The 55,379-nt window shown below is 60.3% G+C and carries 57 protein-coding genes (1 of these 57 running past the window's edge); 27 read left to right on the plus strand and 30 right to left on the minus strand.

Features of this window, described 5'->3' with window-relative positions:
• Nucleotides 1–119: 119 nt before the first annotated feature.
• From antA to antC, 3 genes are read left to right on the plus strand one after another with little or no spacing between them, the layout of a single operon-like run.
• Nucleotides 120–1,505 carry an anthranilate 1,2-dioxygenase large subunit gene (antA, locus tag ACCC96_RS11885; RefSeq protein ID WP_413695898.1) on the plus strand — a complete coding sequence of 462 codons (1,386 nt, stop codon included), beginning with the start codon at nt 120–122 and terminating at the stop codon, nt 1,503–1,505.
• A gap of 1 nt (nt 1,506) precedes the next feature.
• On the plus strand, nt 1,507–1,995 hold the full coding sequence (antB, locus tag ACCC96_RS11890; RefSeq protein ID WP_096480379.1) for an anthranilate 1,2-dioxygenase small subunit: 489 nt from the start codon (nt 1,507–1,509) through the stop codon (nt 1,993–1,995).
• 18 nt (nt 1,996–2,013) lie between these two features.
• Nucleotides 2,014–3,045 carry an anthranilate 1,2-dioxygenase electron transfer component AntC gene (gene antC, locus ACCC96_RS11895; RefSeq protein WP_413695899.1) on the plus strand — a complete coding sequence of 344 codons (1,032 nt, stop codon included), beginning with the start codon at nt 2,014–2,016 and terminating at the stop codon, nt 3,043–3,045.
• Between the two features lie 71 nt (nt 3,046–3,116).
• Here antC and ACCC96_RS11900 read toward each other — a convergent pair whose 3' ends face one another.
• Entirely contained in the window at nt 3,117–3,329 is a 213-nt protein-coding gene (locus tag ACCC96_RS11900; RefSeq protein WP_018927823.1) for a DUF3079 domain-containing protein, read from the minus strand.
• A 224-nt stretch (nt 3,330–3,553) separates the two neighbouring features.
• Here ACCC96_RS11900 and ACCC96_RS11905 point away from each other — a divergent pair, with 224 nt between their 5' ends.
• Genes ACCC96_RS11905 through ACCC96_RS11920 form a run of 4 tightly spaced genes read left to right on the plus strand, consistent with a single transcriptional unit; the run spans nt 3,554 to nt 6,655 of the window.
• Nucleotides 3,554–4,078 (plus strand): iron transporter, encoded by a 525-nt coding sequence (locus ACCC96_RS11905; RefSeq protein ID WP_413695900.1) that lies wholly within the window; start codon nt 3,554–3,556, stop codon nt 4,076–4,078.
• Nucleotides 4,079–4,411 carry a cupredoxin domain-containing protein gene (locus tag ACCC96_RS11910; protein ID WP_413695901.1) on the plus strand — a complete coding sequence of 111 codons (333 nt, stop codon included), beginning with the start codon at nt 4,079–4,081 and terminating at the stop codon, nt 4,409–4,411. It abuts the gene before it with no gap.
• Between the two features lie 22 nt (nt 4,412–4,433).
• Nucleotides 4,434–5,288 (plus strand): FTR1 family iron permease, encoded by an 855-nt coding sequence (locus ACCC96_RS11915; protein WP_413695902.1) that lies wholly within the window; start codon nt 4,434–4,436, stop codon nt 5,286–5,288.
• Nucleotides 5,276–6,655, plus strand: coding sequence for a 4Fe-4S binding protein (locus tag ACCC96_RS11920; RefSeq protein ID WP_413695903.1), 1,380 nt, complete (start codon nt 5,276–5,278; stop codon nt 6,653–6,655). The genes ACCC96_RS11915 and ACCC96_RS11920 overlap by 13 nt, the downstream gene beginning before the upstream one ends.
• A gap of 16 nt (nt 6,656–6,671) precedes the next feature.
• Here the strand turns inward: ACCC96_RS11920 and ACCC96_RS11925 are convergent, their stop codons facing one another.
• The 11 genes from ACCC96_RS11925 to ACCC96_RS11975 all read right to left on the minus strand — a co-directional run bounded on the left by ACCC96_RS11925 (nt 6,672) and on the right by ACCC96_RS11975 (nt 21,367).
• Nucleotides 6,672–7,367 carry an anaerobic ribonucleoside-triphosphate reductase activating protein gene (locus ACCC96_RS11925; protein WP_258673713.1) on the minus strand — a complete coding sequence of 232 codons (696 nt, stop codon included), beginning with the start codon at nt 7,365–7,367 and terminating at the stop codon, nt 6,672–6,674.
• On the minus strand, nt 7,364–7,531 hold the full coding sequence (nrdD, locus tag ACCC96_RS11930) for an anaerobic ribonucleoside-triphosphate reductase (RefSeq protein ID WP_019649052.1): 168 nt from the start codon (nt 7,529–7,531) through the stop codon (nt 7,364–7,366). The genes ACCC96_RS11925 and nrdD overlap by 4 nt, the downstream gene beginning before the upstream one ends.
• A gap of 32 nt (nt 7,532–7,563) precedes the next feature.
• Nucleotides 7,564–9,579, minus strand: a complete 2,016-nt coding sequence (locus tag ACCC96_RS11935; protein ID WP_413695904.1) for a ribonucleoside triphosphate reductase — start codon at nt 9,577–9,579, stop codon at nt 7,564–7,566.
• 310 nt (nt 9,580–9,889) lie between these two features.
• Nucleotides 9,890–10,882, minus strand: a complete 993-nt coding sequence (gene moaA, locus ACCC96_RS11940) for a GTP 3',8-cyclase MoaA (protein ID WP_413695905.1) — start codon at nt 10,880–10,882, stop codon at nt 9,890–9,892.
• Between the two features lie 25 nt (nt 10,883–10,907).
• Nucleotides 10,908–11,864, minus strand: coding sequence for a peptidylprolyl isomerase (locus tag ACCC96_RS11945; RefSeq protein WP_413695906.1), 957 nt, complete (start codon nt 11,862–11,864; stop codon nt 10,908–10,910).
• Nucleotides 11,865–11,874: 10 nt separating this feature from the next.
• Entirely contained in the window at nt 11,875–12,555 is a 681-nt protein-coding gene (gene narI, locus ACCC96_RS11950; RefSeq protein ID WP_413695907.1) for a respiratory nitrate reductase subunit gamma, read from the minus strand.
• On the minus strand, nt 12,548–13,303 hold the full coding sequence (narJ, locus tag ACCC96_RS11955; protein WP_019649057.1) for a nitrate reductase molybdenum cofactor assembly chaperone: 756 nt from the start codon (nt 13,301–13,303) through the stop codon (nt 12,548–12,550). The genes narI and narJ overlap by 8 nt, the downstream gene beginning before the upstream one ends.
• Before the next feature lie 2 nt (nt 13,304–13,305).
• On the minus strand, nt 13,306–14,844 hold the full coding sequence (narH, locus tag ACCC96_RS11960; protein WP_019649058.1) for a nitrate reductase subunit beta: 1,539 nt from the start codon (nt 14,842–14,844) through the stop codon (nt 13,306–13,308).
• A 1-nt stretch (nt 14,845) separates the two neighbouring features.
• Entirely contained in the window at nt 14,846–18,619 is a 3,774-nt protein-coding gene (locus ACCC96_RS11965; protein ID WP_019649059.1) for a nitrate reductase subunit alpha, read from the minus strand.
• A gap of 68 nt (nt 18,620–18,687) precedes the next feature.
• Nucleotides 18,688–20,085, minus strand: coding sequence for a NarK family nitrate/nitrite MFS transporter (locus ACCC96_RS11970; RefSeq protein ID WP_413695908.1), 1,398 nt, complete (start codon nt 20,083–20,085; stop codon nt 18,688–18,690).
• A complete protein-coding gene (locus tag ACCC96_RS11975; RefSeq protein ID WP_413695909.1) occupies nt 20,063–21,367 on the minus strand; it encodes an MFS transporter in 1,305 nt (434 codons plus the stop codon). The genes ACCC96_RS11970 and ACCC96_RS11975 overlap by 23 nt, the downstream gene beginning before the upstream one ends.
• 303 nt (nt 21,368–21,670) lie before the next feature.
• Between ACCC96_RS11975 and ACCC96_RS11980 the strand changes: the two genes are divergently transcribed.
• The 6 genes from ACCC96_RS11980 to ACCC96_RS12005 all read left to right on the plus strand — a co-directional run bounded on the left by ACCC96_RS11980 (nt 21,671) and on the right by ACCC96_RS12005 (nt 26,226).
• Complete coding sequence (locus ACCC96_RS11980; protein WP_413695910.1) at nt 21,671–23,473, plus strand: HAMP domain-containing protein; 1,803 nt, start codon at nt 21,671–21,673, stop codon at nt 23,471–23,473.
• A complete protein-coding gene (gene narL / locus ACCC96_RS11985) occupies nt 23,470–24,117 on the plus strand; it encodes a two-component system response regulator NarL (RefSeq protein WP_018927806.1) in 648 nt (215 codons plus the stop codon). The genes ACCC96_RS11980 and narL overlap by 4 nt, the downstream gene beginning before the upstream one ends.
• Nucleotides 24,118–24,203: 86 nt before the next feature.
• Entirely contained in the window at nt 24,204–24,878 is a 675-nt protein-coding gene (locus ACCC96_RS11990; protein ID WP_413695911.1) for a Crp/Fnr family transcriptional regulator, read from the plus strand.
• A 74-nt stretch (nt 24,879–24,952) separates the two neighbouring features.
• Entirely contained in the window at nt 24,953–25,351 is a 399-nt protein-coding gene (locus tag ACCC96_RS11995; protein ID WP_413695912.1) for a putative zinc-binding protein, read from the plus strand.
• Nucleotides 25,352–25,697: 346 nt separating this feature from the next.
• Nucleotides 25,698–25,931, plus strand: a complete 234-nt coding sequence (locus ACCC96_RS12000) for a type II toxin-antitoxin system Phd/YefM family antitoxin (RefSeq protein ID WP_026345803.1) — start codon at nt 25,698–25,700, stop codon at nt 25,929–25,931.
• Between the two features lie 10 nt (nt 25,932–25,941).
• Complete coding sequence (locus tag ACCC96_RS12005) at nt 25,942–26,226, plus strand: type II toxin-antitoxin system RelE family toxin (RefSeq protein WP_413695913.1); 285 nt, start codon at nt 25,942–25,944, stop codon at nt 26,224–26,226.
• 75 nt (nt 26,227–26,301) lie between these two features.
• On the opposite strand, the gene ubiT is transcribed toward ACCC96_RS12005, so the two are convergent.
• The 7 genes from ubiT to norR form a co-directional block, all read right to left on the minus strand.
• A complete protein-coding gene (ubiT, locus tag ACCC96_RS12010; RefSeq protein WP_258673701.1) occupies nt 26,302–26,772 on the minus strand; it encodes a ubiquinone anaerobic biosynthesis accessory factor UbiT in 471 nt (156 codons plus the stop codon).
• A complete protein-coding gene (locus ACCC96_RS12015; RefSeq protein WP_019649069.1) occupies nt 26,766–27,656 on the minus strand; it encodes a U32 family peptidase in 891 nt (296 codons plus the stop codon). Before ACCC96_RS12015 ends, ubiT begins: the two co-directional genes overlap by 7 nt.
• A gap of 10 nt (nt 27,657–27,666) precedes the next feature.
• Nucleotides 27,667–28,662 carry a ubiquinone anaerobic biosynthesis protein UbiU gene (ubiU, locus tag ACCC96_RS12020; protein WP_413695914.1) on the minus strand — a complete coding sequence of 332 codons (996 nt, stop codon included), beginning with the start codon at nt 28,660–28,662 and terminating at the stop codon, nt 27,667–27,669.
• Between the two features lie 214 nt (nt 28,663–28,876).
• Nucleotides 28,877–30,112, minus strand: coding sequence for a gephyrin-like molybdotransferase Glp (glp, locus tag ACCC96_RS12025; RefSeq protein WP_258673700.1), 1,236 nt, complete (start codon nt 30,110–30,112; stop codon nt 28,877–28,879).
• Nucleotides 30,109–30,663, minus strand: a complete 555-nt coding sequence (gene moaB / locus ACCC96_RS12030; RefSeq protein ID WP_019649072.1) for a molybdenum cofactor biosynthesis protein B — start codon at nt 30,661–30,663, stop codon at nt 30,109–30,111. The genes glp and moaB overlap by 4 nt, the downstream gene beginning before the upstream one ends.
• Nucleotides 30,664–30,993: 330 nt before the next feature.
• Nucleotides 30,994–31,641 carry a pyridoxamine 5'-phosphate oxidase gene (pdxH, locus tag ACCC96_RS12035; RefSeq protein ID WP_258673697.1) on the minus strand — a complete coding sequence of 216 codons (648 nt, stop codon included), beginning with the start codon at nt 31,639–31,641 and terminating at the stop codon, nt 30,994–30,996.
• Between the two features lie 99 nt (nt 31,642–31,740).
• The gene (gene norR / locus ACCC96_RS12040; RefSeq protein ID WP_258674173.1) at nt 31,741–33,270 is read right to left on the minus strand and encodes a nitric oxide reductase transcriptional regulator NorR; all 1,530 of its coding nucleotides are present in this window, start codon (nt 33,268–33,270) and stop codon (nt 31,741–31,743) included.
• 154 nt (nt 33,271–33,424) lie between these two features.
• On the opposite strand from norR, the gene ytfE reads away from it, so the two are divergent.
• Nucleotides 33,425–34,099 carry an iron-sulfur cluster repair protein YtfE gene (gene ytfE, locus ACCC96_RS12045; protein WP_413695915.1) on the plus strand — a complete coding sequence of 225 codons (675 nt, stop codon included), beginning with the start codon at nt 33,425–33,427 and terminating at the stop codon, nt 34,097–34,099.
• 71 nt (nt 34,100–34,170) lie between these two features.
• Here ytfE and ACCC96_RS12050 read toward each other — a convergent pair whose 3' ends face one another.
• Together ACCC96_RS12050 and ACCC96_RS12055 are read right to left on the minus strand one after the other, a co-directional pair.
• A complete protein-coding gene (locus ACCC96_RS12050) occupies nt 34,171–34,608 on the minus strand; it encodes a hypothetical protein (protein WP_413695916.1) in 438 nt (145 codons plus the stop codon).
• A 28-nt stretch (nt 34,609–34,636) separates the two neighbouring features.
• Entirely contained in the window at nt 34,637–35,827 is a 1,191-nt protein-coding gene (locus tag ACCC96_RS12055; protein WP_413695917.1) for an NnrS family protein, read from the minus strand.
• Nucleotides 35,828–36,414: 587 nt separating this feature from the next.
• Between ACCC96_RS12055 and ACCC96_RS12060 the strand changes: the two genes are divergently transcribed.
• A complete protein-coding gene (locus ACCC96_RS12060; RefSeq protein ID WP_258673691.1) occupies nt 36,415–37,098 on the plus strand; it encodes a Crp/Fnr family transcriptional regulator in 684 nt (227 codons plus the stop codon).
• Nucleotides 37,095–37,295, plus strand: coding sequence for a protein DnrP (locus ACCC96_RS12065; RefSeq protein WP_413695918.1), 201 nt, complete (start codon nt 37,095–37,097; stop codon nt 37,293–37,295). The genes ACCC96_RS12060 and ACCC96_RS12065 overlap by 4 nt, the downstream gene beginning before the upstream one ends.
• 23 nt (nt 37,296–37,318) lie before the next feature.
• Here the strand turns inward: ACCC96_RS12065 and ACCC96_RS12070 are convergent, their stop codons facing one another.
• The 6 genes from ACCC96_RS12070 to ACCC96_RS12095 all read right to left on the minus strand — a co-directional run bounded on the left by ACCC96_RS12070 (nt 37,319) and on the right by ACCC96_RS12095 (nt 43,000).
• The gene (locus tag ACCC96_RS12070; protein WP_413695919.1) at nt 37,319–39,160 is read right to left on the minus strand and encodes a nitric oxide reductase activation protein NorD; all 1,842 of its coding nucleotides are present in this window, start codon (nt 39,158–39,160) and stop codon (nt 37,319–37,321) included.
• Nucleotides 39,161–39,229: 69 nt separating this feature from the next.
• The gene (locus ACCC96_RS12075; protein WP_413695920.1) at nt 39,230–40,657 is read right to left on the minus strand and encodes a cbb3-type cytochrome c oxidase subunit I; all 1,428 of its coding nucleotides are present in this window, start codon (nt 40,655–40,657) and stop codon (nt 39,230–39,232) included.
• 3 nt (nt 40,658–40,660) lie between these two features.
• Nucleotides 40,661–41,101 (minus strand): c-type cytochrome, encoded by a 441-nt coding sequence (locus ACCC96_RS12080; RefSeq protein WP_019649082.1) that lies wholly within the window; start codon nt 41,099–41,101, stop codon nt 40,661–40,663.
• Nucleotides 41,102–41,377: 276 nt separating this feature from the next.
• Complete coding sequence (locus ACCC96_RS12085) at nt 41,378–41,635, minus strand: cytochrome C oxidase subunit IV family protein (RefSeq protein WP_413695921.1); 258 nt, start codon at nt 41,633–41,635, stop codon at nt 41,378–41,380.
• Nucleotides 41,636–41,646: 11 nt separating this feature from the next.
• On the minus strand, nt 41,647–42,234 hold the full coding sequence (locus ACCC96_RS12090; protein WP_413695922.1) for a cytochrome c oxidase subunit 3 family protein: 588 nt from the start codon (nt 42,232–42,234) through the stop codon (nt 41,647–41,649).
• The gene (locus ACCC96_RS12095; RefSeq protein WP_413696006.1) at nt 42,218–43,000 is read right to left on the minus strand and encodes a CbbQ/NirQ/NorQ/GpvN family protein; all 783 of its coding nucleotides are present in this window, start codon (nt 42,998–43,000) and stop codon (nt 42,218–42,220) included. The genes ACCC96_RS12090 and ACCC96_RS12095 overlap by 17 nt, the downstream gene beginning before the upstream one ends.
• Before the next feature lie 208 nt (nt 43,001–43,208).
• On the opposite strand from ACCC96_RS12095, the gene ACCC96_RS12100 reads away from it, so the two are divergent.
• The 11 genes from ACCC96_RS12100 (at nt 43,209) to ACCC96_RS12150 (ending at nt 52,258) form a co-directional block, all read left to right on the plus strand.
• A complete protein-coding gene (locus ACCC96_RS12100; protein WP_413695923.1) occupies nt 43,209–44,900 on the plus strand; it encodes a cytochrome D1 domain-containing protein in 1,692 nt (563 codons plus the stop codon).
• Between the two features lie 24 nt (nt 44,901–44,924).
• Nucleotides 44,925–45,239, plus strand: a complete 315-nt coding sequence (locus tag ACCC96_RS12105; RefSeq protein ID WP_413695924.1) for a c-type cytochrome — start codon at nt 44,925–44,927, stop codon at nt 45,237–45,239.
• Nucleotides 45,240–45,254: 15 nt separating this feature from the next.
• Nucleotides 45,255–45,581 carry a c-type cytochrome gene (locus ACCC96_RS12110; RefSeq protein ID WP_258673675.1) on the plus strand — a complete coding sequence of 109 codons (327 nt, stop codon included), beginning with the start codon at nt 45,255–45,257 and terminating at the stop codon, nt 45,579–45,581.
• Nucleotides 45,578–46,756 carry a cytochrome D1 domain-containing protein gene (locus tag ACCC96_RS12115; protein WP_413695925.1) on the plus strand — a complete coding sequence of 393 codons (1,179 nt, stop codon included), beginning with the start codon at nt 45,578–45,580 and terminating at the stop codon, nt 46,754–46,756. Before ACCC96_RS12110 ends, ACCC96_RS12115 begins: the two co-directional genes overlap by 4 nt.
• A 1-nt stretch (nt 46,757) precedes the next feature.
• Nucleotides 46,758–47,216 (plus strand): Lrp/AsnC family transcriptional regulator, encoded by a 459-nt coding sequence (locus ACCC96_RS12120; protein ID WP_413695926.1) that lies wholly within the window; start codon nt 46,758–46,760, stop codon nt 47,214–47,216.
• Nucleotides 47,213–47,728 carry an AsnC family protein gene (locus ACCC96_RS12125; protein ID WP_413695927.1) on the plus strand — a complete coding sequence of 172 codons (516 nt, stop codon included), beginning with the start codon at nt 47,213–47,215 and terminating at the stop codon, nt 47,726–47,728. Before ACCC96_RS12120 ends, ACCC96_RS12125 begins: the two co-directional genes overlap by 4 nt.
• Nucleotides 47,721–48,164 (plus strand): Lrp/AsnC family transcriptional regulator, encoded by a 444-nt coding sequence (locus tag ACCC96_RS12130; RefSeq protein WP_258673670.1) that lies wholly within the window; start codon nt 47,721–47,723, stop codon nt 48,162–48,164. Before ACCC96_RS12125 ends, ACCC96_RS12130 begins: the two co-directional genes overlap by 8 nt.
• The gene (locus tag ACCC96_RS12135) at nt 48,139–48,642 is read left to right on the plus strand and encodes a nitrite reductase (protein WP_204125110.1); all 504 of its coding nucleotides are present in this window, start codon (nt 48,139–48,141) and stop codon (nt 48,640–48,642) included. The genes ACCC96_RS12130 and ACCC96_RS12135 overlap by 26 nt, the downstream gene beginning before the upstream one ends.
• 40 nt (nt 48,643–48,682) lie before the next feature.
• Nucleotides 48,683–49,861 carry a heme d1 biosynthesis radical SAM protein NirJ gene (gene nirJ / locus ACCC96_RS12140; RefSeq protein WP_413695928.1) on the plus strand — a complete coding sequence of 393 codons (1,179 nt, stop codon included), beginning with the start codon at nt 48,683–48,685 and terminating at the stop codon, nt 49,859–49,861.
• 70 nt (nt 49,862–49,931) lie between these two features.
• Nucleotides 49,932–50,768 (plus strand): uroporphyrinogen-III C-methyltransferase, encoded by an 837-nt coding sequence (gene cobA, locus ACCC96_RS12145; protein ID WP_413695929.1) that lies wholly within the window; start codon nt 49,932–49,934, stop codon nt 50,766–50,768.
• Entirely contained in the window at nt 50,765–52,258 is a 1,494-nt protein-coding gene (locus ACCC96_RS12150; RefSeq protein WP_413695930.1) for a cytochrome D1 domain-containing protein, read from the plus strand. The genes cobA and ACCC96_RS12150 overlap by 4 nt, the downstream gene beginning before the upstream one ends.
• Nucleotides 52,259–52,447: 189 nt before the next feature.
• Here the strand turns inward: ACCC96_RS12150 and ACCC96_RS12155 are convergent, their stop codons facing one another.
• The 3 genes in view from ACCC96_RS12155 to ACCC96_RS12165 are tightly spaced (at most 39 nt apart) and all read right to left on the minus strand, a layout consistent with a single transcriptional unit that may run on beyond the window.
• Nucleotides 52,448–53,191, minus strand: coding sequence for an SDR family NAD(P)-dependent oxidoreductase (locus ACCC96_RS12155; protein ID WP_413695931.1), 744 nt, complete (start codon nt 53,189–53,191; stop codon nt 52,448–52,450).
• 39 nt (nt 53,192–53,230) lie between these two features.
• A complete protein-coding gene (gene hemN, locus ACCC96_RS12160) occupies nt 53,231–54,619 on the minus strand; it encodes an oxygen-independent coproporphyrinogen III oxidase (RefSeq protein ID WP_413695932.1) in 1,389 nt (462 codons plus the stop codon).
• On the minus strand, nt 54,603–55,379 hold the 3' portion of the coding sequence (locus ACCC96_RS12165) for a coproporphyrinogen III oxidase (protein WP_413695933.1). It continues 609 nt past the right edge of the window; the window shows 777 of its 1,386 coding nt (coding positions 610–1,386); its start codon lies beyond the right edge, outside the window — the gene reads right to left on this strand; the stop codon is at nt 54,603–54,605. Before ACCC96_RS12165 ends, hemN begins: the two co-directional genes overlap by 17 nt.

Consider the following 55,379-nt stretch of genomic DNA (forward strand, 5'->3'; position numbering starts at 1 on the left):
CTAAAAACGCCCCCCGCCCCCTCAGAAACGGATAGATATCGCCTCGAATCCGGATAGATGCACCGCACAGAAAGGCTTTCAATCAGGTCGTGCCTAAAACTACAAAAAGGGTGTACCTGATGAACAGCACTAGAAGCATTGCGCAGTGGCAAGATTACATTCAGGGTTGCCTGGATTTTCGGCCGGCCGAAGGTATTTACCGCGTCGCCCGTGACATGTTCACAAAGCCGGAACTGTTCGACCTGGAGATGGAACTGATCTTCGAGAAGAACTGGATCTACGCCTGCCACGAGAGCGAAATCGCCAATCCCAATGATTTCCTGACGATGCGCGCAGGTCGTCAGCCGATGATCATCACCCGCGATGGAAGCAATCAGCTCCACGCGCTGATCAACGCTTGCCAGCACCGGGGCGCGACCCTGACTCGCGTCAGCAAAGGTAACCAATCTACCTTCACCTGTCCGTTCCACGCCTGGTGTTACAAAAGTGATGGCCGCCTGGTCAAGGTCAAGGCTCCGGGGGAATACCCGGAAGGTTTCGACAAAGCAACCCGCGGCCTGAAGAAGGCCCGGATCGAGAGCTACAAGGGCTTCGTCTTTATCAGCCTGGACGTCAATGGCAGCGACTCGTTGGAGGACTACCTCGGCGATGCCAAAGTGTTCTTCGACATGATGGTCGCGCAGTCTCCGACCGGCGAGCTGGAAGTACTGCCCGGCAAGTCGACCTACAGCTATGACGGCAACTGGAAACTGCAGCACGAAAACGGCCTGGATGGTTATCACGTCAGCACCGTGCACTACAACTACGTCTCCACGGTGCAGCATCGCCAGCAAGTCAATGCGGCCAAGGGCGGTGGTTCCGACACACTGGACTACAGCAAGTTGGGCGCCGGCGATGCCGAAACCGACGACGGCTGGTTCTCGTTCAAGAATGGCCACAGCCTCTTGTTCAGCGACATGCCCAACCCGACTGTACGCGCCGGGTATGCCAGCGTCATGCCGCGTCTGGTGAAGGAATACGGCCAGCAACAAGCCGAGTGGATGATGCATCGTCTACGCAATCTCAACATCTACCCAAGCCTGTTCTTCATGGATCAGATCAGCTCGCAGCTGCGTATCGTGCGCCCGGTGGCCTGGAACAAGACCGAGATCACCAGCCAGTGCATCGGCGTCAAGGGTGAGTCCGACGCGGATCTGGAAAACCGGATCCGCCAGTTCGAGGACTTCTTCAACGTTTCAGGCATGGGCACTCCCGACGACCTGGTGGAGTTTCGCGAAGCCCAACGCGGATTCCAGGCCCGCCTCGAGCGCTGGAACGAAGTATCCCGCGGCAGTGAAAAATGGGTCGAAGGCCCCACCCCGAACAGCGAGGTTCTGGGCATCAACCCGGTACTGACCGGCACCGAGTTCACGCATGAGGGGCTCTACATCAATCAGCACGGATCCTGGCAGCGCTTCCTTCTGCAAGGTCTTGCACAAAAAGCCCTGAAGTTGAAGGAGGTGTGAAATGAGCGCACTACAACATTCCGTCGAACAATTCCTCTACCGCAAAGCCGAGCTGTGTGATCAGCAGGATTGGGACGCCTACATCGCCCTGTTTGATGAACAGAGCGAATTCCACCTGCCGCAATGGGAGTCGGAGCATGTGTACACCACCGATCCCAAGCGCGGCATGTCGCTGATTTACTACTCGAACCGCTCCGGTCTGGAAGACCGGGTATTTCGTCTGCGCACAGGCAAGTCGGCGGCTTCAAACCCGATGCCGCGCACCTTGCATCAAATCAGCAATGTGCGAATCAAGGAGATCGATAACGGCTTGCTTGAAGTCAAGGCCGCCTGGGTCACGCTCTACACCCGGCAAGGGCTGTCCGAGCAGTTCTACGGCCATGTGACCTACCACCTCAAAGCGGTCGCCGACAGCTGGAAGATCACCCGCAAGCACATCGTGCTGCTCAACGACACGATCAACTCAGTGCTTGATTTCTATCACCTGTGAACTGTGGGGCACGCTGTCATGAACCATAAAGTCGCTTTCAGCTTCGCAGATGGCAAGACCTCGTTCTTCGAGGTCAAACCCAACGAACTGCTGCTCGACGCCGCGCTACGCAATGGCGTGAACATCCCGCTGGACTGTCGCGAAGGTGTCTGTGGCACTTGCCAGGGTCGCTGCGAATCAGGCCAATTCACTCAAGACTACGTCGATGAAGAGGCCCTTTCCGAACAGGATCTGGCGCAACGCAAAATGCTCTCTTGCCAGACCCGCGTGCAATCGGATGCGTCGTTCTATTTCGACTTCGATTCGAGCCTTTGCAACGCTGGCGCAACCCGGTTACTGCAAACGGTGATCACCGGTGTAGAACAGGTGTCGGCCACCACGGCGATCCTCCATCTGGACGCTAGTTACCACCAGCAGCAACTGGACTTTCTTCCGGGGCAATACGCTCGACTGCATGTACCGGGCACCAGTGAGTGGCGCTCCTACTCATTCGCCAACCGCCCCAATCCCACCAACCAATTGCAGTTTCTCATCAGGCTCCTGCCTGATGGCGTGATGAGCAACTTCATCCGTGAGCATTGCCGCCCCGGTCAAACACTCGAGCTCGAGGCCCCATTGGGGAGCTTTTATCTACGTCAGGTGACCAAGCCTCTCGTACTGGTGGCTGGAGGCACCGGCCTGTCGGCCTTCCTCGGGATGCTTGATAACATTGCAGAAAAAGGTGGCTGCGGGCACCCGATCCAGCTGTTCTATGGCGTCACGCAGGACAATGACCTGTGCGAAACCCAACGCCTGGCTGATTATCGCGACCGCATCGCCGACTTCGACTATCACCTTGTGGTTTCGAAACCCTCCGTGGATTGGCAAGGTAAAACCGGGTGGATTCCTGATCACTTCGACCGTCAGTCGTTCGAAGCCAACCCATTCGACATCTATCTGTGCGGTCCTCCGCCCATGGTCGACGCGATTAAAACCTGGTTCAACGATCAGAAGATCGAGCAGTTCCAGATGTATTACGAGAAGTTTATCGATAGCAATTCCAAACATTGAGCAACAGGGAAATATCCGGAGAGGCATCCAGATATTTCCCTGATTTTTTAATCTGCGAGGATTGGCGTGCACTAGACGCCATCATCCGCTGTCTTGTCTGTGACGATGAGGGGCTCGATTCCCCAGTCGCCAGACAAATACCAATCCTCTCCGAACATCTCGGCCGGATGCATCGTACGGTCGGAGCCATTGCCGCATGCCAGGGACTTGGCCGGACAATACCGGTCGCATCCCCAACAGATCCGTTCGGGGTGCTTGGGGTTGACGGGGAAGTTCTTGGCCATTTCGATCTCCGATCATTGAGAGATGTCCTTCCAACCTACAGCCTTTGTGCAAAACCATCCTTGATGGATATCAAGAATCGACATCGAGCGACTGCCCTCCCTATCGCGATCCTGGAGCTAAGCTTCTAACGGTTTAATTGATCAAAACTTGATAACAATCATTATTGTTCGCAGCAAAGCTTCCTAGACTCGGGTTCCTACTCGTCAGTGCCCAGGAAGACATTATGCGTACCCACCTCTCACTCGCCCTGCTCTTGCTCGTACCGCTGGCTCACGCAAAGGAATACCCGATCGGGGAACCACAGCTGTGTCAGGGACTGGAAGTCGGGGCGGTGTATCTGCAACCGATCGAGATGGCCCCGGCTGGCATGATGCGGGCTACTGTCGATTCTGATATTCACCTGGAAGCCGACATTCGGGCCACCGCGGACAATCGACAGGGCTTTCAGGAAGGCAGTTTCGTGCCTTACCTCAATGTCTCGTTCAACTTGAACAGAGCGGGTAACCCGGACGAAATCAAGGGCGACTTCCATGCCATGGTCGCCAATGACGGCCCGCACTATGGCGACAATGTGAAGCTGCTGGGGCCGGGCAAATATCGGCTGACGTTCACCGTGCTACCACCCACCGGTCACGGCTCCCTCGGGCGTCATACCGATAAGGAAACCGGTGTAGCGCCCTGGTTCGAACGCTGCGAACTGCACTACGAGTTCATCTACGCCGGCATCGGTAAAAAAGGCGGCTATTGAATGAAGCGCCTGCATCTTGCCTGGCTGATCGTGGCCGGAGCAGTTGCGCCGTTGACGGCGCATGCCGAGTTGCCGAGCTTTGAGCTGACCCTGCGCGATGGCCACTTCTCCCCTGCCTTGCTTGAAGTCCCGGCCGGACAGCGCTTCAAGATCGTCCTGAAAAATAGCGGTCAGGGGCCGGCCGAGTTCGAGAGCACGCCGTTGCGGGTTGAAAAGGTGCTGTCGCCGGGTGTGACAACCTTCGTCGTCATTCACCCGCTCAGGCCCGGCCACTATCCCTTTTTCGACGAGTTCAATCCGCAATTGCCCGAGGGCGGCATCCTCGCGAAATAACCTGTTAGCGCACGGAGCTTCCATGAATCAATCAATGTTCATCGTCTGGCGCGAAAGCGTCGAGGCGTTGCTGGTGATCGGCATTCTCCAGGCCTGGGCCAGCCAACAAGACCAACGTCATCGCTTGGTCAAATACCTGTGGGCGGGTGTGGTGCTGGGGTTAATGCTCTCGGGCCTGCTGGCGGTGTTGATTCTGTTTGCCGGTGAGGCCATGAGCGGGTCGGCCAGTGAATGGTTCCAGGCCGCACTCGCACTGTTTGCCAGCCTGTTAATGGTGCAAATGGTCGGCTGGATGCACCGTCACGGGCGCACCCTCAACCACGATTTGCGACGGCACGCCGATAGCCACCTGGCCCGCCAGGGAGGTGCAGGTCTATTACTGCTGGCCATGCTCGCGATCAGCCGCGAAGGCAGCGAAACGGTGGTATTTCTCTATGGCGCCGGCGCCCGGTTGCGAGGTCCGCAGCTCGGTTTGTTTGCCGTCGGCGGCGTGTTGGGGCTGGTGCTGTCCGCGCTGACCATTACGCTGCTGCACAGCAGTCGCCGCTTCATTTCATGGCAACGATTCTTTGCCATCAGCGAAGTCATCTTGCTCATGCTCGGCGCAGGGTTGCTGGTCAGCGGCACCGAGCGAATCGGTGGCCAACTGCTCGCCCTGGATGTGCCGGACGTGGTTTACAGCCTCGTAGGCGAAGCGCTTTGGGACAGCAGCGCGTGGCTGAGCGACAGCCATGGATTGGGTGGCTTTTTGGCCGGTTTTGTCGGTTATCGCGCAACGCCCAGCGGCATGACCTTACTGGTATGGGTCGGTTACTGGCTGGCCGTCAGCGCCTGGCTACGCCAACGGACTGCGGAGAAAGTCCCATGCCTGACCTGAGCCGGCGCAATCGATGGCTCCAGCGCCTGGGTGACGGGATGCGTCGCCATGCGTCCGTCATCCGAGTGCTGCAGTGGGCTGTCGTACTGTTTTACGCAGTGCTGTTGGTGACCCCGGCGCTGTTGCCGCTGCCGGACAGCCAGGCACGGATACTCGACAACCTGACCTTGCTCGCGCAGTTTTTATTCTGGGGGATCTGGTGGCCGTTCGTGTTGCTGTCGATGGTGCTCTTCGGTCGACTCTGGTGTGGCGTTCTGTGCCCGGAAGGTTCGCTCAGCGAATGGGCCAGCCATTACGGGAAAGGCCTGGGTGTGCCGCGTTGGTTGCGTTGGGGCGGCTGGCCCACATTGGCGTTCTGCCTGACGACCCTCTACGGCCAATTGATCAGCGTCTATGACTACGCCCAGGCCGCACTGTTGATTCTGGGTGGCTCGACCGTCGCAGCGGTCATCATCGGGTTGTTGTTTGCCCGGGGCAAGCGGGTCTGGTGCCGTTACCTGTGCCCGGTCAGCGGGGTTTTCGCCCTGCTCGCAAGGCTGGCCCCCGTGCACTTTCAGGTCGATGAGCAACGCTGGATAGAGAATGCCGCACCCCGCCTGCCACCCCCCAACTGCGCTCCCCTGCTCGATATTCGCCGCCTGCAAGGCGCCAGCGATTGCCACGCCTGCGGACGCTGCAGCGGGCAACGCGGCGCCGTGCAGCTGATCGCCCGCTCCAGCAATCAGGAGATTCTTCACGCAACCGCGCAGACGCTGTCTCCTTGGGATACACGCTTGCTGCTGTTCGGCGTGATCGGCTTGGCCATGGGCGCGTTTCAGTGGACGGTCAGCCCATGGTTTATCGCCCTCAAACAAACCCTGGCCCAGTGGCTGGTCGAACACGACCAGCTCTGGGCATTGCAGGACAACGCCCCCTGGTGGTTGCTCACCCATTACCCGCAACTCAACGACAGCTTCAGTTGGCTCGACGGCTTCAGCATTGTCGCTTACTTGAGTTTGAGTTCGATCATGCTCGGCACAGCGTTGATGCTGCTCCTGCGACTGACGGCTCGACTGGCGCGAGATCGCGCCCTGTATTGGCCTCTGGCGCTGACACTCACGCCTGTGGGTGGCGCCGGACTGTTTCTCGGGCTGTCGGCCACCACCGTCAAATTACTGCGTTATGAAGGTCTGCTGCTGGAGTGGGTACAACCCGCCAGGGCCTGCCTGCTATTGGCCGCCATCGGGTGGAGCCTGCTACTGGGTTGGAAACGGCTGAAACACGAAGGTATTCCCCTGGCTCGGCGCGTGTCGGGTGGCGTTTGCCTGTTCCTCGCCAATGGCCTGATCGGGTTTGGCTGGTGGTTGCAGTTCTGGGGCTGGGCTTGAGTTTCCCCAGCCCCCGTTACCCCCGCAGCACGAAGGCTGGGAACAACTCGCGCATGGCCTCCCACAACTCTGGCGACAAGGCTTGCGCCGAAATGCTCGGCAATAGCGGATCGAACATCCGCTCGGTACGGACCAGTTGCACGGCGAAGCGTTTGACGCCGAGCGCGCTCAAGCGTTTTGCCAGGATCAGCAGACGCGCCGGCTCGAACAGATGCCAATGCACGGTGGTGCGACATTCGTAGTCCACACCACTGGCCAGCAGATGCTCAAGGCTGCGCCAGTTAGCCGTTCCGCTGCCCTCGACCCGGGTGATGGCCAGGCAATCCTCGGGCAACGCCTTGACGTCGAAACCGACCCAATCCGCGCCAGTCAATGCCTTGGCGAAGGCGGCTGGCTTTATACCAGCGCTGTGCAAGCCGATGCGAAAGCCCATGTCCCGCACTTCATCCATGGCGCCGAGCAAGCCGTCTTGCAAGGTGGGCTCACCGCCGCTGAACACCACGGCATCGAGCAGGTCCTGACGACGTTGCAGAAACGCCAACACCCGCCGCCAATCCACTTCCTCACTGCCGCGAGGCGGAATCAGCTGCGGGTTATGACAGTAACGACAACGCCAGGCGCAACCCTGGCAAAACAGCACGCAGGCGAGCTGTCCCGGATAGTCGATAGTGGTCAGGGGCACCATGCCCCCAACCCGAAGCATTCGACTCATTGGCGCCCGGCCAGTGCCGCGCTTTCAGTGAAGTGCACCCGCTCGCGGTGCTCCGACTGTTTACCCGGATTGAACGCCGATACAGGACGGTGATAGCCCATCACCCGGGTCCAGATTTCGCAGCGTTGACGTTGAGCCTGGGGCAGTAGTTGCGATGCAGTCATGGTGAAGCTCCTTGCAGTTGAGTGGATCGAGATCAATGAACAGCGCCGGCTTTCTGCTCTTGCAGCAGCAGAACTTCGTCGCATTTGGGGCAGAACTCATGCTCGCCATCGAGGTAGCCGTGCACCGGGCAGATGGAGAACGTCGGGGTCACGGTCAGGTACGGCAGGCGGAAACGTCCAAGGGCCTTGCGCACCAGTTGCTTGCAGGCCTGGGTCGAGGAAATCCGCTCGGCCATGTACAGGTGCAAGACCGTGCCGCCGGTGTATTTGCATTGCAGTTCGTCTTGAAGTTCCAGTGCCTCGAAGGGGTCTTCGGTGTAGCCCACGGGCAGTTGCGAGGAGTTGGTGTAATACGGTGCCTGCGGGCTGCCGGCCTGGAGAATGTCCGGATAACGCTTGAGATCTTCCTTGGCGAAGCGGTAGGTGGTGCCCTCCGCCGGTGTCGCTTCCAGGTTGTAGAGATGACCGGTTTCTTCCTGGAAGCGCAGCAATGTAGCGCGCACATGGTCCAGCAGATTCAGGGCAAACTGCCGGCCATGTTCGGTGTGCATGCCCTCCTCGTCGCCAGTGAAATTGCGCAGCATTTCATGCAGGCCGTTGAGGCCGATGGTGGAAAAATGGTTACGCAAGGTGCCCAGGTAGCGCTTGGTGTAAGGGTACAAACCGGCATCCATGTGGTGCGCAATGACCTTGCGCTTGACCTCCAGGCTCTCCATCGCCAGCTCCATCAACGTGTCCAGGCGTCGCAACAATCCACTGGTGTTGCCCTTGAACACATAGCCCAGGCGAGCGCAGTTGATGGTTACCACGCCGAGCGATCCGGTCTGTTCCGCCGAACCGAACAAGCCACCGCCGCGCTTGAGCAACTCGCGCACATCGAGCTGCAACCGGCAGCACATCGAACGCACCTGATTGGGCTGCATGTCCGAGTTAAGGAAGTTCTGGAAGTACGGCAAACCGTACCGCGCCGTCATCTCGAACAGACGGTCGGCGTTTTCACTGTCCCATGGAAAGTCATGGGTGATGTTGTAGGTCGGGATCGGAAAGGTGAACACTCGCCCTTTCGCGTCGCCAGCCTGCATCACCTCGATGTACGCGCGGTTGAGCAGGTCCATTTCGACTTGCAGGTCACCATAGGCAAACGGCATCTCCTCACCGCCGATGACGGGTATCTGCTCACGCAAATCCTGCGGGCAAACCCAGTCGAAGGTCAGGTTGGTGAACGGCGTCTGGGTGCCCCAGCGTGACGGCACATTGAGGTTGTAGATGAACTCTTGAATCGCCTGGCGCACCTCCTGATAACTCAGCTGGTCCTTGCGCACGTAAGGCGCCAGGTAGGTGTCGAACGAGCTGAACGCCTGGGCGCCGGCCCATTCGTTTTGCAGGGTGCCGAGGAAATTCACCATTTGCCCCAGGGCACTACTCAAGTGCTTTGGCGGACCCGCTTCGACACGCCCCGGCACACCGTTGAGCCCTTCGTGCAACAGAGTGCGCAGCGACCAACCGGCACAGTAACCGGCGAGCATGTCGAGGTCGTGCACATGCAAATCCGCCTCGCGGTGGGCCTGGCCGATGGCCTCGCTGTACACCTCGTCCAGCCAGTAGTTGGCGGTGACCTTGCCCGACACGTTCAACACCAGCCCGCCCAGGGAGTAGCCCTGATTGGCGTTGGCCTGGACCCGCCAGTCTTCACGGTCCAGGTATTCGTTCATCGAGGTCGCTACCTCGACCATGGTCCGGCGGTCGCGGCGCAAACGTCCGTGCTGTTCGCGGTAGACGATGTAGGCGCGCATGGCGAAGAAGAAACCGGCATCCATCAACACCCGTTCGACCCGATCCTGGATCTGCTCGACGTGCAGTCTTGGCAGCCCTTCCAGCCGGGCCAGCACTGCCTGAAGCAACCCCTCAACCTCAACCTCGGTGTACTCCCCTGTCGCCTTGCCGGCGGCGATCAATGCCTGGCGGATCTTGTCCGCATCGAAGGCGACCAGACTGCCATCGCGTTTGTGCAAGCGGTTACATCCCACTGAGATCAGTGTGCTCTGCATTCGGCCTCCAGATACTACATATAGATATTTATATTCAAATAAACACAACATGCAGTGAAGACTACGGACAAAGTGCTGATCTGCAATTGATCGATATCAAGATTTGCCGGTGAAAAAAACCGCCCGAAGGCGGTGAAGGAAAAATCGGTGTGAACACTGTGGCGAGGGAGCTTGCTCCCGCTCGGCCGCGAAGCGGTCGCAATCCTGCAAGCTCGATTTGTCTGAATAATCGTGGTGCCTCATTTAGGGTTGCTTCGCAACCCAGCGGGAGCAAGCTCCCTCGCCACAGTGTTGTGTTTTACAGACCTGCTCAACCGCCACTCATGTTCATGAACCGCACAATCTGCACCTCCCCTTCGGGATTGAAGTCGTGGCGCAATGGCTTGCCGCGCAAGGCCTTTTGCACCGCATTGATCAGCGGCTGGTCGTCCAGCGGATAACGCCGCAGCAATCCACGCAAATCCAGCGCGTCGTCCTGGCCCAGACAGAGCAACAGCTTCCCTTCAACGGTCATCCGCACCCGGTTGCAGGTGCCGCAAAAGTTATGGCTGTTGGGTGAAATGAAACCGATCCGAGTCTCGGGATGGCGCTCCAGACGAACATAGCGCGCCGGCCCGCCGCTGTTTTCAGTGCTGTCGAGCAACCGGTGACCACTGGCGATCAGCGCCCGGACCTCATCGCTGGAACAAAACGATTCGCCCCGGGAACGCCCGACATCACCCAAGGGCATTTCCTCAATAAAACTGATGTCGATGCGCTGATCGATGGCGTACTGCACCAACGCCGGGACTTCATCGAAGTTGCGCCCCTTCATGACCACACAGTTGAGCTTGATCCTTTCAAACCCCGCGCCCCGTGCCGCTTCAATGCCGCCCAGCACCTGATCGAGATCGCCGTTGCGGGTGATCGCACGAAACTTCTGTCCGTCCAGACTATCGAGGCTGATGTTCATCCGCTTGACCCCAGCCTCCGCCAATGGCCGGGCCAGACGGCCCAGCTGCGAGCCGTTGCTGGTCATCACCAGCTCGCGCAAACCGGGCAATGCGGCGATGTTGCGGCACAGTTCGACAATGCCCGGACGAATCAGCGGCTCACCGCCGGTGAGGCGGATTTTGCGGACGCCCAACCCGACGAACAACGTTGCCAGGCGCTGCAATTCCTCCAGCGTCAGGACCTGCTGACGCGGCAGGAAGGTCATGTTTTTCGCCATGCAATACACACAACGAAAATCACAACGGTCCGTCACCGACATCCGCAGATAATCGATCTGCCGTCCAAAACCATCCTGCATCACAGCGTTCATCACATCTCCCGGTTTGTCTCGATGCTCACTGCACCAGCGGTGAGTCGGCGCCCTGCAAGTGGATGCCACGAATATCCGCCGCTCCGATCAGGGTTTGCAGGTACTGCACCAGCGCTTTTTGCCAGACGCCTTGCTGCAACTGCGTGCGGATCGCCGTCGACACCACTTCATAGGGCAACGGCATGCCTTCGATCCGCTGATCGACACTGACCACATGCCAGCCGTAGCGACTTTCCAGCGGTTTGCTGGCCAGGCCCGGCGCCAGAGTGAACAGCTGACGTTCCAGTTCGGGCACGGTCTGGCCCTTGCTGATCTGCCCCAGAGAACCGCCTTGAGCCTTCGACGGGCAGGCCGAATATTTCACCGCCAGCTCGGCGAAACTGCCGGGAAAATCCGCCAGCCGCTGCAACAGGATTTCGGCCTGGACATGCGCCAGCGCACGGGCCTCGGCGTCGTCCGGTGCGCATTCGAGCAGGATGTGCCGCACCGCCAATAACGGTGCGCTGTGGAAGCGTCCGCGATTGTTTTCGTAGTAGCGCAGACTGGTTTGCTCGTCGCACTGCGGCACGTTTACCTCGCGCTCAAGCAACAAGCGCGTGGCCGCTTCTTCTGCGTTCTCGCCAGGGCCAATCTCCAGCGACAGGCCGAGTTCGGCAATACGCTGCTGCAACAACTCGCGAATCACCAGCGCCCGGGCCGCCAGGAATACCACTTCCTCGCGGCTCTCGGCCGGATGATATTGCAGCTCCTGGGCCATTGCTTCCGGGGTGATCGACACCTGGTTGACGCTGATGATCGGCCACTCCTGCTCGCTGCTGGCGATCAACTGCGCCGGGGCCTCCTCGACAACCGCCGGCTCGACCGGCAGTGCTTCGAACTGCGCGATGTCGACAACGTCCGGCACCGCAGCCTCTGTTTGTCTGGAAGAGCCGCAGCCACCGCTGCCGCCGTTACCACCACCACATCCACATCCACCTGACATGATTGTCTCCTCAGATTTTCTGCCGAACGATTTGATAACGGCGTCCCAGGTACCAGACCGGTGCACTGACGATGTGCACGAGACGGGTGAAGGGGAACAGCACGAACAGGGTCAGACCGAGAAACACGTGCAGCTTGTAGATCAGCCCGACCGGTGCAATGGACGCCGCCGCTTCCATCGGCTGCAACAGCACGGTGTTCTGCGCCCAGTTGGCGAGCATCACCATCACCGAACCCTCCATGTGGCCGGTGGACGCGACGATCGTCAGCAGGCCCAGCAGCAACTGCGCCAGCAGCACCAGCAGAATCAGGATGTCCGAAGGGCTGGAAGTGGCACGTACCCGAGGATCGGTCAGCCGCCGCTTGACCAGCATCAGCAGGCCGATCAGGCACAACAGGCCGAAGAACCCACCGGACACCATCGCCAGCAACTGCTTGTTCTCAGTGCTGATCACATGGTGATAAACCGACGCTGGGGTCAGCAGGCCGACAAAATGCCCGGCCAGCACGAACAGCACACCGATGTGAAACAAGTTGCTCGCCACGCGCATGCCGCTCTGGTTGAGCATCTGGCTGGAGCCAGCCTTCCAGGTGTACTGCGACAGGTCAAAACGTGCCCAACTGCCAATCAGGCAAATCATCAGGGCCACATAGGGATAGATCCCGAACAACAACAGGTTCCATTTAGACATTACCCACCTCCTGGGCCGGCACGGCGGCCGGCCCTTCATGCTGAAAATCCACCCAGTGCAACGGCACCGCGCTTTCTTCCCGGGCCTTGCCCGGTGCGCTTGGCAGTGAGCCGCAGCGCTCCTGTTGTTCGGCCTTGAGGAAGTCCACGGCCTCCTCTTCCCAGATCTTGTCGAGGGCTTCGAGGGAGTCGTCGCGCACCTCGGCGGCGACCTGCTCACGCAGATTGGCCACGGCCTGATGGGGCTCGGCCCCGGCAATCTGCAGCAGTGCCCGGAAGCAACTGGCATAGGCGCTTTCACGTTCCTCCAGACGCGCCGCGAGCAAGGCCAGCAAGTGCGAAACATCCGCCAGGCCCTCGCGGGCCTCGAGGTCTTCGCGGGTGGACAGGAACTCCAGGTACAGCGGGATATAGTCCGGCAGCTCCTTGACACCGATGGCAAAACCGGCGGCTTCGTATTGCGCCATCATGTCGACCATGGCCTGGCCACGGTCGCGGGATTCGCCATGGACATGCTCGAACAGCAGCAGCGACAGCGAGCGCCCCCGGCCGAACAGCGCACCGTAGTGCTCCTGCCCGTCCATCAGGTCATTGGCGCAGATCAGCTCCAGCAATTCGAACAACGCACCGCGCTGTTTAGGGCTGATTTCCCGTGACTGGATAATCGCCTGCTCCAGCTCGTCGCGCCCGGCAATCAAGGTTTGGGTCGGGTAGTCGAGCAGCAGCGAAATCACTTTGAGAATTTGCATGCTCAGTCCTCCCACAACTGGACGGTTTTCAAAACGTCGCGGCGGTTGGCTTTCTTCGCCCCGAACATATTGGTGTCGGAGCTGCCGCTGCAGCCGCTGCCGAAGCTGAAGCCGCAACCCGAACGTTCGGCAAAGGCGTCGCTCATGGCGTCTTCACGGTGGGCACTCGGGACCACAAAGCGGTCTTCGTAGTTGGCGATCGCCAGGTAGCGATACATCTCCTCGACCTGTGTCACGTTCAAGCCGACATCCTTGAGCACTTGCAGGTCCTGAACGCCATCGACTTGCTCGGAACGTTTGTAGGCGCGCATCGCCAGCAAGCGTTTAAGCGCACGCTTGACCGGTTTTTCGTCGCCGGCGGTCAGCAGGTTGGCCAGGTAGCGCAACGGAATGCGCAGGCTGTCGACATCAGGGATCACCCCGTTCATGCCGACGGTGCCCGCCTCGGCCGCGTTCTGGATCGGCGACAGTGGCGGTACGTACCAGACCATTGGCAAGGTGCGGTATTCCGGGTGCAACGGCAGTGCGAGTTTCCAGTCCACGGCCATTTTGTAGACCGGCGAACGCTGGGCGGAATCAATCACCGACTGCGGTACGCCATCGGCCAGGGCCTGGCGAATCACTGCCGGGTCATTCGGATCAAGGAAGATCTCCAGTTGTTTCTCGTACAGGTCTTGCTCATTGGCGGTGCTCGCCACTTCGCTGATGCGGTCGGCGTCATACAGCAGCACACCGAGGTAACGGATACGCCCGACACAGGTTTCGGCGCAAACAGTCGGCATCCCGGCTTCGATACGCGGGTAGCAGAAGATGCACTTCTCGGACTTGCCGCTTTTCCAGTTGAAATAGATTTTCTTGTACGGGCAGCCGCTGATGCACATCCGCCAGCCACGGCATTTTTCCTGGTCGATCAGCACAATGCCGTCTTCTTCACGCTTGTAGATCGCGCCGCTCGGGCACGACGCCGCGCACGCCGGGTTGAGGCAGTGCTCGCACAGGCGCGGCAGGTACATCATGAAAGTGTTTTCGTACTCGCCGTAGATGTCCGCCTGGATCTTGTCGAAGTTCTTGTCCTTGCGACGCTTGGCGAATTCGGTGCCGAGGATTTCTTCCCAGTTCGGGCCCCACTCGATTTTCTCCATGCGCTTGCCGGAGATCAGCGAGCGCGGACGCGCAACCGGTTGATGCTCGCCCAGCGGTGCGGTGTGCAGGTGCTGGTAATCGAAGTCGAACGGCTCGTAGTAGTCGTCCAGGCTCGGCAGGTCCGGGTTGGCGAAAATGTTTGCCAGCACGCGGAATTTACCGCCGATGCGCGGATTGATCGAACCATTGGCATTGCGGATCCAGCCGCCCTTCCACTTGTCCTGGTTTTCCCATTCTTTCGGGTAGCCGATGCCGGGTTTGGTTTCAACGTTGTTGAACCAGGCGTATTCCATGCCTTCGCGGCTGGTCCAGACGTTTTTGCAAGTGATCGAGCAAGTGTGGCAGCCGATGCATTTGTCCAGGTTCAGGACCATGCCGATTTGTGAGCGAATCTTCATCTCAGTTCTCCTCGATGTCGGTCGGCAGTGGACGCGGCAAGGCATCGCCGTCTGTGCCATCGAGCCAGTCAACTTTGGACATTTTGCGCACCACGACAAACTCGTCGCGGTTGCAACCGACGGTGCCGTAGTAGTTGAAACCGTAGGCCTGCTGGGCATAGCCGCCGATCATGTGGGTCGGCTTGAGCACCACGCGGGTCACCGAGTTGTGGTGGCCGCCACGGGTCTTGGTAGTTTCCGAACCAGGCACGTTCACGATCCGTTCCTGGGCGTGGTACATGATCACCATGCCGTCCTTGACCCGCTGGCTGACCACCGCTCGTGCGGTCAATGCACCGTTGGCGTTGAAGCACTCGACCCAGTCGTTGTCCTCGATGTTCGCGCTCTTGGCGTCGTTCTCCGAGAGCCAGACAATCGGGCCGCCACGGCTCAAGGTCAGCATCAGCAGGTTGTCGGTGTAGGTACTGTGGATACCCCATTTCTGGTGCGGGGTGATCCAGTTCAGGACGATTTCAGTCTCGCCATTGCTACGCTTGCCTTTCACCCCGGCGATGGTCCGGGTGTTGACCGGTGGCCGGTAGTTCATGAACTGCTCGCCGAACGCCTGCATCCACGGGTGATCCTGGTAGAACTGCTGGCGACCGGTGATGGTGCGCCATGGGATGTCTTCATGGACGTTGGTGTAGCCGGCGTTGTAGCTGACGTGTTCGTCCTCGAGCCCCGACCAGGTCGGGCTGGAAATGATCTTGCGCGGCTGCGCCTGAATGTCGCGGAAACGAATCGCCTCGTGGGCCTTGGACAACGCCAGGTGGCTGTGGTCGATGCCGGTGAATTCCGACAGCGCAGCCCAGGCCTTGACCGCCACATGGCCGTTGGTTTCCGGGGCCAGGGACAGGATCACTTCTGCGGCATCGATGGCCGTGTCGATTTTCGGCCGACCCTGACTGATACCGGCAGCGGTTTCGTGATGGTTGAGCTCGCCAAGGAATTTCACTTCCTTGTCGGTGTTCCAGTTGATGCCCTTGCCGCCGTTGCCGTGTTTCTCCAGCAATGGACCCAGCGAAGTGAACTGCTTGTAGATGTTGGTGTAATCACGCTCTACCACTTGCAGGTTCGGTGCGTTCTTGCCCGGCACCGGGGCCACGCCGGCGGTTTTCCAGTCGGTGCCGCCAAACGGTTGGGCCAGTTCGCCCACGCTGTCGTGCATCAACGGCACGGTCACCAGGTCCTTCTCGACGCCCAGGTGCCCTTCGGACATGGCGGAAAACGCCTTGGCGATGCCTTTGTAGATCTCCCAGTCGGAACGCGATTCCCACGCCGGGTCGATCGCAGCCGACAACGGGTGAATGAACGGGTGCATGTCCGAGGTGTTCATGTCGTCTTTTTCGTACCAGGTTGCGGTCGGCAACACGATGTCGGAATAGACGCAGGTCGAGGACATGCGGAAGTCCAGGGTGGTGACCAGATCGAGCTTGCCGATCGCGCCCTCGTCCACCCATTCGGCTTCTTCGGGCTTGCAATCGCCGACCTGGCCGATGTCTTCGTTCATCACCCCGTTTTTGGTGCCGAGCAGATACTTGAGCATGTACTCGTGGCCCTTGCCCGAGGAGCCCAGCAGGTTGGAACGCCAGATGAACATGTTGCGCGGGAAGTTCACCGGGCTGTCCGGCTGTTCGCAGGCAAAACGTAGCGAACCGTCCTGCCATGACTTGACCACGTAGTCTTTGGGGTCCATGCCGGCGGCAGCGGCATCGCGGCAGATGTTCAGCGGGTTGGTGTTGAGTTGCGGAGCGCTTGGCAACCAGCCGGCGCGTTCGGCGCGGATGTTGTAGTCCAGCGCATGTTCGGGGAATTGCGACTTGTCGGCCAATGGCGAGAGCACATCGTGCATGCTCATTTTTTCGTGGCGCCATTGCGAACTGTGCGCGTAGAAGAAGCTGGTGCCGTTCATCTGCCGTGGCGGACGGTTCCAGTCCAGGCCGAACGCCAGCGGCAGCCAGCCGCACTGCGGACGGAGTTTTTCCTGCCCGACGTAGTGCGCCCAACCACCACCGGTCTGACCGACACACCCGCAGAGCATGAGCATGTTGATCAGCCCGCGGTAGTTCATGTCCATGTGGTACCAGTGGTTCATCGCCGCGCCAACGATGATCATCGAGCGGCCACGGGTCTTGTCGGCGTTATCGGCGAACTCACGGGCGATCTGAATCGCTTTCTCGCGGCTCACGCCGGTGATCTGCTCCTGCCAGGCCGGGGTGCCGGGTACGCTTGCGTCGTTGTAATCCTTGGCAACGTTGGCACCACCCAGGCCACGGTCGATCGCCAGGTTGGCGGCCGACAGGTCGAACACGGTAGCCACCTTGGCCACGCTGCCGTCCGCCAGCACCACGCTGTGCACCGGCACACGGCGGTATTGCACGGCATCGCCGGCCACGTGCTGGAAGTGTTCTTGCGATTCACCGGCAAAGTACGGGAACGCCACTTCGGCGACGTCTTCACCGATCAGGCTGAGTTTCAGGTCGATCTCACGACCTTCGCCGCCCTCGCGAGGCAGGATGTTCCACTTGCCCTTCTCACCCCAGCGATAACCGATGGAGCCCTGCGGCGACACCAGCTCGCCGTTGGCATCCAGGGCGATGGTTTTCCATTCCGGGTTGTTGTCCTGACCGAGGTTGTCGGTAAGGTCCGAGGCGCGCAAGAAACGGTCCGGCTGATAACCGGCGCCCGGTGCCTTGTCGACCATTTGCTTGAGCAGTACCAGCACCGGCAAGTCGGTGAAGCGCTTGGCGTAGTCGGTGAAATAAGCGCTCGGCTTGTCCAGGTGGAACTCTTTGAAGATCACATGGTTGAACGCCTGGGCCAGCGCCGCATCGGTGCCCTGCTTGGGGTTGAGCCACAGGTCGGTGAGCTTGGCGACTTCCGAGTAGTCCGGGGTGATCGCCACGGTCTTGGTGCCCTTGTAGCGAACTTCGGTGAAGAAGTGCGCGTCGGGGGTACGGGTCTGCGGAACGTTGGAGCCCCAGGCAATGATGTAGTTGGAGTTGTACCAGTCGGCCGATTCCGGCACGTCGGTCTGCTCGCCCCACACCATCGGCGAGGCTGGAGGCAAGTCGCAGTACCAGTCGTAGAAGCTCAGGCAAGCGCCACCGATCAGCGACAGGTAACGCGCGCCAGCGGCGTAGCTGACCATCGACATCGCAGGGATTGGCGAGAAGCCGACGACCCGGTCGGGGCCGTACGTCTTGATGGTGTAGACGTTGGACGCGGCGATGATCTCGTTGACTTCATCCCAGCTCGAACGAATGAAGCCCCCCATGCCGCGCTTGCTTTTATAGGAGTCGGCCTTGGCCTTGTTCTCGACGATGCTGGCCCAGGCTTCCACCGGCGCCATGGTCTGCCGCGCCTCTCGCCAGAGCTTGAGCAACGGCTTGCGGATTTTCGGATACTTGAGGCGGTTGGCGCTGTAGATGTACCAGCTGTAACTGGCGCCACGCGGGCAACCACGGGGCTCATGGTTTGGCAGATCGTTGCGGGTACGCGGGTAGTCGGTCTGCTGGGTTTCCCAGGTGATCAGGCCGTTCTTGACGTAGATTTTCCACGAGCAGGAGCCGGTGCAGTTCACCCCGTGGGTGGAACGCACGATCTTGTCGTACTGCCAGCGCGAACGGTAGACGTTCTCCCAGTCGCGAGACTCTTTGCGAGTCTCTCCATGACCATCGGAAAACTCGTTTTGCTTGCGATTGAAAAACCGCAGTTGATCCAGTAAATGACTCACGGTGTGTCCTCTCAGGCTTGCTGCGGGGTTCTGTGCCCCGCCCACGCAATGGTTGGATTCGGGTCGGCTTAGCAGGGGGTTGCGGCGCCTTTGCGCGCGTACCACCACCAGGTCACGACGATGCAGCTCAGGTAAAAGCCGACGAACATGTAGAAAGCCATCTCAGGGCCGCCGGTCTGGGCCATCGAAGTGCCGAAGGATTTGGGAATGAAGAACGCACCGAAGGCGCCCATGGCTGAACTGAAGCCCAGGACGGCGGCCGATTCCTTGCCGGCATCCTTGAGCGCCTGTTCGCGCACGGCTGGCGATTTCCCGGCCGAGGCTTTTTCGTGCTGCGTGCGGAAGATCACCGGGATCATCCGGAAGGTGGAGCCGTTGCCCACACCAGTGGTGATGAACAGCAGCATGAACAGGCCAAGGAAGCCGTAGAAGCTGCCGCCCGCGCCGTTCTGCGGCAAGAAGTGCATCACGCCGAAGACCATCGCGATCATCGCCACGAAGTTCCACAGGGTCACTTTCGCGCCACCGAGCTTGTCCGCCAGCCAGCCGCCCAATGGCCGTACCAAGGCACCGACCAATGGGCCAAGGAAGGCGAATTTCAAGGCGATGACATCCGGAAAGGAGGTTTTGATCAGCAGCGGAAACGCGGCGGAAAACCCGATGAACGAACCGAAAGTCGCCAGATACAACCAGCACATCAGCCAGTTGTGCTTGCGCTTGAAGATCACTGCCTGTTCGCTGAACGAGGCCCGGGCGCTGGACAAGTCATTCATGCCGAACCAGGCCAACACCGTCACCAGGACGATAAATGGAACCCAGATGAAGCCGGCGTTCTGCAGCCACAATTGACCGCCGTCCGGCAACGCTTGCGACGAGCCGCCCATGAAGCCGAACACACCGAAGGTAATCACCAGCGGCACACAGAACTGCATCACCGAGACGCCCAGGTTGCCCAGTCCGGCGTTGAGGCCAAGGGCCGTACCCTGCTGGGACTTGGGATAGAAGAAGCTGATGTTGGACATGCTCGAGGCGAAGTTGCCGCCACCGAAACCGCAGAGCAAGGCAATCAACACGAACACGCTGTAGGAGGTGCTCGGGTCCTGCACGGCGAAGCCCATCCAGATCGATGGCAACAGCAGCGACGCGGTGCTCAGGGCAGTCCAGCGCCGGCCGCCGAAGATCGGCACCATAAAGGAATAGAAGACCCGCAAGGTCGCACCGGACAGCCCTGGCAACGCCGCCAGCCAGAACAGTTGGTCGGTAGTGAAACTGAAGCCGATGGCGTTCAACCGCACAATCACCGTGCTCCAGACCATCCACACCGCAAAGGCCAACAACAGCGCAGGAATGGAAATCCACAAGTTGCGAGTGGCGGTCTGTTTGCCGCTACTTCCCCAGAACGCGGGGTCCTCGGGGCGCCAGTCATGAATGACCGGGCCTTTGTCAGGCTTTTGCAGAACGGACATGTTCTTCTCCTTGGGCAATGCTGGAAATCGGGGACGGGATCAGCAGCGGCTCTTTACCAAGCACCGGGCTTTTGCGTATTTCGCTGAAGTACATCCAGGTGAGGGAGACCCAGACCACGCCGTACATCAACATGAAGCAGGAAGAGCGCACGCCGGTGAGGTCCACCAGGGCGCCGAACAGGATCGGCAGCACAAAACCGCCCAAGCCACCCGCCAGGCCGACGATGCCGGACACCGCGCCCATGTTTTTCGGGTAGTCATTGGCGATGTACTTGAAGACCGAGGCCTTGCCGAATGCGAAGGCGATGCCCATGACAAACAGCAGCACGGTGAACAGCGCGGGGCTCAGGCCAATGTGGAAATCCAGCGGACCATCGATGGTCTGCACTTGCAGTTGGGTCTGGGGATACGAGAGCAGGAACAGGCAGATCCAGCTGACCCACAACACCCACCAGGTCACGCTTTGCGCCCCCCAGCGATCCGACATCCAGCCGCCGACGGCGCGCAGTACGCCGCCAGGCAGGGAAAAACAGGCTGCCAGCAGCGCCGCGCTTTGCAGGCTGAAACCGTATTCCTGTACGTAGTATTTGGTCATCCACAGGGCCAGGGCGACGTAGCCGCCGAAGACGATCGAGTAGTACTGGCAATAGCGCCACACCGCAGGATCCTTCAGCGAGCGCAGTTGCTCACGCAAGCTGGCGCCCGTGGCACTGCGATGGCCCTTGTTTTCTGAGGTCAGGAACCAGAACAGCAGCGCAGTGATAAACAAGATCGCACTGAAGACTTTCGGCACCAGCTGCCAGCTGCCGGCGGCGATCAGCGCCGGGGCCAGGAACTTGGTCACCGCCGACCCGGCGTTACCGGCACCGAAGATGCCCATGGCGAAGCCCTGGTTCTCCTTGTCGAACCATTTGGCGACGTAGGCAATCCCCACGGAAAACGAGCCACCGGCCAGGCCGACGAATAAACCCAGTACCAGGAACTGCCAGTAGGCGGTGGCGTGACTGATCAAGTACAGCGGCGTGACGCAGGTCAGCATCAGCAGGAAAAACACACTGCGCCCGCCAAATCGGTCGGTCAGCAAACCCAGCGGCAAACGCACCAGCGAGCCGGTCAGCACCGGGGTCGCGGCCAGCAGGCCGAATTGGGTTTCGTTGAGCTGGAGCAATTCCTTGATCGGCACCCCGAGCACGGCAAACATCATCCAGACCATGAAGCACACAGTGAAGGCCAGCGTGCTCATGCCCAGCACCAAGCCTTGTCGTACACGCGGTTGGTTCACAATGCTCTCCCGTCAATTAGCCATGGCGGCAGACTAGAGAGGCAAACCCCGCAAAAACTTGACCCAGGTCAACGATGCCCATGAGGGCCTAAGCCTATGCTTAGCCCGCCTACCTCCAAGGAGGTAGTGCAAGAAAACCTTAAAAACCTTTATTTATCAGCTTGTTAAGGGTTTTAACCCACGCTTTTGCCGACAAGGAACTGTCGACAACTCTTTAGAGGTAGCTCGCCCAGGAACGGCGGCAAAACCCCACGCTGGAACGTGCATGCTCTGTTTTCTTATCGTTTTCCCGGACCTGCGCCGATGATCCGCTGGTTGCGCAGCTCCCTGCCCGCTCGCGCCGGGCTGGCGGTGATCCTGATCGCCGTGCTGGCGCTCGCCAGTTCATTGAGCGCCGGGCTGATCGCCTGGTTCAGCCAGGGCGATGCCGCTGCCATCAACACCGCAGGCTCGGTGCGCATGGAGACCTATCACCTGAGCTGGAAACTCGCCGCTGGCGTTGCCGACGAAGAAATCACCGCCATCATCGACAGCCTGCAAAACCGCTTGGACAGCCACTCTCTCAAAGCGGTACTGGAAGATGGCCCGCCCACCGCATTGCAACTCAGTTATGGGCAAATCCAGCAACACTGGAATGAGGATTTGCGTCCGGCACTGGAGCGCGGCGATGCTGCAGCCTTTCAGGCCCAGGCCCAGTCCTTCGTTGAGCAACTGAACCAGTTCGTCGATCTGTTGCAGCGCCAAAGCGAACAAAAGCAAGGCTGGCAACAGGCGATTCAGGGCCTGGCCCTGTTCACCACCATGATCGTCCTGCTGCTCGGGCTCTACGAACTGCAGTACGGCGTTGTTACCCCTTTGAAGGAGTTGGTGGATGCAACCCAGCGCTTTCGTCGCGGCGACTTCAAGGTGCGGGTCAACCATCAGTCCGAGGATGAGCTGGGCCAGTTGGCCATGAGTTTCAACACCATGGCCGAGACGATCGAGGAGTCGCATCGCACCCTGGAAAGTCAGGTCCAGCAAAAAACCCTGAACCTGCAACAAGCCAATGCCGCCCTGGAGCTTCTGTATCAAAGCAGCCGAAGCCTGGCCACACGTCTGGCCAATGCCGAAGGCCTGGATGAGTTGATTCGGCGCTTCCAGCAACGCCTGCCCGGCTTGCGCCTGTCGCTGTGCCTGCAGGGACAGTTGCAGGCACCGGCCCAGCAGCTGCTCGCCCTGCATGGCGCGAACATCCGGGAAGTCTGCGCCAGTAGCGACTGCGCCACGTGCCAGCGACACCCTAAAACCAACCCGCAAATCTTCAGCATCAGCAACCAGGGCAGTGAACTGGGTGAGCTCAAGGCGCACTTTGTCGACGGGCACCCCATGCAAGCCTGGGAAACCCAACTGATCCAGGCCCTGGCCAATCTGATCGGCACCTCGCTCTCGCTCAAGCGTCAACGGGAACAGGATCATCGCCTGCTGCTGCTCGAAGAACGCACGATCATCGCCCGCGAGCTGCACGATTCACTGGCCCAGGCCCTGTCCTACATGAAGCTGCAAGTCAGCCGCATGCAAACCCTGATGCGCCGGGGCGAACCGGTCCAGACCCTGGAAACCGTCACCAGCGAATTGCGCGAGGGACTGAACAATGCCTATCGCCAGTTGCGCGAGTTGCTGACCACGTTTCGCTTGCAGATTCACGACGCGGGACTGGTACAGGAACTCAAGGACACGGCCGAGGAGTTTTCCCGTCGCGGAGAGTTCCAGGTACACCTGCACGTCGACACGCTGGCCTTTCAGCTATCGGCCAGCGAACAAATCCACATTTTGCAGATCACCCGCGAGGCACTCTCCAATTGCCTGCGCCATGCCCATGCGCAAAACGCCTGGCTGCAACTGCGCCAGGATGGCGAGACCGTCAGGTTGTCGGTCGAAGACGACGGGCGTGGGTTCAGTGGCAACGTCGACCAGCGTGAACACCACGGCCTGAACATCATGGATGAGCGGGCTCGCAGATTGCGCGGCCAACTGCAGATATTTTCCAGGGAGCCCCAAGGCACCCGTGTCCAACTGGAATTCCACCCGGAGTTTCTCGGGCAGCAAACAGAAGGTAGCGCCACATGACCCCGTCCCCACAACACAAAATCCTGCTGGTAGACGATCACCCGATGATGCGTCACGGCATTCGCCAGATGCTCGAACTCGAAGATGATTTCCTGATCGTCGGCGAAGCCAGCCAGGGTGAAGAAGCACTCAGTCTCATTGAGCCGCTTCAACCGGATCTGGTTTTGCTCGACAACAACATGCCGCAAATGAATGGCATCGAAACCCTGCGCCGACTACGAGCCATGCACTACACCGGCAAAGTCCTGCTGTTTACGGTGTCGGACGCCGAAGACGATATTCGCGATGCCCTGCGCCTGGATGCCGACGGCTATCTGCTCAAGGACATGGAGCCCGAACTGTTGATTCAGTACATCCGCGATGCCCTGAACGGCGCGCTGGTGATCAGCCCGGGACTGACCCAAGTCATGGCGCAAGCACTGCGTGCTCCTGCGCGTCAGGCCGTGGTGGAACTGACCGAGCGTGAGCGTCAGGTGCTGAAAACCATCGCCAGCGGCTTCAGCAACAAGGTCATCGGGCACAAGCTGGGCATCACCGAAGGCACGGTCAAGGTTCACGTCAAAAACCTGTTGCACAAACTCGGCTTGCGCTCACGAGTAGAGGCGGCGGTGTGGGCCATGGAACATCTGCGCAACGCCGGCTGACGGGCATTCCTCTTTGGAGGTAGGCCTGCAGAGGCATAGGTCATCGAGCCTGCGCTCTCTACTATGGTCGTCAGCGGAGGTACGCCATGCTGACTCACCCTTCCATCGTTTTAACGTTGCGCCGTCATCATCTGTTCAGCCAACTGCCGGAGAAAGTCTTCGAGGAAGTCTGCAGCCTGGCCATGCTCAAGCGCCTGAGTTGTCACAGTACGCTCATGCATCAAGGGGATCCGGCCAGGCGCTTTTTCCTGCTGGTCAGCGGCCAGGTCAAGTTGTACCGGCTCACCGGCGAAGGCCAGGAGAACCTGGTGGAGATCATTCAGCCCGGCCAGACTTTTGCCGAAGCCTTGTTATTCAGCCAGGCTCGTCTGTATCCAGTGAGCGCCACCGCGCTGAAGGACAGCGTGCTGGTGAGCATCGACGGCAACCATTACCGCAATGCCCTGGAGGACCAGCCAAAAGTCTGCCTGGCCATCCTGGCGAGCATGAGCGTTCACCTGCACCTGCGTCTGCGCGACATCGATACCTTGACCATGGCCAGTGCGAGCCGTCGGGTGATCAATTTCCTGTTCCAGGAACGCCACCCGGTGACCGGCCAGATTGTCTTGCAGATGTCCAAACGCCTGGTGGCGTCGAAGCTGGGAATTCAGCCGGAAACCTTTTCGCGGATACTGCATCGCCTGGTGGAAAGCGGCCTGATTTCCATGGAACGACGCCACATCAGCATCCTCGCTGAAGAGGAACTGGCCGCTTTCCAATAGCCGGAATTGACCGTCATCAAGGCGCCCATCCACACCTCTTGCACACTGACAGAGCCCATCCACGGAGAGTGCAAATGCCCCGTTCAACCCTGCCTTTGGTTTACTCCTGCTCAGGCTGCTCCAACGTCGCCCAACTGGCCAACACCCTGGCCGTGCGCCTGGATCGCAGTGGTCTGGCTGAAATGTCCTGCATCGTTGGTGTCGGCGGGCATGTGGCCGCGCTGGTCAACAAAGCGCGCTCGGGGCGCCGGATATTCGCACTGGACGGCTGCCCGCTGCAATGCGTCGAGAACTGCCTCAAGCAACATGGCCTGCATGCCGACGTGCACCTGATTCTCAGCCATTACGGGCTGCGCAAACGCTATGGCGAGGACTGCACACAGGCGCAGAGTGATGAGTTGTTTGAAGGGATCAGGCAATTGATTGCCAGTGATGCCCGGCAGCACGGAAACCGGCAGGAAAGGATAGTCTGAAGAACAACGGAAAACCTGTGGGAGCGGGCAAGCCCCCCACAGTTGAGCAATTGCAGGCCTGAGATATCCTCGACTTAGCGTTAGCCCACCTGGAAGCCGCCGAGGGTGTTCGATAAAGATGTTTAGCTGCGCTTTAAAAGAACACCCATTGGCCGTGGCGACCGCTAGTCAGTGCGCAATAAAAAACGCATTGTCTTACGCATAATCATACGCAATACTTCGCAGGTAGCGGCACTCAACGTTTCCTGACGACTGAGCTGACGACTGAACTGACAACTGAACTGACGAGATAAATGACATGAGTGCACTCCTAGACCGAGCTGAGCAGGCAGTGTCTGCCACGGCTATGGCACGTAGTTTTGGAGCGCGATTGAAGGACATCGCCAGCGGGGAGGTAACCCACCTGGTGATATTCAAGGACAACGAACCCGCAGCGGTATTAGTGGGCGTAAACGCCTACCAAGCGCTGCAGGACGAACTTGAAGATCTGCGCTCAGAACTACTAGCCATCGAACGCCTGCACAGCCTCGACAATACAGTCACAGTGAGCCTTGAAGATATGGAGGCTCGCTTTAGTTAGGCAAATGCAGATGAATTGGAATGTTCGATTTCACCCTGCTGTAGAAGATGATCTCAAACAGCTCGGAAGCGCCGAAGCGAAACGTATTCTGAAGGTCATTCGGGAGCGCATCGTTTCAGGAGAACCCGACAAGATCGGTAAACCCCTTCGGGGAGCCTTGTCCGGGTACCGCCGGATAAGGACAGGTGATGTGCGCATCGTTTATCGCGTGAACGGTACTGAAATCGTTTTGGTTTTGTGCGGTGGTGCTCGCCGAGACGAAGAGGTCTACGATTCTGCGACAAAACGAGTGTGATTAAAGACCCCGCCTCGGCGGGGTTTTTATTTTCAAGAGCCCAGGTTTTTCGCGCTCGGCATCAAGCAATATCGATTACCCCGCCGCCAAGCCCTTCCCCGCTCGCTCCAGATTGCGCCACAACCACACGGGCAGAACATCGGGATCAAGGCTGTCAATCAGGTTCTTCAGCGCCAGCCCCAGTTCGGTATCACCCTCGATGACCAGCCGCCGGCGAAAGAACAACGTGTCGGGATCTTCCTGACGGCTGGCCAGCAATAAAAATTCGCGCCAGTTGCCGCTGATGGTCACGTTCGCCGTAGCGCGCTCGGCAATCCGCAAGCCCTGACGACTGAGCGTCAGGTACCAGGACAAACCCAGGTCCGGAATCCGCAAGCACAGCCAGCGCCCGCGCAGCACTTCGAACTCGCCCTCGCGCAATGGCTCGGCGAGGCAGCGATTCAGCGCCTGCTGCAACGCCAGGCGCTGAACGGCAAAAGGCACCCGGCGCACCAGTGGCAACAACCGGTCGGCACCTTTCAACAGCCACTTCTTTCGATTCAGCACAGACCAACCTCCTCGACGCGCAGCATGCCGGCCTGGCCATGCCAATAGCCATTGCAACCTTCGACGAACAGCGGCGGTGTTTCGCCCAGACGAACCCGTTGATAGGCCGCGATCACTTCGTCCATGCCCTGAGCACGAGGGCTCAAGCGCAACAGATCGGCACCGCAGGCTACCAGTCCGGCGTAATCGGCCAGCAGATTGGTCACCTCGGCCGACATCGTTTGAATACCGTTAAGGGTGAACAGCGCCTGCCCTTCCTGGCTGGTCAGCGCCAGGCCATCGGGGTAGTTGATGCAGCAGAACCGGCAGTCGTCCTTGGGTCGGTTTTCTGCACGGGCAGTGAAACAGCGGGCGGAATAGGCCAACGGCAGATGCCCATAGGCGAAGATTTCAACTTCCGGCACTGCACGACCCAGTTCACGCACCTGCCCGATCACGTCGCTGATAAGGGCCGCCGAACACTCCACGGGCGGCACCCAGCGGGTCATTCCGCTGTCGAGTAATTGTGCCAATGAGTGGCCGTTGTACAGATTGAGCGCCGGGCCGCCCACGAAAGGTAACTTGCGTTCGGCCAGGAATTGCACCGCGCCCATGTCGTTGGCCTCCACCAACAACTCGCCGTTGTCGCACAGCCGGCGCAGGCTGGAGAGTTCGGAGGCAGCCTCGATCAGCGTCAGGCTGGAAAGCACCAACTGTGCCGGGCTGCATTCCTGTAACTCGCGCCCCAGCCCCAGCCATTGATCCAGGGAAAAAGCCCTGCGTTTGGAGCACACGGTTTCCCCCAGATAAATCACGTCCAGGGGCAAGGTCGACATGTCGGCGTAAAAGTTGCTGAGTTGCTCTTTGTCCCAATAAAACAGGACCGGTCCCAGGCTGAGCTTCATGTCGCCTCCCTCATTGCCATGATCGATGATAAGCGCCCAGGGTGGTCTGGTTGCCTTCGGACAAACCGGCCAGCACCTGACGCCATTCTTCCTTGACCCGAAAACTGCCTGGCGCGCCACGATGAGCGTCCAGTGCCGCGCGCCAGACCCGGGTGACTTGTTCGACATACGCCGGGCTGCGTTGGCGGCCCTCGATTTTCACCGCTTCGACGCCGATGGCCGTCAATTCCGGCAGCAAGTCCAGGGTGTCGAGGCTGGTGGGCTCCTCCAGCGCATGAAAGCGTTTGCCATCGACCAGAAAACGGCCTTTGCACAAGGTCGGGTAACCGGCCGATTCGTCAGGGGTGTAGCGATCGATCAGCACTTCGCTGAGGCGCGCGCTCAAGCCTTCGGCGTCCTCGCTCCAACGCACGGCTTTGGCTGGCGAACAGACACCGCACAGGTTCGGCGACTCACCGGTAATGTAGGAAGACAGGTGGCAACGGCCTTCGGCCATGATGCACAAGCTGCCGAAGCCAAAGACCTCGATGGGCACCGGGCTGCTGGCGGCGACTTGACGTACCTGCGCCAACGACAACACCCGCGGCAATACCGCGCGACGAATGCCGTAGCGCTGCGCATAAAATTCCAGCGCCGCGGCATGGGTTGCCGAACCCTGAACCGACAGATGCAGGGCCAATTTCGGGTGACGCTGACTGGCATAGTCGAGCACCCCGGGGTCGGCGGCGATCAGCGCATCGACGCCGAAATCGGCGGCACGATCCACCGCCCGTTGCCAGCGCTCCCACCCCTTGGGTTGTGGGTACGTGTTGACCGCGACGTAGAGTTTGCGTTGATGTTGGCGGATGTGGGCGACGGCGGCGTCGAACTGTTTGTCGTCCATGTTCAGCCCCGCGAAATGCCGGGCATTGGTGTCATCGCGAAAGCCGACATACACGGCATCGGCGCCTTGGCGCACCGCCGCTTTAAGCGCAGGCAGGTTCCCTGCCGGGCAGACCAGTTGCATGGGTAATCCTCATCAAAAAGCGCAGTCCGGAGCCTGATCGGCCATGGTTGGAATGCGCTTGTGGCGAGCGAGCTTGCTCCGGGCGGCGTTCCGACGCTGGACTGCGCAGCAGGCCTGAATAACAGGGCCGCTTCGCGACCCGGCGGGAGCAAGCTCCCTCGCCACACAGTCTAGCCAGACCGGCAGGCACAGCCTTGACGGCAATCAATTGCCATCACTGCATCAGGTCGGCGAAGGACAGGAACATCACGTTGTCGTGCTTGAGCACTTGCTGCTCGCACTCGATAACCGCCAGCCCGTCGGCCCAGCACGCGGCGGTCAACATGGCCGAGCTTTGCTGAGGGTGCAGTTCCACACTCAACTGGCCATCGGCGCCGGGCGTCAACCTGGCCCGCAGGTATTGTCGACGCTTGTTTCGCTGCAACCAGTCGAACCCGGCAGGCACAGCCAGCGGCACCGGCAGCACGTCAGTCACGCCCTGGGCCCTGAGCAGGAACGGACGCACCACCACCAACGCGGTAATCAGCGCCCCTGACGGGTTTCCCGGCATACCGATCCACGGTTTACCGGCCACTTCGCCATAGGCCAATGGCTTACCCGGCTGGATCGCCAGCCGCCAGAAATCCACACTGCCCAGTTCCTCGATGGCCTGTTTGAGGTGATCTTCCTCCCCGACCGACACGCCACCAGAGCTCAACAGCAAGTCGCATTCCGAAGACGCCAGACTCAAGGCATGCCGGCTGGCCACCAACTCATCGGCCATGACGCCATAGTCATGCACCTCGACGCCCCAGCCGCGCAACAACGCCGCGAGGCAATACCGGTTGCTGTTGTAGATCTGCCCCGGTGCCAAGGAATCACCCGGCTCGCGCAGTTCATTACCACTGCTGAGCAGGCACACCTGCAACGGCCGATAGACCTCGACCCGCGCTATCCCGGCACCGGCCAGCAACCCCAGTTCTTGTGCGCGCAGGCGTTTGCCGGCCTTGAGCAACAGATGCCCGCGGCGAACTTCCTCCCCTTCCTTGCGCACGTGATCACCAACGGATACCGGCGGGAACCAGACGCGCTCGCCCTCGACCCGGCAGCGCTCTTGCGGCACCACGGTATCGGCACCCGGTGGTAATGGCGCGCCGGTAAAGATCTGTACCGTTTGTTGCGCGAGCAAGGGTGAACACGCCTGATCCCCCGCCGCAATTCGTCCGCCAATCGTCAACCAGCCACCTGCCTGCGGCAAATCAGCCGCCCTGAGGGCATAACCGTCCATGGCACTGTTGTCCCAGGCCGGCAGGTTCACCGGGCAATGAATGTCCGCTGCCAGCACCCGCCCCATGGCCTGGTCCAAATGGACCTTTTGCGCCAGGGGTGGTGGCGGCGCCTGGTCGAGCAGACGGCTGATGGCCTCGTCCACGGGCATCAGGTTGCCGAGGTCGCACACCCGGCCGCTCATGAGCGTGTCTCGCAGGCGTCGATGACCCGCTGCGCTTGCGCTTTCAGATGCGGGGCGAAGTTACATGGGCCGGTGCGACTGTCCAGCTGCTCAAGCAGAATCTTGTTCCAGGCGGTCCGGCAGGCACCCGGCGAACCAGGAACGCAGCACACCAGTACGCCGTTGCTCATCCCGGCCAGTGCCCGGGACTGCAGGCTGGACATGCCAATCTCTTCCAGCGACACCTGGCGGAACAATTCGCCGAAGCCTTCCACATGTTTGTCCAGCAGTGGCAGCACCGCTTGCGGTGTGTTGTCACGAGCAGTGAATCCGGTGCCGCCAGTCATCAATATGACTTGCACCTGAGGGTCGGCGATCCACTGGGAGACCGTTGCGCGGATCTGATAGATATCGTCCTTGACCAGGCCACGATCGATCAACACATGCCCGGCGGTTTGCAGCAAATCGGTCAGGGTCTGTCCCGAAGTGTCGGTGTCAAAGGTGCGCGTATCGCTGATGGTCAGCACGGCAATGTTCAGGGGTTCGAAACTGCGTTGCGTCAGATGGGCCATATCCAGGCTTTCCCGTAGATGAGGGTATGGCCCAAAGCCTGAACCGGAATAGCGAATGAGCCTATTCCTCCAAGGAGGTACCTCGACGGGGACATGGAGGAATAACACTCGGCGGTGATGACGAGTGGCGCACAGACCTGTGGCGAGGGAGCTTGCTCCCGCTGGGCTGCGGAGCGGCCCCAAAACCTGCCCCCGTAATTCTTCAGGTAGACCGCATCCGTCGTTTTACGACTGCTTCGCAGCCGAACGGGACGGTGCGGCGATCCGACAAGCTCCCTCGCCACAGGTTTTTGTGCTGGGAGCAGCATTTCGTGAGTCGGTGAGAAGTGTTCAAGGCGCCAAGCGGCGCCGTTGCCATGCACCATCTCGCAACCGGTAATCGAGGCGGTCATGCAAGCGGTCGGCACGGCCCTGCCAGAACTCCAGACGTTCAGGGTGCAGGCAATAACCGCCCCAGTACTCAGGACGCGAAACGGTCTGGCCGACGAAGCCTTTGATGGTTTGCGCCAGCATCGACTCCAGCGCTGCGCGGCTGGCCAAGGGACGGCTTTGCGGTGAAGCCCAGGCGCCCAGGCGACTGGCCATCGAGCGGGAATCGAAGTATGCATCCGAGAGTTGCGGGTCGAGCCTGGACACCCGGCCTTCGATGCGCACTTGACGCTCCAGCCCCGGCCAGAAAAACGTCATGGCGGCATAGGGATTGGCGGCCAGTTGCCGCCCCTTGTCGCTCTGATAATTGCCGAAAAAAGTAAAACCTTCATCGCTCAGGCCTTTGAGCAACAACACCCGGCAGTGCGGCCGCCCTTCATCATCGACCGTCGCCAGCACCATGCTATTGGCCTCGACAGGTGCGCACTCGGTGTCGCGGGCCTGTTGCAGCCATTGCCGGAACATCGCCAGCGGATCGTCCAGCGCAGCCTCATCTTGCAGGCCATTGAGGGTGTAGTTACGGCGCATTTGGGCCAGGGAAAGGGGCATGACGGTGATCTCCGGAAGGTTTTGCGCAGTGTGTGAGGCACTGCGCGATACCACCTTGACCGTCATCAACGCCGAGCGTCGAAGCGGCAGCGCCCTTATCTACTTCAGACGCAGGCGCCGCGCCAGTTTGTGCAGGTTGCTGGGGTCAACTTCCAGCATCCGCGCGGCGCTGGCCCAGTTGTCCCCGGACAGGCTCAGGGCCTCGAGGATCTTCTTGCGCTGGTAATCATCGACGGCTTCGCCCAAGGGCTGGAACGGCAGATCAGCCGTAATGTCCCGGGATGGCTCGACCTCTGCCCCCGGTGCTGCCATCGGGCTGTCGAGATCGAGAACCTCTGGTTCCAGCGTCATGATCGATGTGCGACTCGTCCCGCGACTGAGCTGCTTCAACGCCGCCCGACTGATGACGTGCTCCAGTTCGCGCACATTGCCCGGCCAAGTGTATGCCAGCAAGGCTCGCTCCGCCGCCGGCGACAAACGCAAACCTCGCAGACCGAGCCGCGCCCGATTGAGCTCCAGAAAATGCCCGGCCAGCATCAACACATCGTGACCACGCTCGCGCAAGGCCGGAATCGGCACCGGATACACCGAGAGGCGGTGATACAGATCGGCGCGAAACAAACCGTCGCGGATACTGTCCGGCAGGTGCCGGTTGGTGGCGGCGATGATGCGTACATCGACGTGCAACGGCTTGTCGGCGCCCAGGCGCTGGATCTCGCCGTTTTGCAGGGTGCGCAGCAATTTCGCTTGCACACTCAAGGGCAACTCCCCGACTTCATCGAGAAACAGCGTGCCACCGTTGGCGGCGTCGAAGCGTCCGGCACGGTCACTCGTAGCACCGGAAAAGGCGCCTTTGACATGCCCGAACAACTCACTCTCCGCCAGCGACTCCGGCAAGGCTGCGCAGTTAACCTGTATCAGCGGTTTGTGGTGGCGCCTTGAAAGACGATGCAAGCGCCGTGCGAACAGCTCTTTGCCGACGCCGGTCTCGCCCAGCAGTAATACCGGCAGATCGGAATCGGCCAGTACATCCAGCTCATTGAGCAACTGATGCAACACCTCACTTTGCCCAAGGATCTCGCCCTCCCCGACGGGCATGCGCAAGTCCTGGGGATCGCTGCGGGACAGGCGCAAGCTGCGGTTTTCCTGCTCCAGGCGGGTGACCCGCACGGCGGCTTCGATCTGCAAAGTGCAGCGCTTGAGTTCTTCTCGCGCCCGGTTGTCAAAGGTCCCGGCGTGCAGCGCATCGAGGGTGATCGCGCCCCAGATCCGCCCCTCGACATACAGACTCACGCCCATGCAGTCATGCACCGGCAGCGGTTCGCCGACATGGTTGTCGAGCAAGCCGTCGTAGGGGTCCGGCAGGCGGCTATCGGGCTCGAACCAGGTCGGCTCGCGCGACGCCATGATCGCCGCCAGCCGAGGATGCTGGGCGATGACGAACCGGCGCCCCAACGCTTCATGCACCAGCCCCACCGTCGCAACGGGCCTGAGGCTGTCGTCATCCAGACGCAGCAAGCCCACGGCGCCACTGTTGAAGTATTCGCGCAGGGTCTGGACCAGTCGTTGCAACCGCACGGCATTGGGCAACTCGACGATCAGGTCGGCCGCCAGGCTTTCTCGCAGCATGGTAGTCATCACCCTCTATGGTTGTATTCACCCTGAAGCATCAGGGTGAATATCACCACAACTAAAAATTAATCCATGTTTTTCAACACGTTAAAAATGGCATGCCGAGTGCAATGAGCCTGGGGAACCGTTGAAACCCAAACAAGGAACCCTGATGAGCCAGCCCCTATTGGAACAAAGCCTCGGCCAACTGGCCTGCGACATTCCCGGTGCCACCCGGATCTTTCACACCTTCAAACTGGACTTCTGTTGCGGCGGGCATAAAAGCCTGCGTGAAGCGGCCCTTGGCAAAAACCTCGATCCGGTCCTCATTGCCGACGCCCTGCAGATTCTGCAAGACGCCGGCGAAACCCAGCACGACTGGCGCAACGAACCGTCGGAACTGCTGATCGCCCACCTTCTGGCGCGCTACCACGCCCGCCACCGCGAGCAACTACCGGAGCTGATCCGCCTGGCCCGCCGCGTCGAGCAGGTCCATGGCGCGCGCAGCAGTTGCCCCAACGGCCTGGCCGATCTGCTGACAGACATGCAGCAGGAACTCGAAGGCCACATGCTCAAGGAAGAACAAGTGCTGTTCCCGATGCTGCAACAAGGCGTTGGTCCTCAAGCCGCACCGCCGATCCAGGTGCTGCGTTTCGAACATGATCAACACGGCGAAGCGCTGGAGAAGATGCTCGCCCTGACCCATCACATCACCCCGCCTGCCGATGCCTGCAACACTTGGCGCGCACTCTACCGCGGGTTGCTGGAGTTTAAAGATGACCTGATGCAACACATCCACCTGGAAAACAACGTGTTGTTCATGAATGCCCTGAACCCCCGCCATTGATTGCCGGCCACCCCCAACCCGCGCCATCCAACCGGATGACGCGGGTTTTGTTTATGAGGGACGTATTGCGATCAGCCGTGCCAATAGAACATGGCCTTGGCCAGGATCACGATCAACACCATGTGCCCGAGAATGCTGCGACGAATCCAGCTTGCGCGGGTCGCGGTCAGGCGCCCGTGGGTCAGCCAATAGGCCAGCAGCAAGTAATGACCAATGATGCTCAAGGCCAACAGGATTTTCAGGCTCAGCAACGTACCAAAACTGCTGGCCAGCGGCTGACTCAATGCGCCACGGTACTGCCACGCCAAACCGATGCCGGCGCCATACAACAGCAACACCACGCCGTGCAGGACCTTACGCGAACGCAGGGCAATCGCCTGATCCGCCGTCACTTGCGCAATCTCCGTCAACGGCTGGCGGGCGCGATGCCAGATGACCACCTCAAAAAACAGCGTGCCAATGAAGGCGATTGCCGCCAACAGGTGTGTGACCAGGAAAAACGGATACATCAGCGCCAGCCTCTGTCAGTGTGCGTGCTCATCCCGGATGACCGTCAACCCGGGCCCGCAGCAGCATCGGCCCGTAGCGCCAGGCATACAGCGCAAACGCCAGCGCCCAGCACAGACCGGCCAGCCACAATGCGGCCAACGGCAAGAACAGGACCAACACCACCCGGCTCAGACACGCCAGGTTGAGCAGAATGAACGCCAGAGTCATGCCTGAGGGCGGTTCCAGGGGGCGACCGGTGTGGCCGAGGCTGACCCGCGCGATCATCGCCAGCACCAGGCCAGCCATGGCCCCTATGGTCAGGCAATGCACCGCCAGACTCGGGTTAACCGGCACACCGAAATGCCACAGCGCCATCCCGAGACACGCCACCGCCAACCAGCCATAAGCCAGATGCAGCGACCACAGCAACGGCACGCGCCAGAGTGCCCGGTCATGCCAGCGCACCAGACGCACCAGATGCCCCGCCGCCAGCACCGCGAACAGCAGGCCCACCCAGACATTGGGGGCGAGCGCAGGTCCTGCGGCATACAACAACGCCACCAGCGGCGAACCGACCAACAGCAGTCGATCCAGCCAGGGCCAGGCGGCAACGCCTTCCACCCGACCAAGGCCGCGCTGGGTGAAGAACGGAATTACTCGCCCGCCGATCAACCCCATCATCGCCGCCACCAGCCAGATGCCGCTCAGCACGCCTTGGCGCTGCCAGCCTTCATGCCCCTCGACCAGACCATACAGGGACAACCCGTCAGCCAAGGCCAATAACATCAAGACCACCACAATCGGGTAGTTACGTTTCTGCCGCACTTTCCACAAGGTGAAGCCCATGAGTACCGCCACCGCCAACGGGAACGCCAGTTCCAGCACTGCGAGCAACGGCCACGGCGCATTGGCCAGCCAGGCCACCCGCGCCAATAACCACAGCAACGCCAGCGCGGCCAACGGTTTGCCGCTGAGGCCGGGGCGACCGGTCCAGGTCTGCACCGCCGTCAACAGAAAGCCCGCGATAATCGCCAAGCCGAACCCGAACAGCAATTCATGCCGATGCCAGCCCAGCCAACCGCCCGCCGGCTGCCAGTTGGAAATCGAACCACTGAAGGCCGCCAGCCAGAGCGGAATGACCAGCACTGCCAAAAGGCAACCGGCGAGGAAAAATGGCCGAAAGGCCAGCCGAAACAGCGGCGTGATTGCCATCGCTTTACGGCGGTCAAGCACTTGCATAAAACCACTCCTCTACCTTGTTGCTGACCTGACACCAACCTGCAGGTGCCGAGGTGAGTCCAGGGGCAATCATCGGGTATTGCCGATCCATCGCCGTTGTCGCAGATCAAGTGTGCAAGGGGCGTGCCTCGATACCGAGCGCTGCCCTTTGTGGCGAGGGAGCTTGCTCCCGCTCGGGTGCGCAGCAGCCGTAAAACCGGCGAATGCGTTCTATCAGACATACCGCGTAGATCGATGTTGGGAGTGCTTCGCACTCCAGCGGGAGCAAGCTCCCTCGCCACAGGGCATTCCGGATCAGGGTACAAATGACCATTAAAGGGTTATTTTCACCCTAATCCTCAGGGTCTTTTTTACCCTCACGCCTGAGAACCCCGCTAAATAAAGGCCTCCAAGCCTGGCCCATGTCTTGCTCAAGCTTGTGGAAATCAAACAAACCGATCCCAGGAGTCGTCATGAAAAAAGTCATCCAGCCACTGGCCTGGTTCGTGGTGTTGACCTCAATCCTGGCCGTGGCCAGCGGCGTTTCCCTGGGCCTCGTCTGACTTGATCGCCAGCCCCCCCCTTCTCACTCTTCAGGATGAATTCTCATGGTGCTTCACCGCGTCCATCACCAGATTCTGCGCAGTCATCATTTGTTCGAGCCGTTGAACGAAGAACAGCTGGACGAATTGATGAGTACCAGCCAATTGCTGAGCATCGACAAAGGCGAGCCGTTGTTTCGTCAGGGTGAGCCGGCCGATGCGTTCTATTTCATAATTTCCGGAGCGGTGAAGATCTACCGACTGACACCGGATGGGCAGGAGAAAGTGTTCGAGGTCATCAGCGATCGGCAAACCTTCGCCGAGGCGATGATGCTGATGGACACCCCAAACTATGTGGCCTCGGCCGAAGCGATCTGCCCCACCCAGCTCTATCGTTTATCCAACAGCACCTACATGCGCCTGCTGCAGAGTAATAGCCGGCTGACCTTCGCACTGCTGGGCAAGCTCTGCGTTCGCTTACATCAACGGGTCAACGAAATCGAAACCCTGTCGCTGAAAAACGCCACCCACCGGGTCGTGCGTTATCTGCTGACGCAACTGGTACGCCAGCAAACCGTTGACTGCCAATTCGAACTGCCGATGGCCAAGCAACTGATTGCGGGGCATCTGTCGATCCAGCCAGAAACCTTTTCGCGAATCATCCGCCGCTTGATCGATGAAAACATCATCACCCAGGACGGCCGTCAGATCGCCATTCTTGATCGTCTGCGCCTGGAACAGTTCGAGTGAGTGCCATGCCCGTCTGCCTGTATTGCCAACATGCCAACCCTTCACAAGAAACCGAGTGCCACCAATGCGGCATGCCCCTGCCAGCACTGGCCGAACACGCCGGGGAACGTCGGCAGCGCCGATTCATGTGGTTCTGCGTTGGCCTGACGGTCTTTTGCGTGGTGATGTTCTTCTGGCTGCCGCGCAGCATCAGCTGATGCTGCGTTGATCAAACCGGGGTTCAAGGCTGAGTCAGCTGGCGGTACAACTGCGGCAAGCGCAGGGGGAGTTGTTCGGGCTGGCGGATCAAGGTGTAGCCATTGGCGCCGAACATGTATGGCAGGTAATCCCCGGCCTCGCGATCGATCGTGATACAGAACGGCGTCAGCCCCTGACGCCGTGCCTCCAGCACCGCCTCGCGGGTATCTTCAACACCGTAGCGCCCTTCATACAGATCCAGATCATTCGGTTTGCCATCCGTCAGCAGCAACAACAGTTTGCTGCGCCGCTTGCTCGTGCCCAACAGTTGCGTGGCCTGGCGAATGGCGGCGCCCATGCGTGTGTAATACCCCGGTTTGAGACCTTGAATACGACCTCGGGTGGTGTCGTCATAACGCTGGATGAACGACTTGAGTTCCTGCATGCGCACTTGCTGACGACGCAACGAGGAAAACCCGTACAGGGCGAAATCATCACCCAGCACCGACAAGGTTTCGCCGAACAGCAGCAGGCTGTCGCGGATGACGTCGATAACACGATGCTCATCGTTCAGATGGGCGTCGGTGGACATCGATACGTCGGCCAGCAACAGGCACGCCAGGTCGCGGCGAGTCTGCCGCTGCTCCATGAACAAACCGCGTTCGGCGCACTGGCCATGCTCGCGATCAACGTGAAAATCCAGCCAGGCCTGCATGTCCAGCTCTGATCCCTGAGGTTGTTGGCGTAACCATTGACGATCATTGCGCAGGTGCTCGAACTGACGCCGCAAGCGGTGCGCCGAGGCCTTCAAGCGTAGCGGCAGCGGCTGCGCCTCACAGTTTCGGGGCACCAGCATTTGCAGGTTGACGAAGCTGTCCTGCATCTGTTGCTTGCGATAGTCCCACTCCGGCAACTTGATGCCCTCGCCGAGGGGAATATCGTCGACATCGGCCGGTGGTAAATCCAGATGCAGCTTGAGACCACCCCCCTTGCGCAGGCGTGTGCGCGACAGCGTCAATTCATCCAGGTCGTCGGCGACTCGGGCAGCGTCCGGGTCTTCGCTGTCATCCGACCAGCGATCCAGGTCCACGTGCTCGGTCCAGCTGAACAGGTTCTCCAGACGCACCACCAGCAGCCCGCCTTCACGGGTGCTTTCCTCGATCCGCGTCGCGCGCTTACGCCCGCCTTTCTGCTCGCCGGGTGGCGTGGTCAAAGACTCTTCGGACTCATCGCCCAGATCGGCAGCCTGGGGACTAGCGAGATTTTGCGGCGGGTACAACCACAGCGGCAGCGGCCACGCGGCCCGTTCGCTACGGGGAAAGTGCTCGACACTGCCGGGCTCGCGCAACGCCTGGCATAACGCCCGTTCCAGTGCCGCTTCGCTGCCGTTCAACGAGGCCGGATCGGGGCGCAATTGCAGATGGGCATCGACCAGTCGTTGGTACCGAACACGCAGCGCCGGATAGCGTCGCAGCAGCTGTTGCGTCCAGCGTTGATTGTCCCGGCCCCAGTGGCGCATCTGCCCGGCCTGCGCCGCCAGCAACGCGAGCCACCGATAGAGTTCCTCATTCAGTGCCACTTCAGGAAACACCGCTAGGCTCGATGGCAGCCGTAAATTACGCTCGTCACACCACGCCAGCGGTACTTGTTTGCAGGTGCCGGCGATTTGCTGCAACACATTGCGTCGCAGCAGCAGATCGCGGTCGCTGGCCGCTTCCACACCGACGCCATTGGCACCGCCCATGGCGCGGAACAACAGCGCCAGCGGGCGTTGCTGGCTGGCCAGTTCAACCCGTGCTTCGGGGAAATCAGGGCTGGCGCGCCGGGTGATGAAACGATGCCAGACACTGCCTACCCACTCTTCCAGTTCGACGGTAAACGCCATGATGCTTGCCCTTGCTGGAAACCAAAAAAACGGCCCGCTGTATCAGCCGGGCCGACCTTTTCTAGCCGTTCATGAAGGCACAACCGCAGCCGGGGCGCGCAAGGCTGCGCGGCCACGTTGCTTGAAGCTGAACAAGTAACAGAGCAGCCCGGCGAAGAAGCCGAGACCGGCGCCCAGACGCGCCCAGAACAGCACTTGCAGATGTTCGACCGTGGCCATGAATGGCAACGCGATCCCATCGGCCTGCCAGCGTTGCAGGTAAACCTGTACGACACCGGCCGCGGTGAGGAACAGCGTGATCATCACCATCGACAGGGTCATCAACCAGAAGCCCCAGATTTCGAGGGTCTGTGAACGCTCGTCACCCGCTTCACCCAGCCCGCGCAGTCGTGGCATGGCGTAGCTGATCAAGGTCATCACGATCATCGCGTAAGCACCGTAGAAAGCCAGGTGACCGTGCGCTGCCGTCAGTTGCGAACCATGGGTGTAGAAGTTGACCGGCGCCAAGGTATGCAGAAAGCCCCAGACACCCGCACCGAAGAACGCCGTGACCGTGGTGCCCTTGGCCCAAAGCGTGGCGGCGCGGTTCGGGTGTTGCCGACGACGGTTCCTCACCATGCTGAAGGCAAAGATCACCATGGCCAGGAACGGCAGCGGCTCAAGTGCCGAGAAGATCGAGCCGACCCACAACCAGACCTCGGGCGCACCGATCCAGAAGAAGTGGTGACCGGTGCCGATGATCCCGGTAATCAGCGCCATGGCGATGATCACGTACAGCCATTTCTCCACGACTTCCCGGTCGACACCGGTGATCTTGATCAGCACGAAGGCGAGCATCGAGCCCATGATCAGTTCCCACACGCCTTCCACCCAAAGATGCACCACCCACCACCAGTAGAACTTGTCGCGGGCCAGGTTACCGGGGTTGTAGAAGGAGAACAGGAAGAACACCGCAAGACCGATCAACCCGGTCATCATCACCATGCTGACCGTGGTCTTGCGACCTTTGAGCAGGGTCATGCCGATGTTGTAGAGAAAGCCCAGGCACACCACCACAATGCCCATCTTGGTGATGGTCGGCTGCTCCAGGAACTCCCGGCCCATGGTCGGCAGCAGCTCGTTATGCGTCAGTTTGGCCAGGCCTGCATAAGGCACCAGCAGATAGCCAAGAATCGTCAGCACACCAGCAGCGGCGAATACCCAAAACAGAATGATCGCCAGCTTCGGACTGTGCAGTTCGCGGTCGGCCTCTTCTGGAATCAGGTAATAGGCAGCGCCCATGAAGCCGAACAGCAGCCAGACGATCAGCAGATTGGTGTGCACCATCCGCGCCACGTTGAAGGGAATGATCGGGAACAGAAAGTCTCCGATCACGTATTGCACCCCCATGATCAAACCGAACAGCACCTGACCGAGAAACAGCATCAGGGCAAACACGAAGTACGGTTTGGCCACGGCTTGCGAGGCGAATTTCAGATGCGGATTAGCGATGCTCATCTCTTAGCCCTCCTTGTTTGGCGGCCAGCCATTGGTGTTGATGTTCGAGCTCCATTTGAGAAACTCGGCGATGTCATCCACCTCTTGCTCGCTCAACTTGAACTGCGGCATCGCTCGTCGGCCCGGTACGCCCAGCGGCTGCATTTTCATCCAGGCATGCATAAAAGGTTTAAAACCCTCCTCCCCGCCGCGCCGCTGGAATACGTTGCCCAGCTCAGGGGCGAAATAGGCCCCCTCGCCCAGCAGCGTGTGGCAGCCGACGCAGTTGTTTTGTTCCCAGACCGTCTTGCCGCGAATCACTGATTCGGTTAACTGCGCTTCGTTGCTGCGCACTGGAAAGGTCTGTTCCGTGTGATAGGTCAAGGCCAGGAATATCAGGAAGAAAAAGACGCTTCCCCCGAAGTAGATATTCCTGGCCATGCCTTTGGTGAAGGTCTCTGACATGGTCGCTTCCTCTTTGCTTGGCGTGCCCATGATAGAAAGCGAGGGGGTAAAACCTGCTTGATGGCGATCAAGAAAGGCAGATGGTTTTGGTCGGATATAAGCACCAGGACGCCAGGCACCAACTGTGGCGAGGGAGCTTGTCGGATCGCCGCACCGTCCCGCTCGGTTGCGAAGCAGCCGTAAAACCTGTGTCTGCTTTCTATCTGAATATTCGCGGTGACTGGTTTTAGGGCCGCTGCGCGCCCCAACGGGAGCAAGCTCCCTCGCCACAGGTGGCTAGCGGAACAACACCAGCGTCAGCCCCACAATGGCCGCCAACACCAGCGCCCAGCTCACCATCAACCGGCGCCACAATCGCGGCGCATGGCGCATCTCCATGAAGCCATCGGTGATCAGCCAGGCCTTGCCGACCGCCACCAGCAAAATGGCAATGGACAACAGCCACGTCGCGCCGACTTGTGACAACACAACGGTGCACACGCTTAATGTGGCCAACGCTGCCCAGCAGACGAGCAACAACCTGGAAGCCGACATCAGAACCTCCGTCAATTCAGCACGTACACCAGCGGAAACAGCACGACCCAGATCAGATCGACCATGTGCCAATACAGCACGCCCGATTCAAGCCCGCTGCGGTTGGCCGCGTTGTACAGGCCTCGACGGCAGCGCTCGGCCAGCCATCCGAGAATGACCATGCCGAGCAATACATGGAGAAAATGAAAACCGGTGAGGATCCAGTAGAGGGTGAAAAACGTGTTGTGCTCCATGCCCAGCCCCGAGGCCAGCAAGTGCCGGTATTCGGTAAGTTTCAACACCACATAGACGCTGCCGGCAAGCAACGCGGCCAGCAGAAGCACGGCGCCGTGGCGGGACCGGGAACGCCTGACTTGCTCCTGAGCCAGCGCGGCGAACAGCCCGGCGGTGAGCAGGCTCAGGGTCATCGCCAGGCCGGTAGAGGTGTTGAGCAATTGACGGCTTTCACCGAACAACTGCGGTTTGAGTGCCTGGGTCACGGCGAACGCCAGAATCAGGATGGCGAACACCGACAACTCGGCCAAAATGAAGAACCACATCGCCAGATCGCCCGGCAGGTGGCCACGCGCAACGCCCCTGGACTCAGCCGAAGTGGACATCAACCACGCCCATCAGCGCCGCAACCGTCAGCGGATCATCGCTCAGCGGCTCGGCCAGGCAGGCCATGCACGCTTCACGCGGGCTCATGCCGGAGCGGATCATTCGCGCGGTAAAAATCAGCAGCCGTGTCGAGGCAACTTCCTCAAGATCATGTTGATCCAGCCTTCGCAGGGCCTGCCCCAACCTGACCACTTGCGCCGCCAACGCGCTGTCCACCTGCGCTTCCCGGCTGACAATACGCTCTTCATCGGCCACCGGCGGATAGCCGAAACGCATCGCCACGAACCGTTGTCGGGTGCTGGGTTTCATGCCTTTGAGCAGGTTCTGGTAGCCGGGGTTATACGACACCACCAGCATGAATGACGGCGGTGCCTTCAGCACTTCGCCGGTGCGTTCCAGGAACAACTCGCGACGATCATCAGCCAGTGGGTGCAGTACGACCACTGTGTCCTGCCGCGCCTCGACCACTTCGTCCAGATAACAGATGCCGCCTTCACGCACCGCGCGGGTCAGTGGCCCGTCCTGCCACCAGGTGCCTTGGGCACCGATCAAATGACGACCGATCAGGTCGGCGGCACTCAGATCGTCATGGCAAGCCACGGTGTACAGCGGAAGCTTCAGCCGATGGGCCATGTGCTGGACGAAACGGGTCTTGCCGCACCCCGTCGGGCCTTTGATCAGCACCGGCATGCCGTGTCGCCAGGCTTGCTCGAACAGCGCCTCCTCATTATTGAGCGGTTGATAGAAGGGTTCGCAAGACTGGATTCGGTCCATGGGCTGTCTGTTCCAAAAGCGGATTCAAGCCACACGCTACGGGCGCCTGCGACAACCTGGCAAGCGACATGGCCGGCAAACTTGATCGCGGTCAAGCAAGCATTGGCCTGCTCGGGCATAGCCTTGCACGGCACTAAGAACCTGCGTTCTGCGCTGCCGTTCCAGCACATCGCAAAGGTCTTGCCTGAGGAGAAATGGAATGCTGATCAGCAATAGAAAAACGTTTGCTCTGACTGTCGCCACATTGTGGTCGGCGCTGGCCCTTGCGGTGACTCACGCAGCCAGAGCCGAGGAACCCGCCACTGCTGCGGCCAGCCCGCTGATGGTCAAAACCGCCGGAGCGCCCGACATGAGTCAGGCCGAGTTCGACGCGTCCAAGGAAATCTACTTCCAGCGCTGCGCCGGCTGCCACGGCGTGCTGCGCAAAGGCGCCACGGGTAAACCACTGACGCCGGACATCACCCAGTCTCGCGGCCAACCGTATCTGGAGGCGTTGATTACCTTCGGATCACCAGCGGGCATGCCGAACTGGGGAACATCGAATGCGCTGACCAAGGATCAGATCACGGCCATGGCCAAGTTCATTCAGCACACACCGCCCACGCCACCGGAATGGGGCATGGCCGAGACGCTGAAAACCTGGAAAGTACTGGTCAAGCCCGAGGATCGTCCGAAGAAGCAACTGAGCAAACTCAATCTGCCGAACCTGTTTTCGGTGACGTTGCGCGATGACGGCAAGATTGCCCTGATCGACGGTGACAGCAAGAAAATCGTCAAGCTGATCGAGACCGGTTACGCGGTGCACATCTCGCGCATTTCTGCCTCCGGTCGCTACCTGCTGGTGATTGGTCGAGACGCCCGGATCGACATGATCGACCTGTGGCCGGTGGAGCCGACCAAGGTCGCCGAAGTCAAAGTGGGCATCGAGGCGCGCTCGGTGGAGACCTCCAAGTTCAAGGGCTACGAGGACAAATACACCGTCGCCGGCTCCTATTGGCCACCACAATTCACCATCATGGATGGCGAAACCCTGGAGCCCAAACAGATCGTCTCGACCCGCGGCATGACTGTCGACAAGCAGGAATATCACCCGGAACCCCGGGTCGCGGCGATCATCGCCTCCCATGAATGGCCGGAGTTCATCGTCAACGTCAAGGAAACCGGCAAGGTCATGCTGGTCAACTACCAGGACATCAAAAACCTCACCATCACCTACATCGACGCCGCGCCTTTCCTGCATGACGGCGGTTGGGACAGCACCCATCGCTACTTCATGACCGCCGCCAACAACTCCAACAAAGTCGCCGTGATCGACTCCAAGGATCGCAAGTTGGCGGCCCTGGTGGACGTCGGCAAAACCCCTCACCCGGGTCGTGGCGCCAACTTTGATCATCCTGTCTACGGGCCGGTCTGGGCCACCAGCCACCTGGGAGACGACGGTATCTCGCTGATCGGTACCGACCCGGTCAAACACCCGCAATACGCCTGGAAACAGGTCGCCTCGCTCAAGGGTCAGGGCGGTGGATCGCTGTTCATCAAAACCCACCCCAACTCGCGCCACCTGTATGTCGACACCACCCTCAACCCGGACGCCAAGTTGAGCCAGTCGGTGGCGGTGTTCAACCTCGACAAACTCGACGCCGGCTACACCGTGCTGCCCATCGCCGAGTACGCCGGCATCAAGCAAGGCGCCATGCGGGTCGTGCAGCCGGAATACAACAAGGCTGGCGATGAGGTTTGGTTCTCCGTATGGAGCGGCCAGTCGGACGAATCGGCGCTGGTGGTGATCGACGACAAAACGCTGAAGCTCAAATCGGTGATCAAGGACAAACGACTGATCACCCCCACCGGGAAATTCAATGTCTACAACACCCAACACGACATTTATTGAGCTCCATCAATGCAAGGAACGACCATGAAAAATACTCTGCTTTCACTGTTCGCCCTGACCGCTGCGCTGAGCGTGCAGCCGGTTATGGCCCAAGACGCGCCGGAACTGTTCAAGAGCAAACCCTGCGCCGCCTGCCATTCCATCGACACCAAGCTTGTTGGCCCGGCGCTCAAGGATGTCGCGGTCAAGAACGCTGGCGTGCCCGAGGCCGTGGACACCCTGGCCAACCACATCAAGAACGGTACGCAAGGCAACTGGGGGCCGATACCAATGCCGGCCAACCCGGTGACGGATGACGAAGCGAAGACACTTGCAACTTGGGTCCTGAGTCTCAAATAGCCAACGGAGGGCGCCATGATGGTTCATCGACACACAGTGGTTCTGGCGGCCCTCCTCCTTTTTTGCGCGACCTCGGTTGCGGCGCCGGACGCCAAGCGTCAGGCCCAACTCGAGCACCTGCTGGCCCAGGATTGCGGCGCCTGCCATGGACTGCACATGACCGGCGGGCTGGGTCCGGACCTGACGCGCGCAACGCTGGCAGGCAAGTCCCGCGACAGCCTGATTGCCACCGTCACCCAAGGTCGCCCCGGCACCGCGATGCCCGGTTGGGCCCCGTTGCTCAGCCCGGACGACATCCGTTGGCTGGTCGATCTTCTTCTCCAGGGATATCCCGCACCATGATCCGTTCAACCCTGCTTTTAGCGGCGACCGGGCTGCTGTTGTCCGCGTGTGTTCAGCCTCCGTTGCGGGGCTCCGGCGATCTGGGCGTGGTGGTGGAGCGCGCCACCGGCAGCGTGCAAATCATCGAAAGCGACACCCGCACGGCACTGGCCCGACTCGAAGGCTTCGGCGATCTGTCCCATGCCTCGGTAGTGTTTTCCCACGACCAGCGTTATGCCTATGTGTTCGGCCGCGACGGCGGGTTGAGCAAAATCGACCTGCTGACCCAACGCATCGACCATCGCGTCATCCAGGGCGGCAACAGCATCGGCGGCGCCATCAGTCAGGACGGCAAGTTGATCGCGGTCTCCAACTACGTGCCCGGCGGCGTGAAGGTGTTCGATGCCGTCACTCTGCAACAGGTGGCCGATATTCCCGCGACACCGCTCGCCGATGGCAGCAAACGTTCTCGGGTGGTGGGCCTGGTCGACGCGCCCGGTCAGCGCTTTGTGTTCAGCCTGTTCGATACCGGCGAGATCTGGACCGCCGATTTCAGTCAGGGCAGCACGCCACGGATCAGCCGCTTCACCGGCATCGGCCAGCAACCCTACGACGCACTGATTACCCCCGATGGTCGCTATTACATGGCTGGGCTGTTCGGCGAAGACGGCATGGCGCAACTCGACCTCTGGCACCCCGAGCGCGGGGTGCAGCGAGTGCTCGGTGATTACGGACGCGGCCAGGCGAAGTTGCCCGTCTACAAGATGCCGCATCTGGAGGGTTGGGCCGTTGCCGACAACCAGGCCTTCGTGCCCGCCGTCGGCCGTCATCAGGTGCTGGTGATGGATTCCCGCTCGTGGCAGCAGACCGCTGTCATCCCGGTGGCCGGCCAACCGGTGTTCGTCACGTCGCGGCCGGACGGTCGGCAACTGTGGGTCAATTTCGCCTACCCGGACAACGATCGGGTCCAGGTCATCGATACCGAAACCCACGCCGTGGTCGCCGATCTACGGCCGGGGCCGGCGGTGCTGCACATGGAATTCACCGCGCGCGGCGACCAGTTGTGGCTGTCATTACGCGATGGCGATCAGGTTCAGGTCTGGGATCCGTACAGCCTGAAGCAGCTGAGTACCCTTCCCGCCACCGCGCCGAGCGGCATCTTCTTCAGCAGTCGCGCGCAGAAAATGGGCTACTGAAATGAACCTCGACCTGCTCAGCCGCCAACTGATCGACCGCTTCCAGCACGGCATGCCGTTGTGCCCGGAACCTTACAAGGAGATGGCCCGGATTCTCGGTTGCCGCGAGGCCCAGGTGATGGCTTGTCTGGACGCCATGGATCAGGCCGGCACCCTCTCACGGATCGGCCCGGTGTTCGAACATCGCCGCGCCGGGGCCAGCACCCTCGCCGCCTTCGCCGTGCCCGCCGAACGTCTGCAACAGGTCGCCGAGCGCGTCAGCCAGTATCCCGAGGTCAATCACAACTACGCACGGGAGCATTTCTACAACCTGTGGTTTGTGCTGACCGGGCCTGATCGCCCACACATCGAACGTGTTCTCGAACAACTTGAGAACGAAACCGGCCTCGTTCCGCTGGATCTGCCGATGTTGACCGCTTACCGCATCGACCTCGGTTTTGCCCTGGGAGAAGGCCCATGAAGCCGGGATTGAGCCCCAAACAGGCACTGGCGCTATGTCGGCATCTGGAAGGCGGATTGCCGCGGGTATCACGCCCTTATCAGGCCCTCGCCGAACGGATAAACGCCGATGAAAACCAGGTGCTCGCGCAAATGCAGCAGTGGCACGAACAAGGACTGTTTCGCCGCGTCGGCCTGGTGCTCAACCATCGCGCGCTGGGTTTTACCGCCAACGCCATGCTGGTGCTGGATGTTCCGGACGCGCTGATCGACGAAGTCGGCCAGCGCCTGGGGCGAGCAGCTGGTATCACCCTCTGCTATCAACGGCCACGGCGCCTGCCGCAGTGGCGCTACAACCTGTTCTGCATGGTTCACGGACGCCAACGCGCGCAGGTCGAGGCGCAGATCCAGGCGTTGCTGGAAGAACACTTGCTGAGTGACCTGCCCCATCAAGTGCTGTTCAGCACCCATGCCTTCAAACAATGCGGCGCACGCTTTGCCGCCTCCTCAACGGGAACCGAGCCCCATGGATGATCTTGACCGTCGGTTGATCAACCGCTTGCAACTGGGCCTGCCACTGGTGCGTAACCCCTGGCAGGCGCTGGCCAGCGAACTGGACAGCAGCAGCCCTGAATTGCTCCACCGCCTCCACGAACTGCTCTGTGAAGGAATACTCACGCGCTTCGGTCCGATGTTCGACATCGAACGCCTCGGTGGCGCCTTCACCCTCGCGGCGCTGGCCGTGCCGGAAGAACGGTTCGAAGAGGTCGCCGAGCAACTGCACGCCCTGCCAGAAGTGGCGCACAACTATCGACGCGAACACGCCTGGAACATGTGGTTCGTGCTCGCCTGCGCGACCGAACAAGACGTCACCGAAACCTTGCAATACATCGAAACCCTGACCGGTTTGCCGCTGCTCAACGTGCCTAAAGAGGAGACTTACCATGTCGGTCTGTACTTCCCGGTCTGAAGACACCCTGGCACACCGCCTGATTGAACTGACCCAGGCCGGCTTGCCGCTGCTGGATGACCCGTGGGCCTGGCTCGCCGAACAGCTGGACCTGAGCATCGAATCCACCCTGGATCTGCTCAAGCGCTTGCAGGCCGAGGGCGCGATCCGGCGCATCGCCGCTGTCCCCAACCACTATCGCCTGGGCTATCGCTACAACGGCATGACCGTTTGGGATGTGCGCGACACCGACATGCCGCGCCTCGGCGCGCTGATCGGCGCACAGCCTTTTGTCAGCCACTGTTATCGACGTCCGCGACGAACCGCGTGGCGCTACAACCTGTTCGCCATGGTGCACGGTCGCAGCCGCGAGGAAATCGACAGCTACCGCGAACACCTGCGCTACTTGCTGGGCGACGCCTGTGTCGCCGACGAGATGCTGGTGAGCAGTCGCATCCTGAAAAAAACCGGATTACGGCTACCGCCAGTGCCACGCTGAACACGCGCTGGTTCAAGGAGAGTTGCATAAGGAGAGTTGCATGTTGAGGATCAGCCAATACCTGCGTGCCCTGACCGGCCAAGTGCCCGCCCCCAGAACCAGCCCACCGGGCAGCAACCAGCCGCCGGTGGTGATCTGGAACCTGCTCAGGCGCTGCAACCTGACCTGCAAGCACTGCTACGCCACGTCCGCCGACAGCGTCTTTCGCGACGAACTGGATACGCCCGCCGCACTGACCGTGATCGACGATCTGCACGATGCCGGCGTGAAGGTATTGATTCTTTCCGGCGGTGAACCCCTGCTGCGTGACGATCTGTTTGTGCTCAGCGCCTACGCCCGCGCCAAGGGTTTCTTCGTGGCGTTGTCCACCAACGGCACGTTGATCGATGAGCAGAACATCGCGCAGATCCGCTCAGCGAATTTCGACTATGTCGGGATCAGCATCGATGGCCTGGAAGCCACCCATGACGCCTTCCGCCAATTGAAGGGCAGCTTCGCCAGTTCCATGCGGGCGATCCGGCTCTGTCGCGAACAGGGCATTCGGGTCGGCCTGCGCACCACCCTGACCCAGGAAAATCATGCGCAGCTGCCGCAATTACTGGCGCTGATGCGCGAATACGACGTGCAGAAGTTTTATCTGTCGCACCTCAACTACAGCGGCCGCGGCAAACGCAGCCGCCAGCTCGACGCCCGGCAGCAGATGAGCCGCGAGGCGATGACGCTGATCTTCGAACGGGCCTGGGAAGACATCCAGCACGGTCGCGACAGCGATTTTGTCAGCGGCAACAACGATGCCGACGCGGTTCTCTTGCTGCAATGGGTGGGCCTGCATCTACCCGAACATTACCGGCGCCTGGAACATATGCTCCGCGCCTGGGGCGGCAACGCCTCGGGCAGCAGCATCGCCAACATCGACAACACTGGCGAAGTGCACCCCGACACCTATTGGTGGCAGCACTCGGTGGGTAATGTCCGGCACACGCCGTTTCGCACGCTGTGGCTGGACCGCCCGGACGCCTTGTTGCAGCAGCTGCGCGCGCATCCTCGGGCCGTCGGTGGCCGCTGTGGTCATTGCCGCTGGCTGAGCATCTGCAACGGCAATACCCGCACCCGCGCCTGGGCCGAAGGTGATCTCTGGGGCCAGGACCCCGGTTGCCACCTCAGCGATGAAGAAATCGGCATACCGCCATTAACGACCATCCCTTGCGTCATGCACTGAAGCACCCGCCTGGCGAGCCATCTGACAAAGGATGGGGCCGGCCCACCTGATGAAGTACCAAGGACGTCCCATGCATCCATCGATTATTTTACCGGCGGCACTTGAGTCCCCGTTCAGACCGGGCGAAGTCGCCCTGGTCGGCGCTGGCCCCGGCGATCCACGCTTGCTGACCCTGCGCGCCTGGAGCCTGTTGATGCAAGCCGACGCCGTGGTTTACGACCGCCTGATCAGCCCCGAGCTGCTGGCATTGATCCCCCTCACCTGCGCCCGGCATTACGTCGGCAAGGCCAGCGGCTGCCACAGCCTGCCTCAGGATCAGATCAACGAACTACTCGCCGACCTCGCCGATCTGGGGCAGCGTGTGGTCCGGCTCAAGGGTGGCGACCCGTTCATCTTCGGCCGTGGCGCCGAGGAGCTGGAGTATCTGCTGCAACGCAATATTGACTGCCAGGTAGTCCCCGGCATTACTGCCGCCTCCGGGTGTAGCGCTTACGCCGGCATTCCGCTGACCCATCGGGATCTGGTCAACTCTTGTCGATTCATCACCGGGCACCTGCAACACGATGGTGAGTTGCAATTACCCTGGAGCAGCCTCGTCGACAGCAGTCAGACCCTGGTGTTTTACATGGGGTTATCAAATCTCGGGATTATCGCCCAGCGCTTGATCGAAGCCGGAATGCCCGTCGAGACACCGGCGGCGCTGATCAGCAATGGCACGCGTCCCGACCAGCATGTTGCACGAGGCAGGCTGCACCAATTGCCGACCCTGGCGCGGGAATGCCCACCTGGCATTCCGACGCTTGCGGTGATCGGCAAAGTGGTCGATCTGTTCGCTGCCCAACAACAGGAATTCCCGGCGCGCTTTTACCCCGCTGCGCTGCAACGCCAGCGCAAGGTGGCGATATGAGGCGCATGGTGCTTGGCCCATTGTTATGGATCGGTGCGGCTCATGCCGGTGCAGCGATTCCGCCCTCTGACGCGGCCGCCAACCTCTACCAACAGCATTGCCAGAGCTGCCATGGCGCCAACCGTCTCGGCGGTACGGGGCCGGCCTTGCTGCCGGAAAGCCTGAGCCGGATCAAACCCGACGAAATCCGCAGCGTGATCCAGGATGGTCGTCCCGCGAGTCAGATGAGCGGGTATGCCAACGTGTTCAACGCCACGCAGATCAACGCGCTGGTGGACTACCTCCAGCAACCACCCGCCACCCCACCCACCTGGAGCAACGATGACATTCGCGGCAGTCATTCTATTCTCGCCGATATCAACAAACTGCCCGACACGCCCCAGCATCGCGCCGATCCATTGAACCTGTTTGTGGTGGTGGAAGCCGGTGATCATCACATCGACATCCTCGACGGCGACCGCTTTGAAGTGCTGGCTCGGTTCGCTTCGCACTTTGCAGTGCATGGCGGGCCGAAGTTTTCGCCGGACGGACGCTTCGTCTACGTGGCTTCTCGCGATGGCTGGATCAGCCTGTATGACTTGCATAACCTGAAACTGATCGCCGAGGTCCGCGCCGGGCTCAACACCCGCAACCTCGCGGTGAGCAAGGATGGCCGATGGGTGCTGGTGGGCAACTACCTGCCTGGCAACCTGGTGGTGCTCGATGCCCGTGATCTGTCACTGGTCAAAACCATTCCGGCGATCGGCCAGGACGGCACCGCGTCACGGGTCAGCGCGGTTTATACCGCGCCGCCACGGGACAGCTTCATCGTGGCGCTCAAGGACGTGAAGGAAGTCTGGGAGCTGCCGAGCGCAGGCACGCCGGACTTCGAACCGCGCCGGATCCACGCCGAGGATGTGCTGGACGACTTTTCCTTTTCACCAGACTACAAACAACTGCTGGCCACATCGCGCAAAGCCAAGGGCGGTCAGGTGATCGACCTCGACAGTGGCAAGGTGGTCACCGACATTCCACTGCCGGGCATGCCGCACCTGGGGTCCGGGACCTACTGGAAACGTAACGGTGAGTGGGTGTTCGCCACGCCGAACATCAGCAAGGGTCTGATCTCGGTCATCGACTTCAAGACCTGGAAACTGCTCAAGGAAATACCGACCCTGGGGCCGGGTTTCTTCATGCGCAGCCACGTCAACTCGCGGTATGCCTGGACCGACGTGTTCTTCGGCCCCGACAACGATGCGATCCACCTTATCGACAAACAGACCCTGGAAATCGCCCACACCCTGCGCCCGATGCCCGGAAAGACCGCCGCCCACGTCGAATTCACCCGCGATGGTCGCTACCTGCTGCTGAGTATCTGGGCCACCGACGGTGCGCTGATCGTCTACGACAGCAACACCCTCAAAGAGATCAAGCGCCTGCCGATGAACAAGCCGTCGGGCAAGTACAACGTGGGCAACAAGATCGAGTTTGCCGAGGGTACGTCGCACTAGGTTTTGTGCCCCTAATGCGGGGACAACTCAACCCTGTGGCGAGGGGGCTTGCCCCCGTTCGACTGCGAAGCAGTCGCAAAACAGCAGACGGCGGTGTAACTGAAACATTGTGGTGGAGAGTTAAAAGAGGGGCTGCTTCGCAGCCCAACGGGGGCAAGCCCCCTCGCCACAGGGTTTGTGTTCACCTCTTCACCCCAAGGTATAACCGTTATCGACTTTCCAGTCCTGACCGTAGACGCCCCTGGCGCCTTGAGACAGCTGAAAGACAATCACGTTGGCCACCGCAGACGCATCGAGGAAATGACCGGGCAGCAGACGTTTGCCGAGGGTGTCGGCAACGTCGTCGAGTTCCCCGTCGCTCAACCCCAGGTTGTCCCACATCGAGGTCGCGGTCGGCCCCGGGGAGACCAGATTGATGCGCACGTCATAACGCGCGAATTCCACCGCCAATGTGCGCGCCTGCGCCGCCAGCGCGGCCTTGCTGGCAATGCAGGCGGCCAGACCGGGAAAGCTCGAGCCGGTCAGGAAGCTGCCGACAAACACCACCGAAGCAGGATTCGCCAGTTCCCCGCGCAACGCCGCCAGGGTATTCAACGCCCCGGCGCCGTTGACCGCCCACTGACGCTGGAAGGCCGGCATGTCGAGGCTATCGGCCATTTCGGCGATACCCGCGTTGGGCACCAGATAATCCACCGGGCCCAGTGCCGACGCACGTTGGGCCAACGTCTGCAGGTCATCCTGACAAGTCACGTCACCGGCACACCACTGCAGGCGCTCGCCATAGATCTGCTGCAATGCCGGTAATTCACCGATTTTCCGTGACATCGCCAGCACCTTGACCCCGCGCGGCAACAGCGCCGCACACAGGGCCAGGCCTATCCCGGAACTGGCACCCGTGACCACCGCCAAACGATCCTGAAACTCGGTTTTCATCATTTCCTCCTGGCATCGCGGACGCCAGCACTGGGGACTTCAAACGGTACGTGAAAACCGGCCTTTTTGATCAGCGCCCAAATAGGCATCAAACGCCATCGCCGCGCTGCGCATCATCAAATGCCCGTGGGGCAACAACACCAACGCGTCTTTGTGAATCTGCAGTAATCCATCGCGAACATGCTCGTCGAGTTGCATCAGCGCATCGGCAAAATAATCGGTAAAGCAGATGTCATGACGCGCTTCAAACTTGTCGAAGTCGATCCGGCCGTGGCACATCAGATCGCTGATCACTTCACGGCGCAGCCGATCATCGGCGCTCAACCGGTAACCCCGATGCACAGGCAACAAGCCTTGATCAATGCGGGCGTAGTACTGCGATAGCTCCTTGACGCTCTGGCTGTAGCTGTCGCCGACCTTGCCGATGGAAGACACCCCGAGGCCGATCAAATCGCAGTCGGCATGGGTGGAATAACCCTGGAAATTGCGTTGCAACGTGCCATTGGCCCGGGCCAGCGCCAACTCATCGTCCGGCAAGGCAAAATGGTCCATGCCGATATAGATATAACCGGCCTCAGTCAGACGACGGACAGTCAGTTCAAGCAACTCCAGTTTGCGCTCCGGTGGCGGCATGTCAGCCAAACGAATCAGCCGTTGTGCGCGCACCAGTTCCGGCAGATGGGCGTAGCTGTAGGCGGCAATCCGGTCCGGACGCAGCGCGATGATTTTGCCGAGGGTGACATCGAAACTCTCCACGGTTTGCAATGGCAGGCCGTAAATCAGATCGACACTGATCGATTTGAATCGCGCCTGGCGTGCCGCAGCGACCAGCGCATAAATTTGCTCTTCACTTTGCTGCCGATTGACCGCAGCCTGCACATCGGGATCGAAGTCCTGCACGCCAAAGCTCAAACGATTGAACCCCAACTGACGCAACAACTGGATCTGCTCCGTACTGATGGTGCGAGGGTCGACCTCGATGGAAAACTCATGGTCATCGCTGTCGTCCATGTCGAATGCCTGGTGCAGGCAGTCCATAAGGTCAGCCAGTTGCTCGCCGGTCAAATAGGTCGGCGTGCCACCTCCCAGGTGCAGTTGTGTGAGTTTGCGGGTGCGGTCGAACAAGGCAGCCTGCATCACGATTTCGCGCTTGAGGTACGTCAGGTACTCGACGGCGCGGTGGGTTTTCTGGGTAATGATTTTGTTGCAGGCGCAGTAGTAACAAAGGCTCTTGCAGAACGGGATGTGGATGTACACCGACAGCGATTTTGGCGTTGTCGCCTGGTTGCTGTCCGAGGCCGCACGCTGATAGTCATCGACGGCGAACGCCTGATGAAACTGCGGCGCGGTCGGGTAAGAGGTATAGCGCGGCCCCGGGAGGTCATACTTTTCGACCAGGGCGCGATTGAAATCAAATGAAGTTGTCATGGTCAATCCATTCGTAATGGGGTTCATGCCCCGCACCGTCCGAATCCTTTTCAAACAGGTTGCAGATGGCATCCACGTGCGGCCGACCGGCCGGAAAAATACTAATGAAACGGTCAGACAGTTCAATCAACCCGTCACGGCTCAATTGCTCCAGCACAGGCCAGGCAGTGAAAAAGTACTGGCGAAAAATGACTCCATGACGCGTCTCGATTGCCTGGATATCCAGCTCCAGATCACACGCCAGGCGCTCCATGACCATGTGCCTGACCTGATTCCCTTCCTCACAGCGCCAGCCACGACTCGTCGGCAATTGGTCCATGTCCAGTTGCTGCCGGTAGCGTTCGAGTTCGTCGGTGTTTTGCGCATACAAACCGTCGATCTGACTGATAGCGCCCAAGCCAAACCCGATATGGTCGCAATGCCCATGACGGGTAAATCCCTCACAATTGCGACGTAATCGGCCGCGCTCCTGAGCAATCGCCAAATCGTCATCGGGCCGGACAAACTGCCCCAGGCCAATGTAGTGATAACCGGCGCCGATCAACTGTTCAAAACAGATCCGGCGCATGGCGCCTTTATCTTCCTCGCTGCAAAACGCCCCGACTGTGTCTGCAGTCTTTGGCCGATAGCGTTGGGGTGGCTGGGCATAGTCAAACACCAGCAGCCGGTCCGGCTCCAGTTCGATGATGGTTGTCAGTTTCAGCGCAAAACTTTCTGGCGTCTGCCAGGTATGGCCATAACCCAGATCGACATTGATGGA

The organism is Pseudomonas sp. Pseusp11, from assembly GCF_047304405.1.
Lineage (GTDB): Bacteria > Pseudomonadota > Gammaproteobacteria > Pseudomonadales > Pseudomonadaceae > Aquipseudomonas.

What these genes read in the sequence shown, in the direction of transcription:
- antA (WP_413695898.1), top strand. Translation starts at nt 120, where the DNA reads ATGAACAGCACTAGAAGCATTGCGCAGTGGCAAGATTACATTCAGGGT.
- antB (WP_096480379.1), top strand. Translation starts at nt 1,507, where the DNA reads ATGAGCGCACTACAACATTCCGTCGAACAATTCCTCTACCGCAAAGCC.
- antC (WP_413695899.1), top strand. Translation starts at nt 2,014, where the DNA reads ATGAACCATAAAGTCGCTTTCAGCTTCGCAGATGGCAAGACCTCGTTC.
- ACCC96_RS11900 (WP_018927823.1), bottom strand. Translation starts at nt 3,329, where the DNA reads ATGGCCAAGAACTTCCCCGTCAACCCCAAGCACCCCGAACGGATCTGT.
- ACCC96_RS11905 (WP_413695900.1), top strand. Translation starts at nt 3,554, where the DNA reads ATGCGTACCCACCTCTCACTCGCCCTGCTCTTGCTCGTACCGCTGGCT.
- ACCC96_RS11910 (WP_413695901.1), top strand. Translation starts at nt 4,079, where the DNA reads ATGAAGCGCCTGCATCTTGCCTGGCTGATCGTGGCCGGAGCAGTTGCG.
- ACCC96_RS11915 (WP_413695902.1), top strand. Translation starts at nt 4,434, where the DNA reads ATGAATCAATCAATGTTCATCGTCTGGCGCGAAAGCGTCGAGGCGTTG.
- ACCC96_RS11920 (WP_413695903.1), top strand. Translation starts at nt 5,276, where the DNA reads ATGCCTGACCTGAGCCGGCGCAATCGATGGCTCCAGCGCCTGGGTGAC.
- ACCC96_RS11925 (WP_258673713.1), bottom strand. Translation starts at nt 7,367, where the DNA reads ATGAGTCGAATGCTTCGGGTTGGGGGCATGGTGCCCCTGACCACTATC.
- nrdD (WP_019649052.1), bottom strand. Translation starts at nt 7,531, where the DNA reads ATGACTGCATCGCAACTACTGCCCCAGGCTCAACGTCAACGCTGCGAA.
- ACCC96_RS11935 (WP_413695904.1), bottom strand. Translation starts at nt 9,579, where the DNA reads ATGCAGAGCACACTGATCTCAGTGGGATGTAACCGCTTGCACAAACGC.
- moaA (WP_413695905.1), bottom strand. Translation starts at nt 10,882, where the DNA reads ATGAACGCTGTGATGCAGGATGGTTTTGGACGGCAGATCGATTATCTG.
- ACCC96_RS11945 (WP_413695906.1), bottom strand. Translation starts at nt 11,864, where the DNA reads ATGTCAGGTGGATGTGGATGTGGTGGTGGTAACGGCGGCAGCGGTGGC.
- narI (WP_413695907.1), bottom strand. Translation starts at nt 12,555, where the DNA reads ATGTCTAAATGGAACCTGTTGTTGTTCGGGATCTATCCCTATGTGGCC.
- narJ (WP_019649057.1), bottom strand. Translation starts at nt 13,303, where the DNA reads ATGCAAATTCTCAAAGTGATTTCGCTGCTGCTCGACTACCCGACCCAA.
- narH (WP_019649058.1), bottom strand. Translation starts at nt 14,844, where the DNA reads ATGAAGATTCGCTCACAAATCGGCATGGTCCTGAACCTGGACAAATGC.
- ACCC96_RS11970 (WP_413695908.1), bottom strand. Translation starts at nt 20,085, where the DNA reads ATGTCCGTTCTGCAAAAGCCTGACAAAGGCCCGGTCATTCATGACTGG.
- ACCC96_RS11980 (WP_413695910.1), top strand. Translation starts at nt 21,671, where the DNA reads ATGATCCGCTGGTTGCGCAGCTCCCTGCCCGCTCGCGCCGGGCTGGCG.
- narL (WP_018927806.1), top strand. Translation starts at nt 23,470, where the DNA reads ATGACCCCGTCCCCACAACACAAAATCCTGCTGGTAGACGATCACCCG.
- ACCC96_RS11990 (WP_413695911.1), top strand. Translation starts at nt 24,204, where the DNA reads ATGCTGACTCACCCTTCCATCGTTTTAACGTTGCGCCGTCATCATCTG.
- ACCC96_RS11995 (WP_413695912.1), top strand. Translation starts at nt 24,953, where the DNA reads ATGCCCCGTTCAACCCTGCCTTTGGTTTACTCCTGCTCAGGCTGCTCC.
- ACCC96_RS12000 (WP_026345803.1), top strand. Translation starts at nt 25,698, where the DNA reads ATGGCACGTAGTTTTGGAGCGCGATTGAAGGACATCGCCAGCGGGGAG.
- ACCC96_RS12005 (WP_413695913.1), top strand. Translation starts at nt 25,942, where the DNA reads ATGAATTGGAATGTTCGATTTCACCCTGCTGTAGAAGATGATCTCAAA.
- ACCC96_RS12015 (WP_019649069.1), bottom strand. Translation starts at nt 27,656, where the DNA reads ATGAAGCTCAGCCTGGGACCGGTCCTGTTTTATTGGGACAAAGAGCAA.
- ubiU (WP_413695914.1), bottom strand. Translation starts at nt 28,662, where the DNA reads ATGCAACTGGTCTGCCCGGCAGGGAACCTGCCTGCGCTTAAAGCGGCG.
- glp (WP_258673700.1), bottom strand. Translation starts at nt 30,112, where the DNA reads ATGAGCGGCCGGGTGTGCGACCTCGGCAACCTGATGCCCGTGGACGAG.
- moaB (WP_019649072.1), bottom strand. Translation starts at nt 30,663, where the DNA reads ATGGCCCATCTGACGCAACGCAGTTTCGAACCCCTGAACATTGCCGTG.
- pdxH (WP_258673697.1), bottom strand. Translation starts at nt 31,641, where the DNA reads ATGCCCCTTTCCCTGGCCCAAATGCGCCGTAACTACACCCTCAATGGC.
- norR (WP_258674173.1), bottom strand. Translation starts at nt 33,270, where the DNA reads ATGCTGCGAGAAAGCCTGGCGGCCGACCTGATCGTCGAGTTGCCCAAT.
- ytfE (WP_413695915.1), top strand. Translation starts at nt 33,425, where the DNA reads ATGAGCCAGCCCCTATTGGAACAAAGCCTCGGCCAACTGGCCTGCGAC.
- ACCC96_RS12050 (WP_413695916.1), bottom strand. Translation starts at nt 34,608, where the DNA reads ATGTATCCGTTTTTCCTGGTCACACACCTGTTGGCGGCAATCGCCTTC.
- ACCC96_RS12055 (WP_413695917.1), bottom strand. Translation starts at nt 35,827, where the DNA reads ATGCAAGTGCTTGACCGCCGTAAAGCGATGGCAATCACGCCGCTGTTT.
- ACCC96_RS12060 (WP_258673691.1), top strand. Translation starts at nt 36,415, where the DNA reads ATGGTGCTTCACCGCGTCCATCACCAGATTCTGCGCAGTCATCATTTG.
- ACCC96_RS12070 (WP_413695919.1), bottom strand. Translation starts at nt 39,160, where the DNA reads ATGGCGTTTACCGTCGAACTGGAAGAGTGGGTAGGCAGTGTCTGGCAT.
- ACCC96_RS12075 (WP_413695920.1), bottom strand. Translation starts at nt 40,657, where the DNA reads ATGAGCATCGCTAATCCGCATCTGAAATTCGCCTCGCAAGCCGTGGCC.
- ACCC96_RS12080 (WP_019649082.1), bottom strand. Translation starts at nt 41,101, where the DNA reads ATGTCAGAGACCTTCACCAAAGGCATGGCCAGGAATATCTACTTCGGG.
- ACCC96_RS12085 (WP_413695921.1), bottom strand. Translation starts at nt 41,635, where the DNA reads ATGTCGGCTTCCAGGTTGTTGCTCGTCTGCTGGGCAGCGTTGGCCACA.
- ACCC96_RS12090 (WP_413695922.1), bottom strand. Translation starts at nt 42,234, where the DNA reads ATGTCCACTTCGGCTGAGTCCAGGGGCGTTGCGCGTGGCCACCTGCCG.
- ACCC96_RS12100 (WP_413695923.1), top strand. Translation starts at nt 43,209, where the DNA reads ATGCTGATCAGCAATAGAAAAACGTTTGCTCTGACTGTCGCCACATTG.
- ACCC96_RS12105 (WP_413695924.1), top strand. Translation starts at nt 44,925, where the DNA reads ATGAAAAATACTCTGCTTTCACTGTTCGCCCTGACCGCTGCGCTGAGC.
- ACCC96_RS12110 (WP_258673675.1), top strand. Translation starts at nt 45,255, where the DNA reads ATGATGGTTCATCGACACACAGTGGTTCTGGCGGCCCTCCTCCTTTTT.
- ACCC96_RS12115 (WP_413695925.1), top strand. Translation starts at nt 45,578, where the DNA reads ATGATCCGTTCAACCCTGCTTTTAGCGGCGACCGGGCTGCTGTTGTCC.
- ACCC96_RS12120 (WP_413695926.1), top strand. Translation starts at nt 46,758, where the DNA reads ATGAACCTCGACCTGCTCAGCCGCCAACTGATCGACCGCTTCCAGCAC.
- ACCC96_RS12125 (WP_413695927.1), top strand. Translation starts at nt 47,213, where the DNA reads ATGAAGCCGGGATTGAGCCCCAAACAGGCACTGGCGCTATGTCGGCAT.
- ACCC96_RS12130 (WP_258673670.1), top strand. Translation starts at nt 47,721, where the DNA reads ATGGATGATCTTGACCGTCGGTTGATCAACCGCTTGCAACTGGGCCTG.
- ACCC96_RS12135 (WP_204125110.1), top strand. Translation starts at nt 48,139, where the DNA reads ATGTCGGTCTGTACTTCCCGGTCTGAAGACACCCTGGCACACCGCCTG.
- nirJ (WP_413695928.1), top strand. Translation starts at nt 48,683, where the DNA reads ATGTTGAGGATCAGCCAATACCTGCGTGCCCTGACCGGCCAAGTGCCC.
- cobA (WP_413695929.1), top strand. Translation starts at nt 49,932, where the DNA reads ATGCATCCATCGATTATTTTACCGGCGGCACTTGAGTCCCCGTTCAGA.
- ACCC96_RS12150 (WP_413695930.1), top strand. Translation starts at nt 50,765, where the DNA reads ATGAGGCGCATGGTGCTTGGCCCATTGTTATGGATCGGTGCGGCTCAT.
- ACCC96_RS12155 (WP_413695931.1), bottom strand. Translation starts at nt 53,191, where the DNA reads ATGAAAACCGAGTTTCAGGATCGTTTGGCGGTGGTCACGGGTGCCAGT.
- hemN (WP_413695932.1), bottom strand. Translation starts at nt 54,619, where the DNA reads ATGACAACTTCATTTGATTTCAATCGCGCCCTGGTCGAAAAGTATGAC.